The organism is Lutimaribacter pacificus, from assembly GCF_900142185.1.
Taxonomy (GTDB): domain Bacteria; phylum Pseudomonadota; class Alphaproteobacteria; order Rhodobacterales; family Rhodobacteraceae; genus Lutimaribacter; species Lutimaribacter pacificus.
Genome location: NZ_FQZZ01000004.1, coordinates 168,093 through 224,980 on the forward strand (window position 1 = coordinate 168,093; position 56,888 = coordinate 224,980).

General features: G+C 66.3%; 53 protein-coding genes (2 of these 53 cut by a window edge). 16 read left to right on the forward strand and 37 right to left on the reverse strand.

Going from position 1 to position 56,888, the window contains the following annotated elements; translation table 11 throughout:
* Together F3H87_RS12210 and lpdA are read left to right on the forward strand one after the other, a co-directional pair.
* A protein-coding gene (locus tag F3H87_RS12210; RefSeq protein ID WP_149788448.1) for an MAPEG family protein crosses the window boundary here: on the forward strand, nt 1-320 show its 3' portion. 70 nt of this gene lie to the left of the window's left edge; 320 of the gene's 390 nt are visible here — the last part of the coding sequence; its start codon lies beyond the left edge, outside the window; it ends in the stop codon at nt 318-320.
* A gap of 88 nt (nt 321-408) precedes the next feature.
* Nucleotides 409-1,797 carry a dihydrolipoyl dehydrogenase gene (lpdA, locus tag F3H87_RS12215; RefSeq protein WP_149788447.1) on the forward strand — a complete coding sequence of 463 codons (1,389 nt, stop codon included), beginning with the start codon at nt 409-411 and terminating at the stop codon, nt 1,795-1,797.
* Between the two features lie 60 nt (nt 1,798-1,857).
* Here lpdA and F3H87_RS12220 read toward each other — a convergent pair whose 3' ends face one another.
* Genes F3H87_RS12220 through F3H87_RS12235 form a run of 4 tightly spaced genes read right to left on the reverse strand, consistent with a single transcriptional unit; the run spans nt 1,858 to nt 4,774 of the window.
* The gene (locus F3H87_RS12220; RefSeq protein WP_149788446.1) at nt 1,858-2,460 is read right to left on the reverse strand and encodes a pyridoxamine 5'-phosphate oxidase family protein; all 603 of its coding nucleotides are present in this window, start codon (nt 2,458-2,460) and stop codon (nt 1,858-1,860) included.
* A 3-nt stretch (nt 2,461-2,463) separates the two neighbouring features.
* Nucleotides 2,464-3,192 (reverse strand): lysophospholipid acyltransferase family protein, encoded by a 729-nt coding sequence (locus F3H87_RS12225; RefSeq protein WP_149788445.1) that lies wholly within the window; start codon nt 3,190-3,192, stop codon nt 2,464-2,466.
* A complete protein-coding gene (locus tag F3H87_RS12230; RefSeq protein ID WP_149788602.1) occupies nt 3,192-4,037 on the reverse strand; it encodes a cell division protein FtsX in 846 nt (281 codons plus the stop codon). Before F3H87_RS12230 ends, F3H87_RS12225 begins: the two co-directional genes overlap by 1 nt.
* A 59-nt stretch (nt 4,038-4,096) precedes the next feature.
* Nucleotides 4,097-4,774: a cell division ATP-binding protein FtsE gene (locus F3H87_RS12235; RefSeq protein WP_149788444.1), complete on the reverse strand. Its 678-nt coding sequence runs from the start codon at nt 4,772-4,774 to the stop codon at nt 4,097-4,099.
* A 163-nt stretch (nt 4,775-4,937) separates the two neighbouring features.
* Here F3H87_RS12235 and F3H87_RS12240 point away from each other — a divergent pair, with 163 nt between their 5' ends.
* Entirely contained in the window at nt 4,938-5,981 is a 1,044-nt protein-coding gene (locus tag F3H87_RS12240; protein WP_149788443.1) for a zinc-ribbon domain-containing protein, read from the forward strand.
* Nucleotides 5,982-5,984: 3 nt separating this feature from the next.
* Here the strand turns inward: F3H87_RS12240 and F3H87_RS12245 are convergent, their stop codons facing one another.
* From F3H87_RS12245 to mgtE, 4 genes are all read right to left on the reverse strand, one after another.
* Nucleotides 5,985-8,606 carry a TIGR02302 family protein gene (locus tag F3H87_RS12245; RefSeq protein ID WP_149788442.1) on the reverse strand — a complete coding sequence of 874 codons (2,622 nt, stop codon included), beginning with the start codon at nt 8,604-8,606 and terminating at the stop codon, nt 5,985-5,987.
* A 34-nt stretch (nt 8,607-8,640) separates the two neighbouring features.
* Nucleotides 8,641-9,906: a diaminopimelate decarboxylase gene (gene lysA / locus F3H87_RS12250; protein WP_149788441.1), complete on the reverse strand. Its 1,266-nt coding sequence runs from the start codon at nt 9,904-9,906 to the stop codon at nt 8,641-8,643.
* An 81-nt stretch (nt 9,907-9,987) separates the two neighbouring features.
* Nucleotides 9,988-10,548 (reverse strand): 5-formyltetrahydrofolate cyclo-ligase, encoded by a 561-nt coding sequence (locus F3H87_RS12255; RefSeq protein ID WP_223228052.1) that lies wholly within the window; start codon nt 10,546-10,548, stop codon nt 9,988-9,990.
* Nucleotides 10,545-11,936, reverse strand: a complete 1,392-nt coding sequence (gene mgtE, locus F3H87_RS12260) for a magnesium transporter (RefSeq protein ID WP_149788440.1) — start codon at nt 11,934-11,936, stop codon at nt 10,545-10,547. Before mgtE ends, F3H87_RS12255 begins: the two co-directional genes overlap by 4 nt.
* A 120-nt stretch (nt 11,937-12,056) precedes the next feature.
* On the opposite strand from mgtE, the gene guaD reads away from it, so the two are divergent.
* Nucleotides 12,057-13,358: a guanine deaminase gene (gene guaD, locus F3H87_RS12265; RefSeq protein WP_149788439.1), complete on the forward strand. Its 1,302-nt coding sequence runs from the start codon at nt 12,057-12,059 to the stop codon at nt 13,356-13,358.
* Between the two features lie 92 nt (nt 13,359-13,450).
* On the opposite strand, the gene F3H87_RS12270 is transcribed toward guaD, so the two are convergent.
* The 7 genes from F3H87_RS12270 to F3H87_RS12300 form a co-directional block, all read right to left on the reverse strand.
* Nucleotides 13,451-14,302, reverse strand: a complete 852-nt coding sequence (locus tag F3H87_RS12270) for a lysophospholipid acyltransferase family protein (RefSeq protein WP_188129215.1) — start codon at nt 14,300-14,302, stop codon at nt 13,451-13,453.
* A gap of 67 nt (nt 14,303-14,369) precedes the next feature.
* Nucleotides 14,370-14,648 carry an HPr family phosphocarrier protein gene (locus F3H87_RS12275; protein WP_149788437.1) on the reverse strand — a complete coding sequence of 93 codons (279 nt, stop codon included), beginning with the start codon at nt 14,646-14,648 and terminating at the stop codon, nt 14,370-14,372.
* 8 nt (nt 14,649-14,656) lie between these two features.
* Nucleotides 14,657-15,049 (reverse strand): PTS sugar transporter subunit IIA, encoded by a 393-nt coding sequence (locus F3H87_RS12280; protein ID WP_149788436.1) that lies wholly within the window; start codon nt 15,047-15,049, stop codon nt 14,657-14,659.
* A complete protein-coding gene (rapZ, locus tag F3H87_RS12285; protein ID WP_223228053.1) occupies nt 15,046-15,984 on the reverse strand; it encodes an RNase adapter RapZ in 939 nt (312 codons plus the stop codon). Before rapZ ends, F3H87_RS12280 begins: the two co-directional genes overlap by 4 nt.
* A 12-nt stretch (nt 15,985-15,996) precedes the next feature.
* Entirely contained in the window at nt 15,997-16,527 is a 531-nt protein-coding gene (locus tag F3H87_RS12290; protein WP_223228054.1) for an HPr kinase/phosphorylase, read from the reverse strand.
* Nucleotides 16,469-18,193 carry a sensor histidine kinase gene (locus F3H87_RS12295; protein WP_149788434.1) on the reverse strand — a complete coding sequence of 575 codons (1,725 nt, stop codon included), beginning with the start codon at nt 18,191-18,193 and terminating at the stop codon, nt 16,469-16,471. The genes F3H87_RS12290 and F3H87_RS12295 overlap by 59 nt, the downstream gene beginning before the upstream one ends.
* The gene (locus F3H87_RS12300) at nt 18,193-18,894 is read right to left on the reverse strand and encodes a response regulator transcription factor (RefSeq protein WP_149788433.1); all 702 of its coding nucleotides are present in this window, start codon (nt 18,892-18,894) and stop codon (nt 18,193-18,195) included. The genes F3H87_RS12295 and F3H87_RS12300 overlap by 1 nt, the downstream gene beginning before the upstream one ends.
* Before the next feature lie 372 nt (nt 18,895-19,266).
* On the opposite strand from F3H87_RS12300, the gene F3H87_RS12305 reads away from it, so the two are divergent.
* A complete protein-coding gene (locus F3H87_RS12305; protein ID WP_149788432.1) occupies nt 19,267-20,865 on the forward strand; it encodes a phosphoenolpyruvate carboxykinase in 1,599 nt (532 codons plus the stop codon).
* 77 nt (nt 20,866-20,942) lie between these two features.
* On the opposite strand, the gene F3H87_RS12310 is transcribed toward F3H87_RS12305, so the two are convergent.
* A complete protein-coding gene (locus tag F3H87_RS12310; protein ID WP_149788431.1) occupies nt 20,943-21,662 on the reverse strand; it encodes a hypothetical protein in 720 nt (239 codons plus the stop codon).
* Nucleotides 21,663-21,706: 44 nt separating this feature from the next.
* A complete protein-coding gene (locus F3H87_RS12315; RefSeq protein ID WP_149788430.1) occupies nt 21,707-22,609 on the reverse strand; it encodes a LysR family transcriptional regulator in 903 nt (300 codons plus the stop codon).
* 210 nt (nt 22,610-22,819) lie between these two features.
* On the opposite strand from F3H87_RS12315, the gene F3H87_RS12320 reads away from it, so the two are divergent.
* On the forward strand, nt 22,820-23,179 hold the full coding sequence (locus tag F3H87_RS12320) for a helix-turn-helix domain-containing protein (RefSeq protein ID WP_149788429.1): 360 nt from the start codon (nt 22,820-22,822) through the stop codon (nt 23,177-23,179).
* Between the two features lie 29 nt (nt 23,180-23,208).
* Here the strand turns inward: F3H87_RS12320 and F3H87_RS12325 are convergent, their stop codons facing one another.
* Nucleotides 23,209-23,979, reverse strand: coding sequence for a sulfite exporter TauE/SafE family protein (locus F3H87_RS12325; protein ID WP_149788428.1), 771 nt, complete (start codon nt 23,977-23,979; stop codon nt 23,209-23,211).
* Nucleotides 23,980-24,137: 158 nt separating this feature from the next.
* Here F3H87_RS12325 and F3H87_RS12330 point away from each other — a divergent pair, with 158 nt between their 5' ends.
* A complete protein-coding gene (locus F3H87_RS12330; RefSeq protein ID WP_149788427.1) occupies nt 24,138-25,826 on the forward strand; it encodes an acyl-CoA dehydrogenase family protein in 1,689 nt (562 codons plus the stop codon).
* A gap of 28 nt (nt 25,827-25,854) precedes the next feature.
* A complete protein-coding gene (locus tag F3H87_RS12335) occupies nt 25,855-26,685 on the forward strand; it encodes a BKACE family enzyme (RefSeq protein ID WP_149788426.1) in 831 nt (276 codons plus the stop codon).
* A gap of 102 nt (nt 26,686-26,787) precedes the next feature.
* Here F3H87_RS12335 and F3H87_RS12340 read toward each other — a convergent pair whose 3' ends face one another.
* The 13 genes from F3H87_RS12340 to F3H87_RS12400 form a co-directional block, all read right to left on the reverse strand.
* Entirely contained in the window at nt 26,788-27,762 is a 975-nt protein-coding gene (locus F3H87_RS12340) for an SLAC1 anion channel family protein (protein WP_149788425.1), read from the reverse strand.
* A 19-nt stretch (nt 27,763-27,781) separates the two neighbouring features.
* Complete coding sequence (locus F3H87_RS12345; protein WP_149788424.1) at nt 27,782-28,141, reverse strand: DUF5368 domain-containing protein; 360 nt, start codon at nt 28,139-28,141, stop codon at nt 27,782-27,784.
* 14 nt (nt 28,142-28,155) lie between these two features.
* Entirely contained in the window at nt 28,156-29,469 is a 1,314-nt protein-coding gene (locus F3H87_RS12350) for an NAD(P)/FAD-dependent oxidoreductase (RefSeq protein ID WP_149788423.1), read from the reverse strand.
* A gap of 121 nt (nt 29,470-29,590) precedes the next feature.
* Nucleotides 29,591-30,463: an amidohydrolase family protein gene (locus F3H87_RS12355; protein WP_149788422.1), complete on the reverse strand. Its 873-nt coding sequence runs from the start codon at nt 30,461-30,463 to the stop codon at nt 29,591-29,593.
* A gap of 92 nt (nt 30,464-30,555) precedes the next feature.
* On the reverse strand, nt 30,556-32,337 hold the full coding sequence (locus F3H87_RS12360) for a feruloyl-CoA synthase (RefSeq protein WP_149788421.1): 1,782 nt from the start codon (nt 32,335-32,337) through the stop codon (nt 30,556-30,558).
* Between the two features lie 3 nt (nt 32,338-32,340).
* Nucleotides 32,341-32,796 (reverse strand): MarR family winged helix-turn-helix transcriptional regulator, encoded by a 456-nt coding sequence (locus tag F3H87_RS12365; protein WP_149788420.1) that lies wholly within the window; start codon nt 32,794-32,796, stop codon nt 32,341-32,343.
* A gap of 4 nt (nt 32,797-32,800) precedes the next feature.
* Entirely contained in the window at nt 32,801-33,565 is a 765-nt protein-coding gene (locus F3H87_RS12370; RefSeq protein WP_149788419.1) for a crotonase/enoyl-CoA hydratase family protein, read from the reverse strand.
* Nucleotides 33,566-33,653: 88 nt separating this feature from the next.
* Nucleotides 33,654-34,976, reverse strand: a complete 1,323-nt coding sequence (locus F3H87_RS12375) for a TRAP transporter large permease (protein WP_149788418.1) — start codon at nt 34,974-34,976, stop codon at nt 33,654-33,656.
* On the reverse strand, nt 34,973-35,557 hold the full coding sequence (locus F3H87_RS12380; RefSeq protein ID WP_149788417.1) for a TRAP transporter small permease: 585 nt from the start codon (nt 35,555-35,557) through the stop codon (nt 34,973-34,975). Before F3H87_RS12380 ends, F3H87_RS12375 begins: the two co-directional genes overlap by 4 nt.
* An 85-nt stretch (nt 35,558-35,642) precedes the next feature.
* The gene (locus F3H87_RS12385) at nt 35,643-36,680 is read right to left on the reverse strand and encodes a TRAP transporter substrate-binding protein (protein WP_149788416.1); all 1,038 of its coding nucleotides are present in this window, start codon (nt 36,678-36,680) and stop codon (nt 35,643-35,645) included.
* Nucleotides 36,681-36,745: 65 nt separating this feature from the next.
* Nucleotides 36,746-37,783, reverse strand: a complete 1,038-nt coding sequence (locus F3H87_RS12390) for a TRAP transporter substrate-binding protein (protein WP_149788415.1) — start codon at nt 37,781-37,783, stop codon at nt 36,746-36,748.
* 51 nt (nt 37,784-37,834) lie between these two features.
* Nucleotides 37,835-38,527 carry a fumarylacetoacetate hydrolase family protein gene (locus F3H87_RS12395; RefSeq protein WP_149788414.1) on the reverse strand — a complete coding sequence of 231 codons (693 nt, stop codon included), beginning with the start codon at nt 38,525-38,527 and terminating at the stop codon, nt 37,835-37,837.
* Nucleotides 38,524-39,561: a cupin domain-containing protein gene (locus tag F3H87_RS12400; protein WP_149788413.1), complete on the reverse strand. Its 1,038-nt coding sequence runs from the start codon at nt 39,559-39,561 to the stop codon at nt 38,524-38,526. The genes F3H87_RS12395 and F3H87_RS12400 overlap by 4 nt, the downstream gene beginning before the upstream one ends.
* 158 nt (nt 39,562-39,719) lie before the next feature.
* Here F3H87_RS12400 and F3H87_RS12405 point away from each other — a divergent pair, with 158 nt between their 5' ends.
* Nucleotides 39,720-40,148 (forward strand): MarR family winged helix-turn-helix transcriptional regulator, encoded by a 429-nt coding sequence (locus F3H87_RS12405; RefSeq protein WP_149788412.1) that lies wholly within the window; start codon nt 39,720-39,722, stop codon nt 40,146-40,148.
* Nucleotides 40,149-40,237: 89 nt separating this feature from the next.
* On the opposite strand, the gene F3H87_RS12410 is transcribed toward F3H87_RS12405, so the two are convergent.
* From F3H87_RS12410 to F3H87_RS12425, 4 genes are all read right to left on the reverse strand, one after another.
* The gene (locus F3H87_RS12410) at nt 40,238-41,494 is read right to left on the reverse strand and encodes a glycerate kinase type-2 family protein (protein WP_149788411.1); all 1,257 of its coding nucleotides are present in this window, start codon (nt 41,492-41,494) and stop codon (nt 40,238-40,240) included.
* A gap of 10 nt (nt 41,495-41,504) precedes the next feature.
* Nucleotides 41,505-42,770, reverse strand: coding sequence for an ABC transporter permease (locus F3H87_RS12415; protein WP_149788410.1), 1,266 nt, complete (start codon nt 42,768-42,770; stop codon nt 41,505-41,507).
* The gene (locus F3H87_RS12420; protein WP_149788409.1) at nt 42,767-43,576 is read right to left on the reverse strand and encodes an ATP-binding cassette domain-containing protein; all 810 of its coding nucleotides are present in this window, start codon (nt 43,574-43,576) and stop codon (nt 42,767-42,769) included. Before F3H87_RS12420 ends, F3H87_RS12415 begins: the two co-directional genes overlap by 4 nt.
* A 73-nt stretch (nt 43,577-43,649) precedes the next feature.
* The gene (locus tag F3H87_RS12425) at nt 43,650-44,657 is read right to left on the reverse strand and encodes a taurine ABC transporter substrate-binding protein (protein WP_149788408.1); all 1,008 of its coding nucleotides are present in this window, start codon (nt 44,655-44,657) and stop codon (nt 43,650-43,652) included.
* A gap of 404 nt (nt 44,658-45,061) precedes the next feature.
* Between F3H87_RS12425 and F3H87_RS12430 the strand changes: the two genes are divergently transcribed.
* Nucleotides 45,062-46,453 (forward strand): aminotransferase family protein, encoded by a 1,392-nt coding sequence (locus tag F3H87_RS12430; protein ID WP_149788407.1) that lies wholly within the window; start codon nt 45,062-45,064, stop codon nt 46,451-46,453.
* Between the two features lie 340 nt (nt 46,454-46,793).
* On the opposite strand, the gene F3H87_RS12435 is transcribed toward F3H87_RS12430, so the two are convergent.
* Nucleotides 46,794-47,141 carry an antibiotic biosynthesis monooxygenase family protein gene (locus F3H87_RS12435; RefSeq protein WP_149788406.1) on the reverse strand — a complete coding sequence of 116 codons (348 nt, stop codon included), beginning with the start codon at nt 47,139-47,141 and terminating at the stop codon, nt 46,794-46,796.
* 180 nt (nt 47,142-47,321) lie between these two features.
* Between F3H87_RS12435 and pdxR the strand changes: the two genes are divergently transcribed.
* Together pdxR and xsc are read left to right on the forward strand one after the other, a co-directional pair.
* The gene (gene pdxR / locus F3H87_RS12440; protein ID WP_149788405.1) at nt 47,322-48,782 is read left to right on the forward strand and encodes a MocR-like pyridoxine biosynthesis transcription factor PdxR; all 1,461 of its coding nucleotides are present in this window, start codon (nt 47,322-47,324) and stop codon (nt 48,780-48,782) included.
* Nucleotides 48,783-49,434: 652 nt separating this feature from the next.
* Nucleotides 49,435-51,207: a sulfoacetaldehyde acetyltransferase gene (gene xsc / locus F3H87_RS12445; RefSeq protein ID WP_149788404.1), complete on the forward strand. Its 1,773-nt coding sequence runs from the start codon at nt 49,435-49,437 to the stop codon at nt 51,205-51,207.
* Between the two features lie 4 nt (nt 51,208-51,211).
* On the opposite strand, the gene F3H87_RS12450 is transcribed toward xsc, so the two are convergent.
* A complete protein-coding gene (locus tag F3H87_RS12450; RefSeq protein WP_149788403.1) occupies nt 51,212-52,066 on the reverse strand; it encodes a phosphate acyltransferase in 855 nt (284 codons plus the stop codon).
* Nucleotides 52,067-52,135: 69 nt separating this feature from the next.
* Here F3H87_RS12450 and F3H87_RS12455 point away from each other — a divergent pair, with 69 nt between their 5' ends.
* The 4 genes in view from F3H87_RS12455 to F3H87_RS12470 are tightly spaced (at most 30 nt apart) and all read left to right on the forward strand, a layout consistent with a single transcriptional unit that may run on beyond the window.
* Nucleotides 52,136-52,885, forward strand: coding sequence for a sulfite exporter TauE/SafE family protein (locus F3H87_RS12455; RefSeq protein ID WP_149788402.1), 750 nt, complete (start codon nt 52,136-52,138; stop codon nt 52,883-52,885).
* 30 nt (nt 52,886-52,915) lie between these two features.
* On the forward strand, nt 52,916-55,726 hold the full coding sequence (locus tag F3H87_RS12460; RefSeq protein WP_149788401.1) for a molybdopterin oxidoreductase family protein: 2,811 nt from the start codon (nt 52,916-52,918) through the stop codon (nt 55,724-55,726).
* Nucleotides 55,723-56,484, forward strand: coding sequence for a 4Fe-4S dicluster domain-containing protein (locus F3H87_RS12465; RefSeq protein WP_149788400.1), 762 nt, complete (start codon nt 55,723-55,725; stop codon nt 56,482-56,484). The genes F3H87_RS12460 and F3H87_RS12465 overlap by 4 nt, the downstream gene beginning before the upstream one ends.
* Before the next feature lie 6 nt (nt 56,485-56,490).
* Nucleotides 56,491-56,888, forward strand: partial view of a dimethyl sulfoxide reductase anchor subunit family protein gene (locus F3H87_RS12470; RefSeq protein WP_149788399.1) — the 5' end (the start) only. It continues 472 nt past the right edge of the window; 398 of the gene's 870 nt are visible here — the first part of the coding sequence; it begins with the start codon at nt 56,491-56,493; the stop codon falls past the right edge of the window.

Genomic DNA, 56,888 nt, shown 5'->3' on the forward strand with positions numbered 1-56,888 from the left:
TCACCGCCAACCGCCAGGTCGGCCCGCGCTACGCCATGTCCCCGCGCGACGAGCCGCGCCAGCTGACCGGCACCGCCGGGCGGCTGCAACGCGCGCTGACCAACCATTTCGAGGGGCTCATCCTCTTCACCGTCGCGGTGGTGGTCGTCACCCTCTCCGACCGCTCGAACGCGATCACCCAGATGGCCGCCTGGGTCTACCTGGGCGCGCGCGTCCTTTACGTCCCCGCCTATGTGCTGGGGCTCAGCCCGTGGCGGTCGCTGATCTGGTTCGTGGGCTTCCTCGCCACGTTCGCCATGCTGGTAATGCCGCTCATGTAACTTCATCTTGCCTCAAATACTCCGGGGGGCCGGCCACAGGCCGGCGGGGGCAGCGCCCCCTCCCCGCCCAACCGAAAGGATCTGACACATGGCATCTTATGACGTGATCGTAATCGGCGCAGGCCCGGGCGGCTATGTCGCGGCCATCCGCTGCGCGCAGCTGGGCCTGAAAACCGCCTGCGTCGAAGGGCGCGAGACGCTGGGCGGCACCTGCCTTAACGTGGGCTGCATCCCGTCCAAGGCGCTTTTGCACGCCTCCCACCAGTTGCACGAGGCCGAGCATAACTTTGCCGCCATGGGCCTCAGGGGCAAGGCGCCCAGCGTCGACTGGAAACAGATGCTCGCCTACAAGGACGACGTGATCGGCCAGAACACCAAGGGGATCGAGTTCCTGTTCAAGAAGAACAAGATCGACTGGATCAAGGGCTGGGCCGCAATCCCCGAGGCCGGAAAGGTCAAGGTCGGCGACGAGGTGCACGAGGCGAAAAGCATCATCGTCGCCTCCGGCTCGGAACCCAGCAGCATCCCCAATGTCGAGATCGACGAAAAGACCGTGGTATCCTCGACCGGCGCGCTGGAGCTGCCCAAGGTGCCGAAAAAGCTGGTGGTGATCGGCGCCGGCGTCATCGGGCTGGAGCTTGGCTCGGTCTATGCCCGGCTCGGGTCGCAGGTCGAGGTGATCGAATTCCTCGACAAGGTCACGCCCACGATGGATGGTGAGGTTTCCAAGGCCTTCCAGCGCCTGCTCAAGAAACAGGGGCTGAACTTCACCCTGGGCGCCGCCGTGCAGGGCGTCGAGGCGATGAAGACCAAGGCCAAGGTCACCTACAAACTGCGCAAGGACGACAGCGAACACACCGTCGATGCCGACGTGGTGCTGGTGGCGACGGGCCGCAAGGCGTTCACCGACGGGTTGGGCCTGCAGGCGCTCGGGGTGGAAATGACCGATCGCGGTGTCATCCGCACCGACAAGCAATGGGCGACGAATATCCCCGGCATCTATGCCATCGGCGACGCCATCGAAGGCCCGATGCTGGCCCACAAGGCCGAGGATGAGGGCATGGCCGTGGCCGAGGTGATCGCCGGCAAGGCGGGACACGTGAATTACGGCGTGATCCCCAGCGTCATCTACACCCACCCCGAGGTCGCCAGCGTCGGCCAGACCGAAGAGGAACTCAAGGACCAGGGCCGCGCCTACAAGGTCGGCAAGTTTTCCTTCATGGGCAACGGCCGGGCCAAGGCGGTGTTTGCCGGCGACGGCTTCGTCAAGATCCTGGCCGACAAGGACACCGACCGCATCCTCGGTGCGCATATCATCGGCCCGTCGGCGGGCGAGCTGATCCATGAGGTCTGCGTGGCCATGGAATTCGGCGCCAGCGCCGAGGATCTGGCACTGACCTGCCACGCGCATCCCACCTTCTCCGAGGCGGTGCGCGAGGCGGCGCTGGCCTGCGGCGACGGCGCGATCCACGCCTGATACGGGCGGGGCGCGTTCACCGGGCGCGGCGGCATCCGCCGTTAAAGGCCCGGTGCCTGCCTACCACATCGTTCCTGCGGCGCGGGCGGCCCAGCCCGCGTCATAGGCTGCGCCGCCCTCGTCCCCGTCCGACGCTTCGCGCAGAATGTCGCCGACGCTGGGCAACCCCTCGGAATCGTCGCGCGCCCACAGCCCGGCGCGGATCGTCGCGCGGGCGCATTGGGTATAGATTTCACCGATACGGATCACGATCACCGTGGCGGGATATTTGCCCTGCCGTTCGAAACGCCGGCGCAACGCGTCCTCGGCGGTCAGCCGCGCCTGCCCGTTCAGCCGCACCACCGTGTCCGACCCCGGCACCATGAACATCACCGAAATACGCCCGTCCAGAACGATGTTCCTCAGCGTGTCCAGTCGGTTGTTGCCACGCCAGTCCGGAAGGGCAAGCGTGTGCTCGTCCAGTTCCAGCACCACCGGCCCGTCATCGCCGCGCGGGCTGCCATCGGTGCCCTGCGGCCCGACCGTGGACAGCACGCAATAGCGCGAGGTCATGATCCAGCGCCGGTACAGCGGCGTCATCCGGTGCACCACCTTGCGCAGCGATGCCGCGCCGGGGGTGCCATACAGCGCCTCCAGCGTTTCAATGTCGTCGATTGTCTGCATCGGTCACTCCCCGGGTTCGAAACCCGCTTCGCGCATCAGCCTGTCCGAATGCGCCTCAACCTCGCGCTCAAGATGCGCCATGAAACTTTGCCGGTCCATGCCCGGCGCGATCCGCGGCAGGAACTCGACCACCGCCAGCCCTGGCTTGCGCAGGATGCCGGTGCGCGGCCAGAACAGCCCGGCATTCGTCGCCGCGGGCACGCAGGGCTGGCCGAGTTGCTCATACAGAACGGCGGTGCCCACCTTGTAGGGCGCGCGCGCCCCCGGTTTCACCCGCGTGCCCTGCGAATAGATAATCAGCTGTCCGGGCTGCGCACGGCCCTTTTCCACGTCCTCGATCATCCGGGCGATGGCCGCGCCGCGCTTGCCGCGATCGACCGGGACGCAGCCCAGCCGCCAGGCATAAAGCCCGATCACCGGCGTCCACAGCAGTTCGCGCTTCATGATGAATTTCGCCACCGGCGCGTAGTAGAAGATGATCAGGATATCCAGGAAGCTCTGATGCTTTGCCGCGATCAGCACCTCGTCGGTCGGCACCTCGCCACGCACCTCGTGGCGCAGGCCCAGCATCCAGCGCGCGCTCCAAAGCGCATAGCCGGCATAGGTCTGGCAGGCGGCGCGCGCGCCGCGCGGGCTCAGCGCGGCCCAGGGCAGGAACACGATCCCCAGCACCCCCATCGCCAGGTAGACCTGGATCACATAGACCAGCGACTTGATCCATTGCCACGACATCACGGCAGCTCCCTCAGCGTCCGGGCGGCGGCCAGGTGCGTCGCCAGGAACGCCACCAGCGCGGCCAGCAGCGGGATCACCAGCGGCAGCAGCCACCCCGCCCCCCGGAACCCGAGGCCGGTCAGGAACCCGCCCGTCGTCTGCGCCGAGGGCAGCAGCAGGATCGCCCCGATCCCGGTCACCACGCCGATCGCCGCGCCGGTCAGCGTGCGCAGCGTATACCGCCGCACGAAGGCCTTGGCGATATAGCTGTCGCGCGCGCCCACCAGCCGCAGCACCGCGATCACCTGCGCATTGGCCGCCAGCGCCGCGTTGGCCGCCAGCGTGATCATCGCAGCCATCGCGCCGAAGATCAGCCCGATCGACACCCAGCCCAGCAGCCGCAGCCGCGAGGCCGCGCTGACCAGCGGCCGCCGCCAGCGCGTGTGATCGTCCAGCACCGCGCCCGGCACCTCGGCCGACAGCCGCAGCCGCAACCCTTGCGCGTCATAGCCGTCGGCGGTTTCGATCACCTCGATCAGTTGCGGGATCGGCAGGGTTTCCACCGGCAGGTCGGGGCCGAACCACGGCTCCAACAGCGCGCGCTGTTCCTCGTCGCTCAGCGCGCGGGCGCTGGCCACGCCGGGGGTCTGCTCCAGCACGCGCAGGGCGGCCTGCGTCTGCGCGTCGATCTGGTCGGCGGGGGCGGATATGCGCAGGGTCGACGACCGCGCCAGTTCCTCGCCCCAGCGGTCGGCCATGCGGCCCGTCGCCACCGACAGGGCCAGCGCGAACACCGCCAGGAACGCCATCGCCGCCGCGCTCAGCAGCGTCAGCCGCGCGGTGATGCCCGTCGGCGGCACCATCCGGTCGGCCTGCGCGTCGCCCACGATGAAATCGGCGACCTGGCTGAAATCGGGGCGCTTCACAGGTCCGCCCCCGCCAGTTGCAGCCGCCGTCCGGCGATGCGCAGCACGCGCGCCTGCACCTGCCCCTTGGCCGCGCGGATCAGGTTCAGGTCGTGGGTGGCGATCATGATCGTCTTGCCCATGCGGTTCAGCTCGACCAGCAATTGCAGCAGGCGCTGCGACATTTCCCAGTCGATATTGCCGGTGGGCTCGTCCGCAAGGATCACGTCGGGCGACATGATGACCGCGCGGGCCAGCGCCGCGCGCTGGCGCTCGCCGCCCGACAGTTCCGGCGGCAGCGCATCGGCCCGCGCCTTCAGCCCGACCCAGGACAGCAATTCGCGCAGGTTCACCGACTCGTCCAGCGTATCGCGCCCCGACACGGTCAGCGGCAGCGCCACGTTGTCGGCCACCGGCAGATGGTCGAGGAACTGCACGTCCTGGTGCACCACCCCGATCCGCCGCCGCGCCAGCGCGATATCGTCGCGGTCCATCGCGCGCACATCGGTATCGAACAGCCGGACATGCCCCGCCGTCGGCATCAGCGCGGCATAGCACAGCTTGAGGAACGTGGTCTTGCCCGCCCCCGAAGGCCCGGTCAGGAAATGAAACGACCCCGGCGCAAGCTGCAGCGATATGTCGCTCAGCAACTCGCCCCCGCCATAGCTCATGGCCACGTTTTCCAGCTCGATCACCGCGCCAGCCCCCTTTTGGCTTCTTCTGCACGACACGGGCCACAGTTGCAATCGGGATGCAGGCGCGCGCAGGTCTCTGTTTACACTTTTCGGATGCGCCTTTGCCACATATAGTGGCCCCACAAGGCATTAAGCCAATCATACGGGGCCACGAGGGGGCAGAATGCGACTGGTTTGCCCGAACTGCGGCGCACAATACGAGGTACCGGACGACGTGATCCCCCATGGCGGGCGCGACGTGCAATGCTCGAATTGCGGCCATACATGGTTCCAGGTCCATCCCGAACAGGATGCCGGCCTTGCCGAGGATCTGGGCGAACCGCCCGCGCAGGACGATCCCGAAACCGACCTGACCGAACCGGCCCCGCCCGAGGACGATGCCGGCATGTGGGATGCGGCCGGCGACGACCTGCCGCTTGCCGACGGGCTGCACCCGCCGGTGCGCGATGGCTGGGACGAGGACGACGGTGACAGCGATATCGCGCCGCGCCCGTGGGACAGCCCCGCCGCCCGGATACCCACCCCCCCGGCCGAAGATTACGAAGACGATTACGAAAGCTGGGACGAGACCCCGCCGCCCCCGCCCGAGCCGCGCCGCAACCTAGACCCCGGCGTCGCCGACCTGCTGCGCGAAGAGGCCGAGCGCGAGACCCGCCAGCGCGCCGCCGAACGCGGCGGCCTGGAAACCCAGCCCGAGCTTGGCCTGTCCCAGTCCGACGAGGACGAGACCGCGCGCCGCCAGCGCGAGGCGCAGGAACGCATGGCCCGGCTGCGCGGCGAACAGCTGCCCGACACCGACCCGCAAACCGGCGCGGACAGCGCAGCAATGGCCGCCGCCGCCAGCGCCGCCGCCTCGCGCCGCGATCTGCTGCCCGATATCGACGAAATCAACTCGACCCTGCGCTCGACCTCGGATCGCCGCCCGGCGGCCTCTGCCGGCGATCACGAACATCCCGGCCCCGACGAAGCGCCCGCGCAGGCACCCCGCCCCGGCGGGTTCCGCCGTGGCTTTTCGCTGGTGGTACTGCTGATGGTGCTGGCGATCGCGCTCTACGTCTTCGCGCCGTCCCTGGCCGAGATGCTGCCCGCCCTGCGCGACCCGCTGGCGGCTTATGTCGAGATGATGAACGGCCTGCGCCTGTGGATCGACGAACAGTTGCGCGGCGTGCTGAGCTGGCTCGACGGGCTGTCCACCACCGGGGGCTGACGCTCAGAACCGCTCCAGCAGGCGTCTGAGGTAATCGCGTTCATCTTCCGTCCGGTCGGCATCGCCCGACCGGCGGCGGATCTCGTCCAGCAACTCGCGCGCCCGGCGATAGACATCCTCGCCCTGCAGCATGTCGTCGCCGGTATCCAGGCTTTGCCCGCGCGATCCGGGGTTGCGGCCCAGCGGGTCGCGCTGCGCACCCTGCGCGTCGCTCATCTGGGTGTTCTCGCCACCCTGCTGCTGGCGCTGCTCCTCGGCCATCGCTTCGCCAAGGTTGCGGATACCGTCGCGCAGCGCGTCCATCGCCTCGGCCTGGCGGTCGATCGCCTCGGGCAGGTCGTCGTCGCGCAACGCATCCTCGGCCCCGTCCATCGCGCGGCCCGCCCGGTCCAGCGCCTCGCGCGCGGCCTCGCCGGCCTCGCCGCCGACACCGGGCAACTGCCCGCGCTGGCGGTCCAGTTCCTGACGCAGGGCGCGCTGGCGGTCGGCCAGCGACTGGTCCAACCCCTGCCCCTCGCCCTGCCCCTGTCCGGGCTGGCCCTGCTGCTGGCCGGGTTGCTGACCCTGCCCTTGCTGGCCCTGTTGGCCCTGACCCTGTTTCTGGCCTTGCTGCTGCCCCTGACCCTGTTGACCCTGCTGGCCTTGCTGACCGGGCTGCTGCCCCTGCTGCTGGCCCGGGTTGAACTGTTCCTGCAAATCGCGGAACGCCTGGTCCGACAGGCCCTGCTGGTTGCGCAGGGTTTCGGCCAGCCCCTCCATCGCCTGCTGTCCCGGCGATTGCTGGCCCTGTCCCTGCCCTTGCGTGACCTGCATGTTCTCAAGCATCCGCTGCAACTCTTCCAGCGCCTGCTGGGCTTCGGCCATGCGGCCCTGCTCCATCAGCTCCTGTATGCGATCCATCATGCGCTGCAGGTCGTCCTGCGTCATGGTCATGCCCTCGTTGGGCATCTGGTCGCCGTTCTGCTGCGCCTGTTCGTTCTCGCGCTGCGCCTGCTGGGCCAGCTGCCGCATGTAATCGCGGGTGGCGTCGCGCAACTCCTGCATCAGGCGGGCGATCTCTTCGTCGCTGGCGCCGTTCTTCATCGCCTGCTGAAGCCGCTCCTGCGCCTGGCGCAACCGCTCCAGCGCGTCGTCCAGATCGCCATCCTCAAGCTCGACCGCCAGATCCCACAGCGCCTGCGCGATCTCGTCCTGCTTTTCCACGCTCAGCCCGTGGATCAGGTTCGCCTCCAGCCGCCGGATGATGCCGCGCAGCCGCAGGTAATCGGTTTCGCGCTTGAACACGCCCTCCTCGGGGCGGTGGCTCAGCGTGCGCAGAATCTGCGCCACCCGCCGGCCGTTGTCGCGTGTCCACAGCAGGTCGCGCCGCTGCTCGATAATGGCCGAGGCCATCGGGTCGAAGAACCGCCGCGCCGGCAGGTTCAGCACCTTGGGCTGCGCCTGCCCGGTCAGCCCGGCGGCATCCTCGACCGTCACGGTCAGTCGCACCGGCAGACGCGCCCACGGGTGCTGCGAGAAATTGTCGACCAGCCGTTCCTCGAACTCGGCGCGGGTGCCGGTGATCGGCAGCGGCACCGGCATCTCGATCGCCGGGCGCGGCTCGGGATCGGCGGTCAGCCCGTGGCGGCGGTCGACCGCCGCAAGGTCCAGCTCGATCCGCGCGGTGCCGCCCACCACGCCGTAATCGTCGCGGGCAGTAAAGGGCAGCGTCATCTGCCCGTCCACCGATGTCTCGGCCTCGCCCGTGATCTCGACCGACGGGGCGCCGTCGGGGCGCATGGCGATCTGCCAGCTGCGCCCGCCGGGGCCGCTGACCGCAAGGTTGCCGGATTGCGCGACGGTGAAATCCTGTTCCGGCGCCGATGCGGGCGGCACCTCGCCGGTGCGGCCCGACACGGTTTCATCCAGCGTCAGGTCGCCCACCTTGCCGTAGAACCGCAGGATCACCCGGGCGTCCTGCGGCACCTCGATCCGGTCGGCCCGGATATCGGCCATGTACAGCGTGGGCAGCCCGGTATAGGCGGGCGGCTCGATCCAGCCCTCCCAGGCCGGGCCGGTGGCCAGCGCCTGCCCGCCGCCGGGCGTCATCTGCGTCACCGTGCCGACCCGCAGGATCGAGCCGAACAGGATCGCCACCGCCAGCGCCAGAACCGCGACATAGCGCAGGGCGAACGGGTCTTTCCGCGATACGCGCAGGTCGGGTTCGACCGCGCGGGCATTGCGCGCCACCGCCGCCGCCCGCGCCTGGTGCGCGCGCCACAGCGCGACCGAGGCCGGATCGTCCGCGCCGATGGCGGGCTTGTCCAGCAGCGCGCCGATCGGACGGCCGGGCAGCCGCGCGTCCATCCGCGCCAGCGCCTCCATCCGGCGCGGGATGCGAAACGCCCGCAGCCCCCGCCATGAAAACCACAGCACCGCCGCACCCGCCGCCACGATGGCGGCCCAGACCGCCTCGACCGGGGCGCTGTCGTGCAGGCCCAGCATCAGACCGGCAAGGCACAAAAACAGCACGGTCCAGACCGGCCAGAACGCCTGCGTGATGCGCTCGGCCCAAAGGCCTGCCCAGGTCAGCGCCAGCGAACGGCGGAGTTTCGTCCAGTCGGCTTGCGGTTCGGTGTCGGTCATACGCCCTTTCCCGGGCCGGGACGCGCCAATCGCGTCACAGCCATTCGGGAATGGTATCGCGGTTTATGATTTCGTCAAAGGTCGGACGTCGGCGGATAACCGCGAATTGATCGCCCTTCACCAGAACCTCGGGGATCAGCGGGCGGGTGTTGTATTCGCTCGACATCACCGCGCCATAGGCCCCCGCGCTGCGGAAGGCGACCAGATCGCCCTCGGCCAGCGGCGGCAGGGCGCGGCGTCTGGCGAAGGTATCGCCGCTTTCGCAGACCGGGCCCACCACGTCGTAAAGCTGCGGCTCGGTCGCGGGCGCGGGTTCGTTCACCGGGACGATATCGTGATGGGCATCGTACATCGCCGGGCGGATCAGGTCGTTCATCGCCCCGTCGAGGATCAGGAAATCGCGGTCCTGCCCCGATTTCACATAGATCACGCGGCTGACCATGATGCCGGCGTTCCCCGCGATCAGGCGGCCCGGCTCGATCTCGATCTCGCAGCCCAGATGCGCCAGTTCCTCCTTGACCATCTGGCCGTATTCCACCGGCAGCGGCGGGGCGGTGTTGTCGCGGGTATAGGGAATGCCCAAACCCCCGCCAAGGTCCAGCCGGGTGATCTCGTGCCCGTCGGCGCGCAGCGCCTCGGTCAGTTCCGCCACCTTGCGGTAAGCCGCGCGATAGGGCTCCAGATCGGTCAGCTGGCTGCCGATATGCACGTCGATCCCCACCACCTTGATACCCGGCAGGCTGGCGGCATGGGCATAGACCGCGCGCGCGCGGCCGATCGGGATGCCGAACTTGTTTTCCGCCTTCCCGGTCGAGATCTTCTCGTGCGTTTTCGCATCCACGTCCGGGTTCACCCGCACGGTGATCGGCGCAATCACGCCCAGCGACAGCGCGACCTCGCTCAGCGCCTGCAATTCGGGTTCGGATTCCACGTTGAACTGGCGAATCCCCCCCTCCAGCGCGGCGCGCATCTCGTCGCGGGTCTTGCCCACGCCGGAAAACACGATCCTCTCGCCCGGCACGCCCGCGGCGCGCGCACGTGCGTATTCCCCGCCCGAAACCACGTCCATCCCCGCGCCCAGATCGGCCAGCGTGCGCAGGATCGCCTGGTTGCTGGCCGCCTTCATCGCGTAACAGACCAGGTGTTCGGTGCCCTCCAGCGCCTCGTCGAACAGGCGGAAATGCCGCGTCAGCGTGGCGGTGGAATAGCAGTAGAACGGCGTGCCCACGGCGGCGGCGATCTCGGCCACCGGCACGTCCTCGGCGTAAAGCGCGCCGTCGCGATACAGGAAATGGTCCATGCGCTTGCGTCCCCTTGCGTCAGGCCGCGTCATAAGGCGTTCCGGCCCGCGGCGAAACAGGAATCTTGCCGCCTGCCGCGCTCAGTCCGGGGTGATGATCCCGCGCTCGGTCACGATCAGGTCCAGCGGCTGGTCGGTCGGCTCCAGCGGCAGGACGTCGGCCTCCTGCGCGGCATAGGCAAAGCCGATGGCCAATGTCGCGTGATGGGCGCGCAGCCGTTCCAGCGTGCGATCATAGAACCCCCCGCCATAGCCCAGCCGCCCGCCCGTGCGGGAAAACGCCACCAGCGGCACGATCACGATCTCGGGTTCCATCCAGTCGTCGACCTCGGGCACCTGCGCGCCGAACGGCCCGTCGCGCAGCGCGCAGCCCGGCTCCCACCGCGAAAACCGCAGCGGCAGCCCCGTGCCCTGGATCACCGGCACCCCCACCGGGCCATGCGCCGCCGCCTCTTCCATCGCGGGCAGCGGGTCGATCTCGGTGCGCATCGCCATGTAGCCCGCCAGCGGCACGCCGCGATAGCCGGCCAGAACCTCGCTCAGGTAACCGCAGGCATTGCCGCGCGCGGCCTCGTGCGCCGCCTGCCGCCGGGCGAACCCCGCCTGCCGCGCGGCCACCTTGGCCATGTCCGGCGCGCTCATAGCAGCCACAACACGGCCAACCCTAGGAAGGCGAAGAACCCCACCACATCGGTCACCGTCGTCACGAACGCCCCCGAGGCCAGCGCCGGGTCGATCCCCATCCGGTCCAGCAGCACCGGGATCACCGTGCCCGCCAGCCCCGCCACCACGAGGTTGATCACCATCGCCGCCGCGATCACGTAGCCCAGTGCGGGCGAGCCGAACCAGACCAGCCCGACGACCCCCATCACCGCGGCAAAGACCACGCCGTTGACCAGCCCCACCAGCACCTCGCGGCGGATCACCCGCCACACGTTCGATCCGGTCAAATCCTTGGTCGCCAGCGCCCGTACCGCCACGGTCAGGCTTTGCGTGCCCGCATTGCCCCCCATCGAGGCCACGATCGGCATCAGCACCGCCAGCGCCACCACCTGCGCGATCGCATCCTCGAACTGCGCGATCACCAGCGAGGCCAGCACCGCCGTCACCAGGTTCACCGCCAGCCACGGAAACCGCCCCCGCGTGGTTTCGATCACCCGGTCGGTCAGGCTGCCCTCGCCCACACCGGCCAGGCGCAGGATGTCCTCCTCGTGCTCCTCGTCCAGCACCGCCATCGCGTCGTCGATGGTGATCTGCCCCACCAGCCGGCCGTTCTCGTCCACCACCGGGGCCGAGATCAGGTGATACTGGTTGAACGCATAGGCCACGTCGCCCTCGTCCTGGTCGACGGGAATGACCTTGAAGATCTCCTCGGTGATGTCGACCAGCCGCACGTCGCGGCGCGAGCGCATGATCTTGCCCAGCGTCACGTTGCCCACCGGATGCATCCGCGGATCGACCAGCACCACGTGATAGAACTGGTCGGGCAGGTCCTCGTGGTTGCGCAGGTAGTCGATGGCATCGCCCACCGTCCAGTGTTCGGGCGCGGCCACCACCTCGCGCTGCATCAGGCGGCCGGCGGAATATTCCGGGTAGCTCAGTGCCTGCGCCACCGCCGCGCGGTCGGGTTCTTCCAGCGCGCCGAGGATCGCCTCCTGCTGCGGCTCGTCCAGATCCTCCAGCAGGTCGACCACGTCGTCGCTGTCCAGCTCGCGCACCGCGTCGGCCAGAACCGCCGGGTTCAGGATCGCGATCACCTCTTCGCGGATCGACTCGTCCAGCTCCGACAGGATGTCGCCGTCGAACTCCTTGCCGTAAAGCTCGATCAGCCGGCGCCGGTCATAGGTGTTGATCTGTTCCAGAAGGTCGGCGATGTCGGCCGCATGCAGCGGCTCCATCAACTCGGTCAGCGCGGTGGCGTCGCCCACATCGACCGCATAGAGGATCGCCGCAACCGTCCTCTTGTCCAGAAGATAGGCTTCTTCCTCGGCCTCCGGGCGCTCGTCGATATCGGTGTCCTGCTCGGTCATACGCGCCCCCGTTCCGATTTGCCCCCTCATATCCGATTGCGGCGGCGCAAAACAATGGTCAGCGGCAATTTACGCCCCCTTTGCGGCACAGTAGGATCACCCGGGCACAAGGGGACGGCGATGAACGGCAAGACACTGCTTCTGGGACAGACACTCGGCTTCGCGGGCGACCCGTTTTCCGACGGCACCGGCGCCGCGCGGCATGACGCGCATGGCGGCGTGCTGATCGAAAACGGCCGGATCGCAGCCTTGGGCGATGGCGCCGGGCTGCGCGCCGCCCACCCGGACGCGCAGGTGATCGACCACGGCCGCGCCCTGATCTCGGCAGGCTTCGTCGACGCCCACGCGCATTACCCGCAGACCGCGATCATCGCCAGCTGGGGCAAGCGGCTGATCGACTGGCTGAACACCTACACCTTCCCCGAAGAGGCGCGGTTTTCCGATCCCGCCCATGCCGCCGACATCGCGGGCCGCTATCTCGACCTGATCCTTGCCAACGGCACCACCACGGTGGCCAGCTATTGCACCATCCACCCCGCCAGCGTGGACGCGCTGTTCGCCGCCGCGCAAGAGCGCGGGATGCGCCTTGCGGCAGGCAAGACCTGCATGGACCGCAACGCCCCCGACACCCTGCGCGACAGCGCGCAATCGGCCTATGACGACAGCAAGGCGCTGCTGGAAAAGTGGCACGGCAAGGGGCGGCTCTCTTATGTCATCACGCCGCGATTCTCGCCCACATCGACGCCCGGACAGCTTTCGGCGCTTGGCGCACTCTGGGCCGAACGTCCCGACTGCCTGATGCAGACGCATCTTTCCGAACAGGTGGACGAAATTGCCTGGGTCAAATCGCTCTACCCGCAGGCGCGCGACTATCTCGACACCTACGAGGCGCATGGCCTGCTGGGTGCGGGCGGGCTCTATGGCCACGCCATCCACCTGGAACCCCGCGAACGCGCCCGCCTGGCCGAGGTCGGCGCGGCGCTGGTCCATTGCCCCACCTCCAACACCTTCATCGGCTCGGGCCTGTTCGACATGGCCGGGCTGGTGGCCGAGGGACAGCGCATCGGGCTGGCCACCGACACCGGCGGCGGCAGCAGCTTTTCCATGCTGCGCACGATGGCCGCCGCCTACGAAATCGCCCAATTGCGCGGCCACGCGTTGCACCCCGCGCAGCTCTGGTGGCTGGCCACCGCCGGATCGGCCCGCGCCTTGCGGATGCAGGACCGGATCGGCAACCTCGCCCCGGGGATGGAGGCCGACCTCGCCGTGATCGACCTCGCCTCGACCCCCGCAATCGCCCAGCGCGCCGCCCGCGCCGGCGATCTGTGGGAGGCGCTGTTTCCCACCATCATGATGGGCGACGACCGCGCCATCGCCGCAACTTACGTGGCGGGGCGCCCCATACCCCGTACCAACGCCTGAGACCGCGCGGTTTTCGCGTCGAACCGCGCGATTTCGCTTCATCTTGCCGGAAATACTCGGGGGGTTTGGGGGGCAACGCCCCCCGTCCGGTCTCAGTCGCGCAGGCCCAGGGTGTGTTCGCGCAGCCACGCCATGAAGGCACGCGGATCGCGGCCCCGCTCGGCGCATTCCTCGGGGCCGAGCGGATGCCCGATCACCGGCGCCTGCGGCTTGTCGAAGCTATGCACCACCTCGTGCAGCAAAAGCCCCTGCCGCATCACCGGCGAGATGCGGTTGGCCATCTGGTACCAGCGCGAATTGGCGCCGGGGAAAAAGCACGGCACCACCGTCGCGCCCGAGCGGCGGATCATCTTGGCGGTAAAGACGTTCCACTCGGCCTCGACCACCGGGCCGAACATGGTTTTCGACGTGGCCACCACCCCCGACGGGAACAGCGCCACCAGCCCGCCCTCCGCCAGGTGATCCATCGCCTGCGCACGCATGCGGATCATCTCCTGCTGCGCATCGGGCTGATGCGGGAACGGCACCGGGATCATGTAGGAGGCCGCGCTTTCGTCGATCCCGGTCAGCAGCGACCGCGTGAGGATGCGGTAATCGTTGCGCCGCCGCCCGATCAGGTCGGCCAGGATCATCCCGTCGACCAGCCCGTGCGGATGGTTGGCGACGAAGATCACCGGCCCGGTTTCGGGAATTCGCGCCAGCTGTTCCTCGGGGGTCTGCAGGTCGATCCCCATCACCTCCATCGTCGCCGGCCAGAACGCTTGGCCCGTCGGCGCGCCGCGGCGCTCGAACTCGCGGATGCGGCGCAGGATCGTCAGCTTGCCGGTCACCCATTCCATCGCGCGGATGATGGTCGCGGTCAGGGGCGTGTCGAAACTGTTGGCATAGGTCAGGCTGCGGCGGTCATACTTGGTAAAGACCACCTCCTGCCTGTCCCGCGGCATCACCCGGTTTTCTGCGCTGTCCACCACCTGGCCTGTGCCACCCTTGCCTGCCCCCGGTCCGCGGGGGCTACATGTCTTCGCCGAACCGGTCTTGTACCAAGGCTTCCAGCGCATCGGCAAGCGCCTCGGCATCCGGGCCGGATGTTCGCACGTCAATAGTGGTTCCCTTCGACGCTGCCAACATCAAAAGGCCCATGATACTGTCACCACCGGCGGACATTCCGTCACGGCTGATTTCCGCCGTCGCGTCGAACCCCTCGACCACCTCGACCAGTTTGGCCGAGGCGCGGGCGTGCAGCCCCTTTTCGTTCACGATCTCAAGCGTGCGTTCAACACTGTCCGACATGGGTGCCCTCAGTCTTTCGATATGTTCTGGCTGTCAATATACTTGCGCCCCGCCTCGGTCGCAGCGCGCACGGCGTCGCCCAGCGGCAGGTGGCGGCTTTTCGCAAGCTTGATCAGCATCGGCAGGTTGGCACCATACAGGATGCGGCGGCCCGCGGCCTCGCAGGCCGGCAGGCTGAGGTTCGATGGCGAACCGCCGAACATGTCGGTGACCACCACCACGCCGTCGCCACGGTCCACCTCGGCCGCGGCGGCGGCGATTTCGTCCTTCTTGGCGTCGCGGTCATGGTCGGCGTCGATGGCGATGGCGCGCATTCCGGGCTGCGCCCCCACCACGTGTTCGACGGCTGCAAGATATTCCCGCGCCAGCCCCCCATGCGCGACGATGACGATCCCGATCACGCCTTACCTGTCCTTGTCACCCGGGGCACACCGGCGCCGTCCCCTTGCGCCGGCTGCCGCCTTTCCAGTTCCCGGTGCCTAATTGACACCTGCCAGCCCTCTTCCGCAAGGGCCTTGCCCAGCATTTCCGCCAGCGCAACCGAACGGTGTTGCCCGCCCGAGCAACCAAAGCCGATTGCGAAATGCGCCTTGCCCTCGTCCAGATAGGCCGGAAGCAGCAAAAGCGCCAGATCCCGCACCTGGCCGAAGAAGGGGGCAAAGCGCGGATCGCCCTGCACATACTCGGCCACGGCCGGATCGCGCCCGTCGCCGGCACGCAGCGCGGGCACCCAGTAGGGGTTGCGCAGAAAGCGGCCGTCGAACACCATGTCGACCCCGCGCGGCAACCCGCGCTTGTAGGAGAACGAGTTGATCGTCACCGCCATATGCGCGCCGGTGCGCGGATTGAGCAGCCGGTGCAGGTCGTCGCGCAGCTGGTGCGGCGTCATCTCGGTGGTGTCGATCAGGATGTCGGCGCGGGCGCGGACCGGGCCCAGCAGGTCCTTTTCCAGCGCGATGCCCACCTCGGGGCTTTCGGCGGGCGCCATCGGGTGACGCCGGCGGGTGGCCGAGAACCTGTGCTGCAACTCGTCATCGGTGCAGTCCAGGTACAGCAATTCGGCCGCGATGCCCGGCCAGCCCTCAAGCCGGTCGATCGTCTCGATCAGGGCGGCGGTGGAAAAATCGCGGTTGCGGGTATCGAGCCCCAGCGCCAGCGGCCGCCCGCCCACCGGACCGTCCAGAAGGCGCGGCAAAAGGGTCAGGGGCAGGTTGTCGATCGCCTCGAACCCCATATCCTCGAGCACGTTGATCGCGGTCGACCGGCCGGCCCCCGAGGGGCCGGTCACCAGGATGACGCGATGATCCGCACGGATATCGGCAGGGGCTTGGGTCACGGGCCGGGTCTTTCATGCATATCTTCCATACCGGAGATATTGCACGATCGCCGCGGAAAAACAGCCCGTGCCGGGATTGTGAAACAGCGGCACCTCGCAGCCCAGCACCGCGCGGGTGCGCCGGGGCGGCAGGCGCCCGGCCTCGGGCGTGTCCAGGTCGACCCAGAGCGCCATCGGCACCGGCCCGCGCGGCGCGGCGTTCAGGATGCCGACGCCGCGCGCCTCGATCCGGCCGCGGATCGCCTCGGGCACATCGGCAAGAAGTCCATCGCCCACGCACCACAGGCAGGTGATATCGTCGGCCACCAGGTCGGCGCCCATCGCCATCAGTTGCAGCGCCAGCGCGGATTTGCCCGATCCGGCCCGGCCCGAGACCAGCACCGCCGCGTCGCCGACCGCGACGGTAGAGGCGTGGACATGCAGGGGCGTCCGCGCGTCGCTGCCGGGATCGCCGGCAGCGGGCGCATGGGCCGGGATCGCCATCTCAGACGGGCAGGCCCACGACGAAGCGCGCCCCGAGCGGTTCGGAAGTGATATCGGCATCCGTCGGCCGGATATTCTCGGCCCAGATCACGCCGCCATGCGCCTCGACGATCTGCTTGGAAATGGCCAGGCCAAGGCCCGAATTGTTACCGAACTGCTGTTCGGGCCGTTCCGAATAGAACCGCTTGAAGATCTTGGTCAGCGCCTGTTCCGGGATGCCGGGGCCGGTATCCTCGACCACCACCAGCACACGGTTTTCACGCTGCCGCGCCCAGACGCGGATCGCGTCGCCCTCTTCGCAGAAGGAGATTGCGTTGGTGATCAGGTTCACGAAGACCTGCGCCAGCCGCGCCTCAAGCCCCTGGATGACAATGGGCTGAGACGGCAGGTCGGTGATGAAGTCGATGCCATCCTCGTAAGCCTGCTGGCCGAGGTATTCGCTCAGGTTCGAAATCATCCTGATCAGGTCGAAGGATTCCTCTTCTTCCTTGACCAGTTCGCTGTCCAGCCGCGAGGCGTTCGAGATGTCGCTGACAAGGCGGTCGAGCCGGCGCACATCGTGGTCGATCACGTCCAGCAGCTTGTCGCGGTGCTCTTCCTTCTTGACCATGCGCAACGATCCCACGGCCGACCGCAGGCTGGCCAGCGGGTTCTTGATCTCGTGCGCAACATCGGCGGCGAACTGCTCGTTGCTGTCGATCCGGTCATAGAGCGCGGCCACCATGCCGCGCAGCGCGCCCGACAGCCGCCCGATCTCATCCGGGCGGGCGGTCAGGTCGGGGATGCGGATGCGGCCGCCGGCGCCGCTTTTGCGCTTGTCGCGGTCGCGGCCAAGCTCGGCCGCCTCGGCCAGGTCGGAAATCGGGTTGGCGATGGTCGAGGCCAGCACCAGGCTGAGGCCGATCGACACCAGCGTGGCGATGATGAACATGCGCAGCACGCGCTCGCGCTCGATCCGCACGGCGCGGTCGATCTCGCTGGAGCTGTTGGCCAGCGCGACGACACCGATCGCGGCGCCGTTATGCATGATGGGGGTGGCCACCGCGAACAGCGTGCCACCATCGCGATTCTGGCCGGTTATGGTGCGGGTATTGCCCGCCATCGCGGCGGGCACCATATCGCTGGCCTGCATTTCGGGCGATACCGGCGGCGCACCCGGGGCGGAGGGAAAGATCGACGACAGGCCCGACCAGAGCCGCGTCAGGAAATCGACGATGATCGTGCGCTCGTCATCCCCGGTGCCGGTATCGCGTGCATGAGCGACGCCAAGCCCTTCGAAGCTGCCAGCCAGCGCCCCGTTCCCGTCGTAGATATAAACCTCGACCCCGCGGCGCAGATCGAGCGAGTCGAGCGTTCCGGCCACGTCGATGCCGTCGCCGGTGGCCAGGTTGACCGGCGCACCGTCGGGCAGCCGCACCTCGAACACGTCGGCGATCAGCTCGGCCTCGCTGACCAGGGTGTTGGCGCGCTGCACCGCCAGCGAGTCGCGCGAGGAGTTGAGAAACAGGATTCCCGCCACCAGCACGTTCAGCGCGATCAGGTTGAAGGTGATGATCTTGCGCGTCAGCGGCGAACGGTTCAGCGAGAACATCCCGCGCCGCGCGCGTTTCACGCGCAGCTCTTTTTCAACGGTGCTGTCGGGGGCGACGTAATCGTCGCCCAGAACGACATCCCCGTCACGGGAGGGCGTGACGTCGCGCACTTTTATCCTTTCGGCGAGGGCCATTACTCTTCGTTGTAACGGTAACCGATACCATAAAGCGTCTCAATCGCCGAAAAGTCGGAGTCGACGCTCCGCATCTTCTTGCGAAGGCGCTTGATATGGCTGTCGATCGTGCGGTCGTCGACATAGACCTGATCGTCATAGGCCACGTCCATCAGCTGATCGCGGCTTTTGACGAAACCGGGGCGCTGTGCCAGCGCCTGCAGCAGCAGGAACTCGGTGACGGTCAGCGACACGTCCTTGCCCTTCCAGGTCACCGCGTGGCGCAGCGGGTCCATGCGCAGCTCGCCGCGCTCCATCACCTTGGTTTCCTCGGTGTCCCCGACGATATCGCCGGCCACGGCCTCCTGCCGGCGCAGCAGCGCGCGGATGCGTTCGACCAGCAGGCGCTGGCTGAACGGTTTTTTCACGTAGTCGTCCGCGCCCATGCGCAGGCCCAGCACCTCGTCGATCTCGTCGTCCTTGGAGGTCAGGAAGATGACCGGCATCGAGGTCTTCTGCCGCAGCCGCTGCAACAGGTCCATGCCGTCCATCCGCGGCATCTTGATGTCGAGAACGGCCATATCCGGCAGCTTCTTGTTGAAGGCGTCGAGCGCCGACTGGCCGTCATTATAGGTCTCAACCTCGAAACCTTCGGCTTCGAGGGTCATTGCAACGGACGTCAGGATGTTGCGATCGTCGTCCACAAGGGCGATCTTAGACATTGGGCTTGTCCTTGTACTGCTCTCACATTTTATGTTTTTCGGCACTATTCCTGAATTTAGCCTTGTCAGGCAACGATAATCTGCGAATCGACCGGCCAGAGACCGGATTTTCCACGAAAAATTACAAACTATTGCCGGAATTGACGCAGATCGGCCACACCCCGCCACGGGGCGCCGGGCGAAAAACCGCGCGTTTGCGCTAACCTGCGACTGGTTGCGCTAACTGTGCGAAAGCGTCCTGTTCCTTCATGGAAACGTCATGTTAAGAGGCCCGCATCGGGTCACGCCGGCCCGGTCAGGGACGCGCCCAGGCGCGCATCCCCGGTTTCGTACTGAACCGCCGCCATCCGCGCGGCTACAGGAGCTTGGCATATGGCATTTGGACGGGTGAACCCGCAATTCCGGCTTGAGGATCAGGGGATCGAAGGGCTGGGCAATGTCTATTACAATCTTATGGAGCCCGCGCTGATCGAAGCCGCGCTCAAGAACGACGAGGGGACGCTGGGCCGCGGTGGGGCGCTGCTGGTGACCACCGGCAAGTTCACCGGCCGCTCGCCCAAGGACAAGCATGTCGTCAAGACCGATGGCGTGGCCGACAAGATCTGGTGGGAAAACAACGCCGCCATGAGCCCCGAAGGGTTCGACGCGCTTTATGCCGACATGCTGGAGCATATGAAGGACAAGACCTATTACGTGCAGGATCTTGTCGGCGGCGCCGATCCGCAACTGTCGATCAACGTGCGCATGGTGACCGAGCTGGCCTGGCACGGGCTGTTCATCCGCCACCTGCTGCGCCGCCCCGACCGCGAGGCGCTGGAAAGCTACGTGGCCGATTTCACCATCATCAACTGCCCCAGCTTCAAGGCCGATCCCGCGCGCCACGATTGCCGCTCGGACACGGTGATCGCGCTCAACTTCGACCGCAAGCTGATCCTGATCGCCAATACCGAATACGCGGGCGAGAACAAGAAATCGGTCTTTACCCTGCTGAACTACCTGCTGCCCGAAAAGGGCGTGATGCCGATGCACTGCTCGGCCAACCACGCCACCGGCAACCCGGTGGACACCGCGGTGTTCTTCGGCCTGTCGGGCACCGGCAAGACCACGCTGTCGGCCGACCCCGAGCGCACGCTGATCGGCGATGACGAGCATGGCTGGTCCGAGCGCGGCACCTTCAACTTCGAAGGCGGCTGCTATGCCAAGACCATCAACCTCAACGCCGAGGCCGAGCCCGAGATCTATGCCACCACGACGAAATTCGGCACCGTGATCGAGAACATGGTCTTCGATCCCGAAACATTCGAGCTGGATTTCGACGACGACAGCCTGACCGCCAACATGCGCTGCGCCTACCCGCTGGAATATATCTCGAACGCCAGCGATACCGCGATGGGCGGGCATCCCAAGAACGTCATCATGCTGACCTGCGATGCGTTCGGCGTGCTGCCCCCGATCGCGCGGCTGACCCCGGCGCAGGCAATGTATCACTTCCTGTCGGGCTTTACCTCCAAGGTCGCCGGCACCGAGCGCGGCGTGACCGAGCCCGAGCCGACATTCTCGACCTGCTTCGGCGCCCCATTCATGCCGCGCCGCCCCGAGGAATACGGCAAGCTGCTGCAGGGCAAGATCGCCAAGCACGGCGCGACCTGCTGGCTGGTGAACACCGGCTGGACGGGCGGTGCCTATGGCGTGGGCAGCCGGATGCCGATCAAGGCCACCCGCACGCTGCTGACCGCCGCGCTGGACGGCAGCCTGAACGATGCCGAGTTCCGCAAGGACGACAATTTCGGCTTCGACGTGCCGGTATCGGTGCCCGGCGTGGCCGAGGTTCTGCTGGACCCGCGCCGCACCTGGGAAGATCAGGACGCCTATGATGCGCAGGCCGCCAGGCTGGTGCAGATGTTCGCCGACAATTTCGGGCAATACCTGCCCTATATCGACGACGACGTGAAGGCCGCCGCCATCGGCTGACCGCCGCACGGATTCGAAAGGCAAGGCCCCGGTCAGGCGACCGGGGCTTTTAAATTTACAAGCATGCCTTAGGCAGCTCAGGCTGCCAGATCGGGCACCCTGTCCACGACCGGAAGCGACAGAAGATACCGCAAGTCTTCAAGGCTATTGTAGACCATGAAACCTTCCAGCGGCTCTTCGCTGCCGTGGCGTGCCCAACGCAGCGCCCCCGGTTCGCTGTGCAAGTATCCCTGCCTTTGCGCAAACCCCTTTTGAGCGACCGGGTTGGCCATGAAACCAAAGGTGTAGTCGGGAGCCCAGCGCGTGATCGCTTCCAGGAATGCGCAACGTGCAACGATACCGGCAAGGCCATGGCCACGATAAGCACCGCGATCCGGGTTGAACCAGAACTCACCCTGATAACAGACGTTCCCGGTGATCATCCGCGCGCCCGGCCCGGCGCGATAACGGGACCGCGCCAAATCGAGGTCAGGCAGAACTGGCGGAAAGGCGCGGAAATTGTCCCGAAGGTACTCGCCCAGTGTTTGGTCGTGCAGGTTGATGATTCTCAGGGCCTGAGTATGTACCAAGGTTCCGTCGGGTTTCCGTCCGACCATCCAGAAACAGGTCTCTGGCGTCAGCTCCTGCAGGCGCGGATCGAATGGCGCACCGATCGGCTGATCCGGTCGATACCTTGCCAACAATCGTTGATACTCATCCAAATCTTCGCCAAACGTTATGTATATCTGGCGGCTGTGCAAGATATCGAGGCTTGCAGCGATCAGATGTTTGCCATCACTAAGGTCATGAATCGACATAGCTTCCCTCCAGTGCCGTGGTGACTGGAAAGAAGTCTAGACGATTATGCGACGAAAGGCTTTAAGCCCTGCAACTTTTGCGGCACATCCATTACGAGCTTTTCAGGCATCGTTCGGATGATGGAATCGTCGAGATGCGGAATGGCGATGTCGTAAGTACGCTGAACGACAGACAGCAATGCGAATGATCCGTCTGGAAACTCTCCTCCCATTGTAAGTCTTTGAAAAGCCATGGGTATCTTGTCGCCTCCATCCTCTCGGGGGACGCGGGTAAACACATGGTCCAACCGCAACCCGTGGCAGCGTTCAATATCTTCCAAAGGTTCGTTCATCAGCGATGCGATGATACTGCCGCCAGGAAAACTTTCGAGTATGGACCCAATGCTGGATCGTGCCTTGGCCCAACCAAACCAGCTGGCGAAGGCCGATTCTTCGCCGATTTCGCAACATAACCACGAATCATTTTGCCGGCGATACACCAGCAGATAGGGTCGCATGATCGCCATCGCGGAATCCTCGATCTGGCCACCGGCCAGTGCCCAGCTCCGTACCGCGCAGCGCATCAGCTCCGATCCGCTTTCCCACACTTTGCTTATGGGATGCTGCTGAAGATGATACTCAAACGAACCGGCAGCCGAATACTTGATGGTAAACAATCCGTTGGCATGGCTGGCATGTCCATGAGACCACGCTGTCGCGCGTGCCAGCAAATCCTCGGCCTCGGGCAAGGCCCGCTGCCCCGCTTCGGTCAGGCGGTATTGCCTGTCCACCAGTTCGAACAGCTCCTCCCCCCGCATGGCCTCAAGCTGGTCGACATGGCGCCGGACGGTCTGCCGCGTGCTGTTCAGCTCTTTCACGGCATGGGACAGGTTCAATGTGCGCGCCAGCGTCGTGAATGAACGAAGCGCCTCGAATAATACGGAATGCGAAGGCTTAATTGCCGTCATGACAGGATGTAACTCGTTTCCAAAATCGCAGCTTTACTCGCTACCTGCTCGCGTGGTCCCCGGCACGATACCGGTAAGCACATAATACATCAAAGGTAAATTTATCATACATCGAGGGTGATATTTCGCAACGTAAACGTGCATATTTCACAAATTGATCGGGATCGGGGATTCGGCATTCTCGCTACAGTAGCAAAGTGAGGGAACGATATGTCGCATCCAGTCGATATGCATGTAGGGAAAAAGCTAAAGCAGCTGCGCGTTCTGCGCGGCATGACGCAAACCGAAGTGGCCCAGGGCCTCGATATTTCATTTCAGCAAGTCCAGAAATACGAGCTGGGGCGCAACCGTGTCTCGGCCAGCAAACTCTTTGAGATCTCGCAGATTCTCGGCGTGTCGCCATCCTATTTCTTCGACGGGCTCGACGACGAGTCGGCCAAGACCAACATGCTCGACGAAGAGGCCACCAAGATCGCCTCGATGCTGACCCGCATCAAGGACGAGCGCCTGCGCGGACAGATCCGCACCTTCATCTCGGAACTGGCCTCGACCGGGGCCGCCGCCAACTGACGTTGCCCGGCCCCGCGCATGTCGCGGGGTCACATCATCCAGGCCCGGCGCAACAGGTTCAGCGCGGCCACCAGCAACACCGCCAATGTCGCCCGCCGGAACGTCGCCTGGTCGAACCGGTCCGACAGGGCAAATCCGACCCGCATCCCCGCCAGCGCGGGCAGGACAAGGCAGGCGGAAAACAGCGCCGTCCGCAGGGTCAGGATGCCCGATCCGATATGCGCCACGGTCAGCACGGCGGCCCCCAGCCCATAAATCACGCCCTGCACCCGCATCTGCGCTTCCTTCGGCGTTTCCAGCGCGGTCAGCAGCATCACCGTGGGCGGCCCCCAGACACCGGACATACCGCCGACGAACCCCGCCAGCGCGCCGGTTCCGGCCTCGATCGCACAGCGATGCCGCGCGGCCGGGCGCGGGCGCCAGCCGCCAAGCTGCAGCGCAGCGAAAACCAGGATCGGCCCGCCGATCATCAGCAGCAGCCCGCGCGGCGGCAAGACCGCAACCATCTGCGCCCCGAGGATCAGCGCCACCATCCCCACGCCCAGGAACACGCGGAATTCGCGCACCGCGCGCCCGGCGGCGGACGGCCCTTCGCGCAGCGCCTGGAACCCGTTGGTGGCCAGCGTCGGCAGAATCAGCCCGGCCAGTGCAAGCTCGGGCGACAGAAAGCTGCCCAGAACCGAAATCATCACCATCGGCATGGCGAATCCCACCATCCCCTTGATGATTCCCGCAGCAAAAGCCGCACCGCAGGCGGACAGGAGTGCGGACAGCACGATATCGGGCGGTAGAAATGCCATCCCCGTGCCATACTACCCATCACAGGCCGCCGCCAGAGCCGGGCAGGCGAAATGCGATGCGCAACATTCGCATATATCACGGGGTGCACAGGGTATTTTTGTTGCGCTGCACCTGCGAAGTGGCTAGGACGAAGGCCAGCAGAAAGAGGATATGATTCATGGCCCATGACGGACAGGACGCGGCTGCCGGCCAGCCGGTGATTTTCCCCGACCTTCTGGAGCTTACCGCCGCCGCCGTGGCGCCGGCCGAGCGTATTCTGGACAAGGCCACCGCGCATGTACGCGCCATGGTCAGCGACGGCGATCGCGTGTCGGGCGCCCTGATCGAAACCCACCAGACCGCCGCGCACGGGCTGGCATGGCTGGCCACCTATGTCGAATCGCTGCGCCAGATGCAGAAATGGGCCGGGGCGCTGCAATCCGATGGCCGGTTCGGCGAGACCGAGCAACTGATCCACCAGATCGCCTTTGGCGAATACCTCTGGCAGATCCGGGGCGGCATCCAGATGAACCAGGGCGAAATCGTCCGCCTGCAGGATCTGGGGCTGGGCCCGGACGACATGGATTCCTTCATGGAACCGGCGGTCGTGACGCTGACCCATGGCGGCAACAGCCAGGCCGCCCGCAACCGCCTCGTCGTGCTGATGCAGGAACAGGCGGGCGCCACGATGTTCGGCGCCTCGGGGCTGGATGAAGAGCTTGAAATGATCCGCGACCAGTTCCGCCGCTATGCGCAGGACCGGGTGCAGCCCAACGCGCATGAGTGGCACCTCAAGGACGAGCTGATCCCGATGGAGATCATCGACGAACTGGCCGAGATGGGCGTGTTCGGCCTGACCATACCCGAGAACCTGGGCGGCTTCGGCCTGTCCAAGGCATCCATGGTCGTCGTATCCGAGGAACTGAGCCGCGGCTATATCGGCGTCGGCTCGCTCGGGACGCGCTCGGAAATCGCGGCCGAGCTTATCCTGGCCGGCGGCACGGACGAGCAGAAATCGCACTGGCTACCCAGGATCGCCAGCGGTGAAATCCTGCCCACCGCCGTCTTCACCGAGCCCAACACCGGCTCCGACCTCGGCTCGCTCCGCACCCGGGCGGTCCGGGACGAGAACGGCGATTACAAGGTGACCGGCAACAAGACATGGATCACCCATGCCGCGCGTACCCATGTCATGACGCTGCTGGCGCGCACCGACCCGAACACCACCGATCACCGGGGTCTGTCGATGTTCCTGGCCGAAAAGACGCCGGGCACCGACGAAAACCCCTTTCCGACCGAGGGCATGACCGGTGGCGAGATCGAGGTGCTGGGCTATCGCGGCATGAAGGAATACGAGCTGGGATTCGACAATTTCCACGTGAAGGGCGAAAACCTGCTGGGCGGCGAGGAAGGCCGCGGCTTCAAGCAGCTGATGCAGACCTTCGAATCCGCCCGCATCCAGACCGCCGCGCGCGCCATCGGCGTGGCACAGGCCGCGCTGGACGTGGCGATGCAATATGCGCAGGATCGCAAGCAGTTCGGCAAGGCGCTGATCGCCTTTCCGCGCGTCGCCAACAAGCTGGCGATGATGGCGGTTGAAATCATGATCGCGCGGCAGCTTACCTATTTCTCGGCCTTCGAGAAAGACAATGACCGCCGCTGCGATCTCGAGGCCGGGATGGCCAAGCTGCTGGGCGCGCGCGTGGCCTGGTCTGCCGCCGATAACGGGCTGCAGATCCATGGCGGCAACGGGTTCGCGCTGGAATACGAGATCAGCCGCCTGCTCTGCGATGCGCGCATCCTCAACATCTTCGAGGGCGCAGCCGAGATCCAGGCGCAGGTGATTGCCCGGCGGCTTCTGGGATAGGGCGCGCGCGCCGGCAACAGGATACGACATGACCAAACCCTGCATCATCTGCGTCGCCATCACCGGATCTGTGCCGCAGAAATCCGACAACCCCGCGGTGCCGATCACCGTCGCGGAGCAGATCGACTCCACGCAAGAGGCGTTCGAGGCCGGGGCCAGCATCTGCCATGCCCATGTGCGCAACGACGATGGTTCGCCCTCCTCCGACCCGGAAAAATTCGCCCGCCTCAAGGAAGGGCTGGAAAAGCACTGCCCCGGCATGATCGTCCAGTTCTCGACCGGCGGGCGCTCGGGTGCCGGTCAGGCCCGTGGCGGAATGCTGCCGCTCAGGCCCGACATGGCCTCGCTTTCGGTGGGCTCGAACAACTTTCCCACCCGCGTCTACGACAACCCGCCCGACCTGGTCGACTGGCTGGCGGGCGAGATGCGCACATACGATATCAAGCCCGAGATCGAATGCTTCGACCTCTCGCACATCCACCAGGCAGCCAGGATGAATGCCGACGGGCGCATCCCCGGCCAGCTTTACGTACAGTTCGTCATGGGCGTGAAGAACGCCATGCCGATCGACCGCCCAACATTCGATTTCTACATCGAAACGGTCGAACGGATCATGCCCGGCGCGGAATGGTGCGCCGCGGGCATCGGCGCGGGCCAGCTTGTCGTCAACGAATGGTCGGTGGCGGCCGGCGGCCATGCGCGCACGGGCCTGGAAGACAATGTGCGCCTCGACAGGGCCACGCTTGCGCCCTCGAACGCCGCGCTGGTCCGGCGCGTGACGGATCTGTGCGAAAAATACGAACGCCCCGTCGCCACCGCCGCCCAGGCGCGCGAAATCCTCGGCCTGCGCCCGGCCTGACCGGCGCCCTCGTTTCATCGTTCGGAAAATACTCCGGGGTGAATTGCCCGGAACGGGCAAGAGGGGCAGCGCCCCTCCCCCGCCGCGCCGCAGGGCGTGGCCTTACTCGGGCACGCAGATCTGCCCGGCACCGATCGCCCTGATCGTCCGCGCCACCAGCCCGGCGATCACCACCACCAGCACCGCCAGCGTCACCAGCCCGAAAATCTCATGCGCCGCACTGCCGGTCGCTTCGGCAAAACGGAAGCTGGCGATGGTCACGGCGGCAAAGGGAAAGCTCAGCGCCCAGAACGACAGGGCGAAGGGCAGCTTCACGATGCGCGGCAGGTTCACCGCCACGATCAGCGTGAACAGGTAGGCCATGTTGATCAGCAACCGGGCAAAGGCGTCGACCTCGCCGGTCAGGCGCATCCAAGACAGGAAGGCCACCGCCGGCGGCGCGATCAGGATCACCAGCGTCGGCTGCAGCTTGCCCGGCATCGGGTCGTGAAAGATCAGCCGGTTCATCACCAGCGTCAGCAGCACGATCCAGAACAGCAGCCCCACCGCCATGAAATACCAGCTGATCTCGACATAGCCCAGCGGCACGCCCACGATCGGCACCAGCACGTTGCCCACCGCCGGGATGAACCACGCCGGCGTCAGGTGCCCGGTCTGGAACGACCGGGACGAAATCCAGCCCGACACCACCGCGATGGTCAGCACGCCCTGCAGCGCCATGCCCAGCAGCCACAGCATATGGGCCACCGGCGGGGCCATCGCATGGGTCGCCGTCGCCAGCAGCAGCAGCGAGATCGAGATTGCAGGGAAAAAGGCAAGCCGCACCGGATGATGCCATTCCTGCGCCACCGCCTGCGGATAGCGCAGGATCTTGAGCGTATAGAGCGCGGCAATGACCACACCCGCCGCCACCGTCGCCCAATAGACGGCGAGCGAGACACCGGGCGGGACGCCCATCGCCGACTCGGCCGCATGCAATGCCAGCGTCAGGCCGGAAAGCCCCATCACCACGGCAAAGAACGGCACCGGGAAATGTTCCAGCCGGTTACCGGCCCCGGCCTCTGTCGCGTCGGTCATGGGCTGCCCTTTCCTGCTGTCAGCCGTCCTGCGCCTCGGGGCCCCTGATCAGCGCCTGTGCGGTATAGACAAGGATCGCGATCCCCACCGCACCGGCCACCGCCACGCCCAGCAGGACGATCACGTCGACAGGCCCACCTATATCGGCAAAACTGGAACTCGTCATCTGCTGCACGAAGATCACCGCCGCGATGGCCCCCACCGGCATCGACAGCTGCGCCAGCAGGAATTTCCGCATCGACATCGACCGGTCGCGGATCAGCACGTAGAGATAGGCCGCCGTGATCAGCGCCGCGACGATCACCATCGCCCAGAACAGCCCCTTGCCGAACATCTCTTCCCACACGGCGATCAGGGTTTCGAGTGTCAGTTCCTTCATCGCGTCCCCTCCTCTCAGGCCTTGCCGCGCAGCATGGCGTTATAGGTGGCCTTCAGCGCCACCTCTTTCATCAGCCAGCTGATCCACAACTCTTCCAGCGGCGCGATCACGCCGGGGAAGCTGGGGGTAAGGTTGTTGTAATCGAACTCGATCAGCATCGCGCGGCCCACGCGGGTGATCAGCGGGCACGAGGTATAGCCGTTATAGGTCGTGTCCGTGGTGTCACCCGCGATCTGCGCGACCAGGTGATCCTCGACCACCGGCACCTGCCACTTGGCGCTGGCCGCGGTCTTGCCCTTGGGCACGCCGGCCACGTCGCCACAGGCGAACACGTTGGGGTAACGGTTGTGGCGCAGGGTGTATTGATCCACCTCGACCCAGCCCTGGTCGACCCATTTGTCAGCCCAGCTCAGCCCCGACTGGCGGATCACCTCCGGCGCGCGCTGCGGCGGGATCACGTTGGTGAAATCGTAATCGGTTTCATGCTCGATCCCGTCGGCATCCTCGAAGGTCAGCACCTTCCGACCCGGGTCCATGCGTTTCAGCACCATCCGCATCTGCGTGCCGATACCGCGGTCGCCGAACAGCATCCGCACCTTTTCGGCCACGATCGGCACACCGAACAACGCGCCCGACGGGTTCCAGTATTCGATCTCGACCTTGTCGCGGTTACCCTTGCGGCTGGCGTAATCCTCGGTGAGGAACGTGTATTTCAGCGGTGCGCCGGCGCATTTCATCTCGGTCGCCGGGCGGAAGAACACCGCCTTGCCCCCTTCCGAGGTAAAGCGGTCCATCTCGGCCCAGGTCTTTGCCGCGTAATCGGGCCCGGCATAGACCGCGCCGATCCCGTCGCGGCCCACCATGCCAAGGTCGAACCCTTCCACGGCATCCCAATCCAGGCTCAACCCCGGCGCGGTGACAAGGTAATCATATTGCAGCTTCGTGCCGCCCGCGGTGGTGACCGTCCTGGCCTCGGGGTCGATTTCGGCGGCGTATTCGGCCACCAGCGTGACACCCGCCGGCAACCATTCGGCAGTCTGGCTGACCGAGTAATCGGCAGGCTTCAGCCCGGCCGCGATCAGGGTAAAGCCCGGCTGGTACCAGTGCTGGGCACGGCCATCGACGATGGTGATCTCGGCACCCTCCAGCCGTTCGACCAGGCGGTTGGCCAATGCGGTGCCGGCGGCGCCGGCCCCGAGGATCACGATCTTTGCCCTGGTGGCGACCTTCTGTGCCCGGGCGGGGCCGACATTCGCCGCCAGCAGGGCGGCACCGCCGGCAAGGCCCAGAAAACCGCGACGGGACGGCAGAAACTTGTCCGATGTCATGCGCGTACTCCACTGCATACATCATCATTTCCGCATATGTCGGGCACCCTGCGCTTTGACCCAGATCAAACCGCAGGCCGATATATCCCGAACGCGCCGCGACGGATCGCCCCGCCACCCCTTACATCAGCCCCAGCAGCCTTGCCGCGTTGTTCTTGACGATGTCGGGGCGGATCTCGTCGCGGATGTCGATCTTTTCGAAATCGGCCAGCCAGCGTTCCGGTGTGATCATCGGCCAGTCCGACCCGAACAGCACCTTCTTCTTCAGGATCGAATTGCAGTAGCGCACCAGGATCGGCGGAAAATATTTCGGCGACCAGCCCGACAGGTCGATATAGACATTGGGCTTGTGCTGGGCGACCGACAGCGCCTCTTCCTGCCAGGGGAAGGACGGGTGCGCCATGATGATCTTCATGTCGGGGAAATCCACCGCCACGTCATCCAGATACATCGGGTTCGAGAATTTCAGCCGCATCCCGTTGCCGCCGCGCATCCCCGAGCCGACGCCGGTCTGCCCGGTGTGGAACAACCCGATGCAGCCATGTTCGGCCAACAGCTCGTAGAACGGATAGGCCATGCGGTCATTGGGGAAAAACCCCTGCATCGTGGGGTGGAACTTGAACCCCTTTATGCCGTGCTCCTCGATCAGGCGGCGTGCCTCGCGCAGGGCCATCTTGCCCTTCCACGGATCGACCGAGGCAAAGGGGATCAGCACGTCGCTGTTTTCGCGGACCAGCTCGATCACCTCGTCGTTGGAATAGCGGCGATAGCCGGTTTCGCGCTCGGCATCGACGGGAAAGATCACCGCCGCGATGTTCTGCGCGCGGAAATGCGCGGCGGTTTCCGGGATCGTCGGCGGGTGCTGCCACGGCGCCCCGAAATAGCGCGCCATCGTGGATTGCAGATCGTCATAGCCGTCATCGGCATGGCAGCCGCAGGGTTCCTCGGCATGGGTGTGGATGTCGATGGCACGGATTTTATCCAGGTCGATCATCGGGGCCTCCTTTCAGCTACAGCGCTTGTGGCGGGGACACGGGCGAGGGGCCTGCCCCTCGCGCTCCCCGGAGTATTTGCGGCAAGATGAAGTCATGGCCGGATCACGGCCGGGTCGGACTCGTCGTAGAGCCGGGCCAGCAGGCCGGCGCGGCGGGTCAGCACCTTGCGGGTGTTGAGGTTGCCCTTGGCTGTCATCTCCTGCGCCTCGAGGCTGGGCGGCTCGGTCAGGATCATGGCCCGGCCGACGCGGGTGGACGACCCGGTGGCCGAGGCGGCCAGCGGGGCAAGGCGGGCGCGCACCTCTTCCATTCGGGCGGGATCGGCGCAGGCGCCGTCGCCCGTCGCCGGGCTGGCGGGAAAGATCAGTACGCCCAGTTCGGCGCGGTCATGGCCGGTGACGACGATATCGGCGGCCAGCCCGTCCAGCGCCGTCATGAGCTGCCCGCGCAGCGCCGCGACACGCACCCAGGTGCCCGAGGTCAGCTTGAAATCCTCGGATATGCGCCCGTCGAACCGCATCCCCCGGTCGGGGTCGTTCTCGTCCACGAAACGCACCGCGTCGCCGGTGATCAGGAACCTCTCGGGATCGAAGGCGGCGGCGGTTTTTTCCGCATCCTCGAAATAGCCCGGCATGATGTTGGGGCCCTTGACGCGCAACTCGTAGCGGCCTTCGTCCTCCGGGATCAGCTTGACCTCGGTGCCCGCCAGCGGCGCACCGACGATGCCGGACCGGGTGATGCGCTCATGCGTCAGCAGCACGGCGGGGGCGGTTTCGGTCATGCCCCAGCTGCTGACCATCAGCGGCACCTTGCCTGTCACCTCGCGCGCCATGTCGCCCAGCGCGTCCCAGGTTTCCTGCGGCAGCGACGCGCCCGCGTAAAAGGTGAAATGCAGCCCCGTGAAGAACCGCCGCCGCAGACCGGCATCCGCGCGCAGCGCCGCGACCTGCCGGGCATAGCCCACGGGCACGTTGAACGACAGCGTGCCGGTGTGCATCTGCATGTTTTCCAGCGTGCGGGGAAACAGCGCATCGGTCGGCTTGCCGTCGTCGATGTAAAGCGCGCCGCCATTGGCCAGCATCATGTTGAAATTATGCGAGCCGCCAAAGACGTGGTTCCAGGGCAGCCAGTCGAGGATCTTGGGCGGCTCGGTCCGCAGGACCGGAAAGGCGTCGGCGATCTGGGTCTGGTTCACGCACATCATGCGATGCGTCGTCAGCACGCCCTTCGGATTCGAGGTGGAGCCCGAGGTAAACAGGATCTTGCCCACCGTGTCGGGTGTGACCTGCGCATGGGCGGCATCCACATCGGCCCGGCCGCCCTGCAGCGCGCGGGCCATCGGGATCACCGGGCGCGGCGCGCCCTCGGGCCGGCTGGCCAGAACGGGGATACCGGCCAGTTGCGGCAGGGCCAGCGCCTCGGCATAGCGGGCGGCGTCGTCGACCCAGATCAGCGACGGGCGCACCTTTTCCACCACGTAAAGCAGCCGGTCATGGGCGCCTGGGATCAGCGAATACTGTTCCGCCACCGGCACGTTCGCGCGGCCGACATATTGCGCGGCCAGCGCCAGCAGCCCGTGATCGACCGAGTTGCCCGAGATCATCAGCACCGGCCCCTGCCCCGGCTGGTCCAGCAGCCACGCGGCCAGCGCGCGCACCTGTTCCAGCGCCTCGGCATAGCGCACCTCGCGCCAGCCGGGGCCGGAGCGTTCGGCCAGGAACACCGCATCGGGCGTTCTGGCGGCCCAGTCGTGCAGCCAGTCGCCGGTGGTGCCGGCCACCGGCCCAAGCGCATGGCGCGAGGTCAGGATGACGGCACCGTCGTCGCGCCGGGTGCGGGTCACGGATTGGGGAACGATATGAGAGTCGGTCATGGCTCAGGCCCTGATCCTGGAAAGAAGTTTCACAAGCTCGCGCCGCTCTATCTGCGAAAGGCCGGCGAACATCCGGTCCTCATGCGTCAGCAGCGCCAGCCGCGCCTGTTTCTGGCGCATGATCCCGGCGGTGGTGGGCTGCAGCGCGATGGCGCGGCGGTCCCGCGCGCTGCGTTCGCGGGTGATCCAGTGCGCCTTTTCCAGCGTGTCGATCACCGCCACGCTGTTCGACCGCTCCATGCCCAGCGCCGCGGCCAGTTCGGTCTGGCGCACGCCGGGGGCGTTGCAGATCACCGTCAGCGCGGAAAAGGTGGTGATGCGCAGGCCCATCGGCTCCAGCACGCGGGCGGCATCGGCGGTGACCATCGCGGTCGCGCGTTTCATCGAATAGCCGATCAGCTCGCGCAGGGCGGTATCCAGCGCGGCCTCGGTCAGGACGCTATCGGTTTGGCCTGTCATGGCGTCACCGGAATTGCGGCTGGCGCTTTTCAAGGAAGGCACGCAAGCCTTCCTCGGCGTCGGGGCTGGTCTGGGTCAGCGCGGCGCACAGGCTTTCGGTGAACAGCCCGTCGGCCTTTGACATGTCCTCGATCCGGCTGAGCGCGTGGATCATCACGTAGTTCGACAGCGACGCGTTCTGCGCGATCTTGCCGGCAAGCTCCATCGCCAGGCCCATCGCCTCGCCCTCGCCCACGGTATAGTGGCACAGGCCCAGCCGCTCGCCCTGGTCTGCGTCGTATTTGCGCCCGGTGAGCATCATCTCGATCATCCGGTCGGCACCGAGGATGCGCCCCACCCGCACCGAGGCGCCGCCGCCGACATAGATGCCGCGCCGCCCCTCGGGCAGCTGGAAGATGGTCGAGGGTTCGGCGATGCGCACATGGGTGGCGGTGGCCAGTTCCAGCCCGCCGCCGATCACCGCGCCGAACATGGCCGACACCACCGGCAGGCCGGAGAACTGGATCTTGTCCATCACGCCATGCCACCCGCGCGAGTGGCGCATCGTGCCTTCGGCGTCGCGCTGCACCTGTTCCGACAGGTCCAGCCCCGAGCAGTAATGCCCTGCCGTGCCGGTCAGCACGGCGACCTTCACCCCCTCGGGCGGGTTCGAGAAGAAACCGTCGAGCGCGGCCAGCAAACGGTCGTTCATCGCGTTGCGCTTGTCGGGGCGGTTCATGGTCAGAACCGCGATCGGCCCCTCGATCCGGGTTAGCAGGCTGTCCGGCATGTCTCCTCCTCGTGATATTTGTTATGCCGTATAACTATTATTCCAGACAAGTTCCAGTCCGAATCCGGTCCCGGCGCGCCGGGACCGGTCAATGCAGGATGCGCAGCAGGCCCAGCGTGATCACCGGGAAGGCCACGAGGATCACCACGCGAATGATGTCGGAGGCGACGAAATACATCACCGCCCTGTAGGTCTCGAGCATCGGCGTCTTGCGGTCCATCGAGTTGATGACGAACAGGTTCATCCCCACCGGCGGCGTGATCAGCCCGACCTCGACCACGATCAGCACGATGATCCCGAACCAGATCGCGGTTTCCTCGGCGTTCAGCCCGAAATCGAGGGCCGAGATGATCGGAAAGAAGATCGGGATCGTCAGCAGGATCATCGACAGGCTGTCCATGATGCAGCCGAAGACAAGGTAAAGCGCCAGGATGATCGCCAGGATCAGCCACGGAGAATAGCCCAGTTCGCCCACCCAGGCCGCCAGTTCCTGCGGCACCTGCGTCAGGGCGAGAAAACCGTTGTAGAACGCCGCGCCAAGCACGATGAAAAAGATCATCGCGGTCGAACGCGCGGTGGACAGGAAGCTGTCGGCCAGCCTGTCGCGGGTCAGGCCGCCGTTGAAGAACGCGATGATGCCGGTGCCCAGCGCGCCGACCGCCGCGCCTTCGGTGGGTGTGAACCAGCCCAGGTAGATGCCCAGCACCACCAGCAGGAACACCAGCAGCACCGGCCAGACGTTGAACAGCGCGCGGAACCTTTCGCCATAGGGGATCGGTTCGCGCACGCCGGCACTGTCGGGGTTCATCCGCACATAGATCGAGATCGTGATCATATAGCCGATCGCCGCCAGGATGCCGGGGATGAAGGCGGCAAGGAACAGCTTGGCGATGTTCTGTTCGGTCAGGATGGCATAGATCACCAGGATGACCGAGGGCGGGATCAGGATGCCCAGCGTACCGCCCGCCGCCAGCGTCGCGGTGGAAAACCCGCCGGAATAGCCATAGCGGCGCAGCTCGGGCAGGGCCACCTGCCCCATCGTGGCGGCGGTGGCCAGCGACGAGCCGCAGATCGCGCCGAAGCCCGCGCAGGCGCCCACCGCCGACATGGCGACACCGCCGCGCCGGTGGCCCAGCCATGCCTCGGCCGCCTTGAACAGCGCGGTCGACATGCCGCCCAGCGTGGCGAACTGCCCCATCAGCAGGAACATCGGTACGATCGACAGCGAATAGCTGGAAAAGGTCGTGTAGGTTTCGGATTTCAGCTTGGCCAGCGCGACGGTCCAGCCGCCGGTCACGAAATAGAGCCCGCCCAGCCCGACAAGGAACATCGACAACCCGATCGGCATCCGCAGGAAGATCAGCAGCAGGAGAACCGGAAACGAGGTCAGCCCGATTTCAAGATTGCTCAATGGTCCGCCCCCCCGGCCGGCGCGATGATCCTGCGGCCGGTAAAGAACTCGACACTGCGCACCCCGGCCATGTAGACACCGACGAGCGCGGCCACCACGGCGGCCGCCAGCGACGCGGCATAGCCCCACCAGACCGGGAATTGCAGAAGGAAGGTGGTTTCGGTGTAGCGCATCTTGCTGAGCATCCCGTCGTAAAGCCGCCAGGCGATCAGCATCAGCACCAGCGCAAAGACAACCTCGACAACCATCTGGATGAACTTGTTGGCATTCACCCCCAGCTTCGAGGTGAAGATATCCACCGTCGCGTGGCCGTTGGTGATCTGGCAAAAGGGCAGGAAGGCAAAGATCGCGAATGCGATGCCGGCCTCGACCAGCTCGTAATCGCCCAGGATCGGACCGACCCCGGTATCGAGCAGCGTCTGCGTCGCCCCGCCCAGCAGCGCCTCGCCCAGACCGCTGTGCAGGAAGGTGTTGATGCCACGCCCCAGGACCGAAACGCAGGTCAGCAGGATGAGAAGCGTCAGCACGATCCCCCCCAGAAGCGCCATGTTGCGGGCCAGTCCGTTCATGAAACGGTGCATGAGTGCCAATCCCTTTCGGTCGGTTCGGATGCGGACCGCACGGGGGGTGCCCCGTGCGGTCCCGGTCTTGCGGCAGGGGCCGGTTTTACTGGCTGTATTTTTCCATCAGCGCCCGGGCCTGGTCGATCCGTGCCTGGCCGTCGATGCCCACCTTTTCCATTTCGGCGATCCACTCGGCATAGACCGGCTGCGCGGCCTCGCGCCAGGCGGCTGTCTGTTCCTCGTCGAGGGTGACAATGTTGTTGCCGCGATCCTCGGCCAGCTTCCGGGCCGGTGCGTCGGCCTCTTCCATGATGCGGCCGCCCATGGCCGAGAATTCGGCGCCCGAATTGGCGTCGATCACCGCCTTCAGGTCGTCCGGCAGGCTGTCGTATTTCGCCTTGTTCATGGCGACGACGAAGGTGATGTTATACAGCGCGCCGCCGGTGAATTCGGTGTGGTTGTCCACAAGCTCGGCCACCTTCAGCGCGGATGTCACCTCCCACGGGACGGTGGTCGCGTCGATCACGCCCTTCGACAGCGCCTCGGACACGGCCGGCACCGGCATCCCCACCGGGGTTGCGCCAAGCTGGTTCAGCAGCAGGTTCACGACCCGCGATCCGCCACGGATCTTGACGCCGTTCATGTCCGAGGGCTCCAGGATCGGCTCTTTCGAATGGATCAGCCCCGGCCCGTGCACCCAGGTGCCCAGGATCTTGACGTCGCTGAACTCGCCATCCTTCATGTGTTCGTTGAACATGTCCCACAGCGCGCGGCTGGCGGGTTCGGCCCCGTTGGTGATGAAGGGCAGCTCGAACACCTCGGTCGAGGGGAAGCGGCCCGGCGTGTAGCCGACCACCGTCCAGACGATATCGGCAACACCGTCGATCGCCTGGTCGATCAGTTCCGGCGGACGCCCGCCAAGCTGCATCGAGGGGTAGCGTTCGATCTTGATCCGGCCATCGCTTTCGGCCTCGATCTTGTCGGCCCACGGGTCCAGCACCTGGGCCGGGACGACGGCCTGCGCGGGCAGGAACTGGTGCAGGCGCAGCGTCACCTCCTGTGCCACCGCGGCCCCGGCGCCAAGGGTCATGGCAAGCGCGGTGCCGGCGGCAAGACCCAGAAAATTACGACGTTTGGTCATTCGATCTCTCCCTATGATCGGTATCCATGATCGGTGTCGGCCCGCCTTGCGCGGCGGGCCGTTTCTCAATTGGACTGGTATTCAGACATCAATTGATTGGCTTCGTCAATCATCGCCTGTCCGTCGATCCCCTTTTCCGCGACATCCGCGATCCAGTTGTCATAGACCGGGCGGGCAAGCTCCTCCCATGTCTTTGCATCCTCGGCGGAAATCGTGATGATGTTGTTGCCACGCTCCACCGCCACCTCGCGCGCGGGCCCGTCCGAATCCTGCATAACACCGCCCGCGAAGACAGAGAACTCCAAACCCGAATTGGCGTCGATCACCGCCTTCAGGTCGTCGGGCAGGCTGTCGTATTTCGCCTTGTTCATCGCCATGACGAAGGTCAGGTTATAGATCGCCGGGCCGTCGAACTCGGTATGGTTTTCCACCAGTTCCGACACTTTCAGCGCGGTCGTCACCTCCCACGGGATGGTGGCGCCGTCGATCACGCCCTTGGACAGCGCCTCGGGGATGGCCGTCACCGGCAGGCCCACGGGCGTCGCGCCCAGAAGCTCAAGCAACTGGTTCACCATGCGCGAACCGCCGCGGATCTTCATGCCGTTCAGGTCGGCGGGCTGGGTCACGGGGGTCTTGGTGTGCAACATGCCGGGGCCGTGCACGAAGGCGGCCAGCACCTTCACATCGCGGAAATCGGTATCGGCCATGTGGCGTTCGTACATCTTCCAATAGGCGTAGGAGGCCGCGTGCGCATCCGTCACCATGAAGGGCAGTTCGAACACCTCGGTGCGCGGGAAGCGCCCCGGCGTGAACCCGTTGACCGACCACACGATATCGGCAACCCCGTCGATCGCCTGGTCGATCAGCTCGGGAGGTTTGCCGCCCAGCGCCATCGCGTGATACCGCTCGATCTTGATGCGGCCTTCGCTGTCGGCCTCGACCTTGTCGGCCCAGACATCCAGCACCAGCTTGGGCACGTTGGCCTGCGGCGGCAGGAACTGGTGCAGGCGCAGGGTGACCTCCTGCGCCTGCGCCCCGCCTGAGGTGACGGCCAAAAGGGCCAGCGCCGCGGCGCCGCCGCGGATCTTACCGATGAAAGACATGGTTTCTCCTCCCATTGAGAACCCCGGGGCCTCCCCGCCCCGAGGTTGTTTTTATTCAGGCGCCTCCAGCGTCAGCGTGACAGGGGCCAGCCCGTCGATCGTACCTTCGATCACGTCGCCCGCAACCACCGGACCCACGCCCGCAGGTGTCCCAGTATAGATCAGATCGCCCGGTTGCAGGTGATAGAAACGCGACAGATGCGCGATGATTTCAGGCACCGACCAGATCAGATCGGTCAGGTGCGCGTCCTGCTTCACCTCTCCGTTCACACTCAGCGCGATGCGCTGACCGGCGATATCGAAACCCTGCGCGGGGCTGATCGGGGCGATGATGGCCGAATCCTCGACATCCTTGCCCAGGTCCCAGGGTCGCTGCTTTTCGCGGGCGGCCAGTTGCAGGTCGCGCCGCGTCATGTCCAGCCCGCAGGCATATCCGAACACCGCGCCCATCGCCGCGTCCGCGCCGACGCGGAAGGCGGGTTTGCCGATGGCGACGACGAATTCCATCTCGTAATGGTAGTTCTGCGTTTCCAGCGGATAGGGAATGGTGCTGCCGGTGTGGCAGATCGCCCAGGGCGTCTTGGTGAAATAGAACGGCGCCTCGCGGTCCACCTCGACACCCATTTCGGCGGCATGGGCGGCATAGTTGCGGCCGACGCAAAAGATGCGGCGCACCGGAAAGGTATCGTCGCTGCCCATCACCGGCACCTGCGGCAGGGGCGGAAGGTCGAAAAGGCTGCTCATCTCGCGCGTTCCTCGTAGTATCCCAGTTTTTCCTGCAACGGACGGTCATGCACCCGCACCAGGAAGGCCGGTTCGTCGCCCGTGTTGACATGGTCGATCCCGGCAAAGACCGGCGCGGTGAAGGTATCGCGCTCGCCCCAGTCGAAGCTGGTGCCGTCGATCACCGACCTGCCCGCGCCGCCGATCACGTGGAACACCGCGCTTTCCGACGACAGCGGCGGGCGCAGGGTTTCGCCCGGGCGCAGCATCATCGCGGTAAAGCCCATCGTCGGCAGCACGTCCTGCCCGGTTTCGGGATTGACGTAATCCAGTTCGACTGCGCCTTCGCTGTATTTCGCCATCTCGCGCAGCGCCGCCTCGGTCCGGTCCCAGGGAAAGCGCATCATCGGATAGCGCCGCGCACTGGCCCCGCGCCTCGACGGCTTCAGCCCCGAGGCGAGGTATTCCACCATCGAGGCATCGGGCCGGTTGCGCTGCGCCTGCAGCGGCGCCTCTTCGGCATAAGAGCCTTCAAGATAGACGAACAACGGCAGGTCCAGCGCGTCCAGCCAGACCACGGGTTCGTCGCCCTCGTGGCCGTGATCGTGCCATTCGCCGCCCGGCGTCAGCACCACGTCGCCCCGGTTCATCGGCAGCTTTTCCCCGTCGACGACGGTATAACCGCCCTTGCCCTCGACGATGATCCGCGCGGCCGAGGGTGTGTGCTTGTGCGCCGGCGCAACCTCGCCCGGCAGCAGAAGCTGCATCCCGATATAGATCGAGCTGGTCGCCTGCATCGCACCGGTGCCCCGGCCCTGGTCGGACATCACCAGCACCCGGCGCTCGGCCTTTTCCACCGGCGTCAGCTCGCCCGCGCGCAGCAGCAGCGGGCGCAGCGCCTGGTAATTCCAGTAGCTTGGTTTCGTCGCGGGCTGGGGGCGGCCATGCGGCAGCACCTTGCGCATCATAGGCCACAGCGGCGCGACCCCGGCATCGGTCATCGCATCGCGGTAATCCTGCGGCAGTTCTTCCAGCGTTCCGAGTTGCTCGGCCATGTTCGTTCCTCCCTGACGGTTGGCAATTGCATCCGGTTAATTAGGATGCATACTTATTATCTCGCCCGCTGACAATAGTAAGTATACTTATCTATTATCGGCCCGTCGACATTAGTTATGCACCATAACTAAATTCTGGCAAGGATAAAGATCGCAGCATGACCGATTTCCTGACCATGCCCGGATACCTGATCCGGCGCGCGCACCAGGCCGCAACCGCACGGTTCGCCGAGGAAATGTCGCAGGCGGGGCTGGCACTTACGCCGTTCCAATACGCCGCGCTGTCGGCCATCGCGGCCGCGCCGGGGCTGGACCAGGCGCGCGTGGCGCAGATGGCCGATTGCGACCGCGCCACGATGGGCGGCGTGCTGGACCGGCTGGTGGATCGGGGGCTGGTGGCACGGACGGTATCGGAAAGGGACCGCCGCGCGCGGGTGCTGCACCTGACCGAATCGGGCGCGGCCCTGCTGGCACAGGCCCGCCCGGTGGCCGAAGCGGTGCAGGACACCCTGACAGAGGGGCTCAGCACCGCGGACCGCGCGATGCTGACCGACCTGCTGACCCGCATCGCCGGGCGACGGGCCTGAACGGACCGACCGGATTGGGGGGCTTTGCCCCCGTCGCCTGCGGCGCCTCCCCTCAGGATATTGCCAGAGAGAGGAAACACCGGCGCGGCCTAGCGGATCAGGATCGCGCGGAAATCGTTGACGTTGGTGCCGGTCGGGCCAGGCGTGAACAGCGCCCCGATCGCGGCAAAGGCGCTGTAGGCGTCGTTATCGGCCAGCGCGGCGGCGGGGTCGATGCCGGCGGCGCGCATCCGCGCGGCGGTAGCGCCGTCGGCGAAAGCGCCGGCATTCTCCTCCGATCCGTCGATGCCATCGGTATCGGCGGCGAGGGCGGTGATGCCCTCCACCCCCTCGATGGCCAAGGCGAAGGACAGCAGGAATTCGCTGTTGCGCCCGCCGCGCCCCGTGCCCCGCAGCGTGACGGTGGTTTCCCCGCCCGACAGGATCAGCGCGGGTGTCGCAAAGGGGCGGTTCCTGCAGGCGATTTCACGCGCGATGGCGGCATGAACGCGGGCGACCTCGCGCGCCTCGCCCTCGATGGCGTCGGACAGGATATGGGCGGGGATGCCCCGCGCCGCGGCCAGTTCCGCCGCCGCGTCGAGCGAACGGGCGGCCGAGGCGATGACCGTCACGCTGTCGCGGGCAAAGGCGGGATCACAGGGGCGCGGCGCATCCTCGGGCGCGTCGTTCAGGAAGGCCCCGATACGGTCGGGCAGCGCGATCTTGTAATCGCGGATCGCGGCGCGGGCGGTTTCGCGGTCGGTATCGTCCGGCACCGTGGGGCCGCTGGCCACCTGCGCGGGATCGTCGCCCGGCACGTCCGAAACGATCAGGCTGACCACCCGCGCGGGATGGGCGGCGGCGGCCAGCCGCCCGCCCTTGATCCGGCTGACCTGCTTGCGGATCGCGTTCATCGCACCGATGGGCGCACCGCTGCGCAGCAGCGCGTCGTTCAGCGCCTGTTCGTCCGCCAGCGTCAGGCCACCGGGCGGCGCGGGCAGCAGCGCCGAGCCGCCGCCGCAGATCAGCGCCACCACCAGATCGTCGGGACCGAGGCCGCCGACCGCATCGAACAGCGCCCCGCTTGCCGCCAGCCCCGCCTTGTCGGGCACCGGGTGCGCGGCCTCGATCACGCGGATATGTTGCGTGGGGCAGGCATAACCGTAGCGCGTGACGACCACGCCTTCGCATTCGCCCCAGAGCGTTTCGAAGGCTGCGGCCATCTGCGCCGCACCCTTGCCCGCACCGACGACGACTGTGCGGCCCTCAGGCCGGTCCGGCAGGTGCGGGGCCAAAGCGGCTTGCGGATCGGCGGCGGTTACGGCGGCGTCGAACAGCGCGCGCAGGAGATCGGTATCCTCTGTCATGGGGCGCAGGTTAGCTGCGTCCCTTCCACGGCACCAGCCAGCGTTCGGCGATGCGGAACAGGATGTCGATGCCATAGCCGATCACGCCGATCAGGATGATCCCCATGATGACGATATCGGTCAGCTGAAAGCGCGAGGCGACCATGATCATCATGCCCGCGCCCTTTTCGGCGGCCACCAGTTCCGCCGCAACCACCGTGCCCCAGCAGACCCCCATCGCCACCCGCGCGCCGGTGAAGATTTCCGGCAACGAGTTCGGGATGATCACATGGCGCAGGATCTGCCACCGGCTTGCCCCAAGGCTGTAGGCGGCGTGGACCTTGGTGATGTTCACCCCAGACACGCCCGCGCGGGCCGCGATCGTCATGATCCAGAGCGCGGCAAGAAACAGCAGGATGATCTTGCCCGACTCGCCGATACCCGCCCAGATGATCACCAGCGGGATCAGCGCCAGCGGCGGCACCGGGCGCATGAATTCCACGATCGGATCGAACCAGCCGCGAAACCAGTCGGACAGGCCCATCGCATAGCCCAGCGGGATGCCCACCGCCGCGCCGAGGATGAAGCCGAGGATCACGCGGTAGAGCGACCAGCCCAGATGTTCCCACAGGGTGAAGTTCTGGTAACCCCGGCCGGCGATCTCGGCCACGCGGGCGACCACCGCCTCGGGCGGGGGCAGCCAGATCGGCTCCATCTGCATCCCCTTGGGCGGCTCGTAGTTGATCGAACCCTTGGAGGTGATGGCGATGCGTCCGGCATCCGTGCGCACCTCGCCGCCCGCTTCGACCGGCTGGCCGTCGATGGCGACGATATGCGCGCCGTCCTTGCGGGTGATCTCGTCGTTCTGGTCGAAGGACAGCAGCTTCGTGCGCCACGCGCCGACGGTGATCGTGTCGTTCTTTGCAAAACCGTCGCCGGGGTCGATCTCGGGCTCGGCCACCTCGGCGCCGACCTCGAACACGCGGACAAAGACAGTGGCGTCGTCGCGGGTGCCGTCGGGCGCCTCGGACGTATAGGTGAACTGCGTATCGCCCACGAAGGGGCCGGGCGCATGGACGGGCACCCATTTCGACCCCGTGAACGCCCCCCACAGCAGAAAGATCGTCAGGATCGAGATGACGCTGGCCCAGCGGTCGGGGCGCACCGCGCTTTCGTCGCCGAATGTCACCGTCTTGAGCGCGGTGTAATCGTGCCGCTCGGTCAGGCGGCGCACGCCAAGGCGCACGATGAAAAAGGCGGCGGCAAAGATCGCGATGTAAAGGACGAGGGGGATCATGCGCCTGCCTCCTCGGCGCGGCCCATGATTTCCTCTTCCATGTCCCAGATCATGCCAAGGATCTCCTCGCGCCTTTGCCCGAACTCGGGGTGCTTCTTGACCTCGCGCAGATCCTGGCCCACGCCCATGTCGGCGAAGGGCAGCCGGTATTCGGTGTGGATACGGCCCGGGCGCGGCGCCATCACCAGCAGGCGTTCGCCCAGCAGCAGCGCCTCTTCGACGGAATGGGTGATCAGGATGATCGTCTTGCCGGTTTCCTTCCAGAGCTTCAGCACCAGCCCCTGCATCTTTTCCCGCGTCAGCGCATCGAGCGCGCCCAGCGGTTCGTCCATCAGGATCACGTCCGGGTCGTTGGCAAGGCAGCGCGCCAGCGCCACGCGCTGCTGCATCCCGCCCGACAGCTCGTAAATCGCCTTTTCCTTGAAATCGCGCAGCCCCACGACATCCAGCAGGTGATCGACCTCCTGCCCGTAATCGGCCGCGCGCCGGCCCGCCATGCGGGGGCCGAAGCTGACATTGTCGCGCACGTTCATCCATTCGAACAGCGCGCCCTGCTGGAACACCATGCCGCGTTCGGCATCCGGCCCCCTGACCGCATGGCCGTTCAACACGATCCGCCCCCCGGTGGGCGCCAGGAACCCCGCCACGATGTTCAGCAGCGTGGTCTTGCCACAACCCGACGGGCCCAGCACGCTGAGCAGCTCACCGGGGTTGAGATGCAGCGACACGTCCTTCAGCGCCTGCACGTGGCTGCCGTTCGGCAGGTCGAAGCGCATGGAGATATTCTCGATGGAAAGCCCGGTCATTACCTGCCCTCAGTGGATTGTCCGGGGGTCACCGGGCGCCCGCCCGCACGAAAGCGGGCGCCCGGTGCGCGTGCTACATGCCGCTTGCGGATTGCAGCGGGCCGAGGTTCACGTTGCTTTCATAGCTGTCCAGCGCGGCGTCGATGCTGCCCGCCTCGACGAAAACATCGGCCACGCCCTTCATGAATTCCTGTGCGCCTCCGCCCAGCCACTTGGGCGTAAGCTGCTCCTCGACCGCGGGAAAGACGAAGGTGTCGATCGTCGCGGCGGTCGCGTCCATGTCCATGCCGCTGTCCTTGGCTATCACCGGCAGCATCGTGTCGCGGTTGGCGGGATCGGCCCACATCGCGTTGGCATCCGCCGTCACCTTCAGGAACTGCGCGACCAGTTCGGGATTTTCGGCGATGAACGCCGCCGGGCCCGAGGTCACGTCGAAGACGAGAATGCCCAGCTCTTCCTTTTCGGCGCCGGTCAGCAGGACGTTGCCGTGTTCCTCGGCGCGGCGCAGCGACCCGCCCCAGCCGCAGAACATGTCCACCGCGCCCTGCGCGATGGCGGCCGCACCCTCGGGCGGGGCCATGTTGACGATGTCGAGCGATCCGAGATCGACGCCGAAATGGCTCATCTGCTTGAGAAACCCGTAATGCGCGGCGGTGCCCAGCGGCACGGCGACCTTCTTGCCGGCCAGTTCATCGGCCGAGTCCTTGTCGATCTCCAGATCGGCGCGCACCACGCAGTTGTCGTTGTCGGAATAGCTCACCGCCACGTCCACGATCTGCAGATCCTGGCCCGCGCTGATGGCCACGACGAAGGGCGGCACGCCCTGGCTGACCACCAGTTGCACGTCGCCCGAGGCCATTGCCGCGCTCATCGCAGTGCCGGTATCGAAGGCACGCCAGTTGACGGTGACGCCCATCGCGTCGTCATACAGGCCCTCGACCTTGGCGTACTGGAACGGCATCGGCCATTCCAGGAAATAGCCCACGGTGATCTCGTCCATCGCCTGCGCGGCATTGGTCCCGGCCAGCATGGCCACGCCTGCCACGGCGGGTATCAGCCTGGCTTTGATCGGTTTCTTCATCACGATACTCCCGTTGTTGGCGGCCCGGTTTTCCGGGTCCGTTCGGGTGCAGGCCCCTGCCCCCGATTCCATTCCTTGCGGCAAGGACAGGCCCCGGGGCCCGTTCCGCAGAGTGGGGTTATCCGACCGGAAAAGACGATTCCGATCAATGCTCTTTGCCGGATTTTATGCCCGCACCGCCCGAAACCGGCCCTTATTTCAGCAAAGCGGCATCGGGTTTTCGGTTATTACGCAAGAGTTTCGCGATACCTGCGCCAGGTGGTCAAATATTCATCACACCATCTGGCGATACGGGACAGACCGATCTGGACCTATTTTTCCGCCGCGCGGAAGAGTCTGATGGCATGGACCTAGCCGCGCCCGCCGCGGCCCTTTCCTGTTTCCTGAACACAGCGGAGTGCGACATGGACGGAACCTTTGACAACGACCTTTCCAAAATCGTGGACATGGACCGCGACCATGTCTGGCACCACCTGACCCAGCACAAGCCGTTCGAAACCGGCGCCCCCCGCGTGATCGTCGAGGGCAAGGGCATCCATGTCTGGGACCAGAACGGCAAGAAGCATCTCGATGGCGTGTCGGGCGGGGTCTGGACGGTCAATGTGGGCTATGGCCGCGAAAGCATCGCCAACGCGGTGCGCGACCAGCTGATCAAGCTGAACTATTTTGCCGGCTCCGCCGGGTCGATCCCCGGTGCGATGTTCTCGGAACGGCTGATATCCAAGATGCCGGGGATGAGCCGCGTCTACTACACCAACTCGGGCTCCGAGGCGAACGAGAAGGCATTCAAGATGATCCGCCAGATCGCGCACAAGCGATATGGCGGCAAGAAGCGCAAGATCCTGTATCGCGACCGCGACTATCACGGCTCGACCATCGGGGCGATGTCCTGCGGCGGGCAGGACGAACGCAACGCGCAATACGGCCCCTTCGCCCCGGATTTCGTGCGCGTGCCGCATTGCATGGAATACCGCCGCCACGAACAGGACGGCGCGCCCGAGCAGAACTATGGCGAATGGGCAGCCGAACAGATCGAACAGGTGATCCTGCGCGAAGGCCCTGACACGGTGGGCGGCCTGTGCCTTGAGCCCGTCACCGCCGGCGGCGGTGTGATCACCCCGCCCGAGGGCTATTGGCAGAAGGTGCAGGAGATTTGCCGCAAATACGACATCCTGCTGCATATCGACGAGGTCGTCTGCGGCGTGGGCCGCACCGGCAGGGAATGGTTCGGCTACCAGCATTACGGGATCGAGCCGGATTTCGTGACGATGGCAAAGGGCGTCGCCTCGGGCTATGCCGCCATCGCCTGCTGCGTCACAACCGAGCGCGTGTTCGACATGTTCAAGGACGACGCCGAGGACCCGCTCAACTATTTCCGCGACATCTCGACCTTCGGCGGCTGCACCGCAGGCCCCGCCGCGGCGCTGGAAAACATGCGCATCATCGAGGACGAGGGGCTGCTGGAAAACACCGCCGCGATGGGCGATTACATGCTGGACCAGCTCAATGCGCTGAAAGACAAGCACAAGGTCATCGGCGACGTGCGCGGCAAGGGCCTGTTCCTGGGCGCCGAACTGGTGGCCGACCGCGACACGAAAGAGCCGGTGGACGAAAAGCTGGCGCAAAAGGTCGTGGCCGAATGCAACGCGCAGGCGGTGATCATCGGCGTCACCAACCGCTCGATCCCCGGCAAGAACAACACGCTGTGCTACAGCCCGGCGCTGATCGCCACGAAGGACCATATCGACGAGATGATCGCCGCGACCGACACGGCGCTGACCCGCGTTTTCGGCTGAGATTTACCTCTTCCGGCCAACCCGCCCGCCGCGTGACGCACGTGGCGGGCTTTCCTTTGGCCGTATCGGCAAATCGTGGTGATCTGTTGTAAGGGGCCGGAGCCAGTATTCGAACGTTACATCCTGCCCGGAACAGCCGCGAAGCGGCCCGGGCATCGCACGGCCGCCCCCCGGCCGGGCGATTGGCTGCCGCCAGTGCCACGTTCATAGGGGGGATGTGACTGGACGATAAAGTGCCATCCCACAACCGTCGGATCGCCCGACCGCGGCCGCGCAATGCCCTCTGTTGCGCCCCCAAACGCCCGCGTCGTCCGCAAAGCAAGCCGCCCTCTAACCCGGCTCACACCCCATGCGCCGCGCGGCTGTCCTCTGGCGCCTCGTCCCTCTCGTCCATGCCGTAGTCGCGGATCACGCCGGCGATCCGCAGGCGGTAGCCCGCGAACATCACCTCCCGGCCGGCGCGCTGCGCGCCGCGATGCTGCGGCAGGTTGCGCCACGCCTCCAGCGCGGCCTCGTCCTCCCAGAAGGACAGGGACAGCAGCTTGCCCGGTGTCGTCAGGCTCTGGAACCGTTCGACACCGATGAAACCGGGAATGCTTTCGGCCAGCGGGCGCATCTTTCCGGCCATGTCCAGATAGGCGTCCTGCTGGCCCTCGGCGGGGAAAACCTCGAATATGACGGCGATCATGTGTCCCTCGTGTATGGTGGCCTGGCCAGTGTCGGCATCCGTTCGGCGCAGGGTAAATCATATTTACGGGCCACGTAAATATCCACAAACCGCGCGGTTTCCGGCCCGAACCGCGCGATTTTTCCAACACCGAAATAACGCCAGTTTACCGACCCGATATATCCAGTTACCCTTCGCCGCATGGCCATCTCGGTTGAAAACTTTTTCCTCGATCCGCGCTCACAGGCGACGTTGCAATCGCGCATCCAGCAGATGATCGCGCAGGGCATCCTGTCGGGCCGGTTCCGCGCCGGGGAGAAACTGCCGTCGAGCCGCAAGCTGGCCGCGCATCTGGGCGTCAGCCGGATCACCGTGACGCTGGCCTATACCGAGCTGGTCGCCTCGGACTACCTGACTGCAAGGGGGCGGTCGGGCTATTACGTTTCGGAAAACGCGCCCGAGCCGCTGCCTGCCGCGACACCCCGCCCGCAGGAGGACCGGATCGACTGGATGCGTGCCATCGGGCAACGCTTTACCGGCGGGGCGACGCCGGAAAAGCCGCTGGACTGGGCGCGCTATCGCTATCCGTTCATCTACGGGCAGACCGACGCGTCGCTGTTCGATCATGCCAACTGGCGGCTGTGCGCGTTGCAGGCGCTGGGGCAAAAGGATTTCGCCGCGCTGACCAGCGACCAGTACGACCAGGACGATCCGCAACTGGTCGAGTTCATCGCCCGCCACACGCTGCCGCGCAGGGGGATCATCGCCGAGCCGTCGCAGATACTGGTGACGATGGGGGCGCAGAACGCGCTGTGGCTGGCGGCGCAGGTGTTGCTGACCCAGCGGCGGCGCGCCGCGATCGAAGACCCGTGCTATCCCGCACTGCGCGATGTGCTGACGCAATCGCGCTGCCACCTGTCGCCGGTGCCGGTGGATTCCGACGGGCTGCCGCCCGACCTGATTCCCGACGGCACCGACGTGATCTTTACCACGCCGTCGCACCAGTCACCGACATCGGCCACCATGCCGTTGGCCCGCCGGCACGCGCTGCTGGAGCGCGCGCGAGAGATGGAGGCGCTGATCGTCGAGGACGATTACGAGTTCGAGATGGCGTTCCTGCGCAAACCCTCCCCCGCGCTCAAGTCGCTGGATGAGGACGGGCGGGTGATCTATGTCGGCAGCTTTTCCAAGTCGCTGTTTCCGGGGTTGCGGCTGGGCTACCTGGTGGGATCGGCCCCGTTCATCCGCGAGGCGCGGGCGCTGCGGGCCAGCGTGTTGCGCCACCCGCCCGGCCTGATGCAGCGGGCGGCGGCTTATTTCCTGTCGCTCGGCCATTACGACGCGCTGATCCGGCGCACCGCGCGCGTCTATGCAGAACGGCGCCGGGTGATGGAGCAGGCGATGGCCGATCACGGGCTGACCATCGCGGGGCGCGGCGCGCATGGCGGATCGAGCTTCTGGATGGCGGCGCCCGAGGGGGTGGATACGGGGGTGCTGGCCACGCGGCTGCGCGACCGCGACGTGCTGATCGAGGCGGGGCGCCCGTTCTTTGCACGGGATGCGCCGCCACGCAATTTCTACCGGCTGGCCTATTCCTCGATCCCGTCCGAGAGGATACCGGAAGGCGTGGCGCGGATCGCGCGGACGATCGGGGGCGTGTGATTGAAACGCGCCACGCGGACCTTCCATTTTCGACAGTGGTTTTTCCATTCTGTCGGGGACAGAGCGCCGGCGGCCCGCGCCCGGACCGTCAGCGGACCCTCGCGCGACGCGCAGCGAAGGACGGGATCAGGCCCTGCCACGGCATTTCAGATTGAGCGCAACAGAGGGCATCGCACGGCCGCGGTCGGGCGATCCTACCTTTGTGACTGCCACTTTATCGCGCCGCCACCTCCTCCCTAGGAACGTGGCACTTGCGGCAGCCAATCGCCCGGCCGGGGGGCGGCCGTGCGATGCCCGGGCCGCTTGCGCGGCCGTTCCGGGCGGGGTGCCTTGTTCGAACGTCCGCTCCGTCCGCACAGCTGCCGTTCCCGCATCGCGTCGCGAATTGCGGCATGGAAAAATCATGTGGCCAAAATGGAAAGACGACCGCGCTACGGGTTTTTCTGCACAATGATTTTATTGAGTTTGTCCGGCCCCGAATGGAATATTCTATCTGGTCGTTTTCAGTGACGCCAAGGAAACGGCGACCGGGGCCAATCTGGCCTTATCCCGCCATCGTGTCTGGCCCTATCGCCGCCCTGCCCAGTCGTTACCCTGTGCGCCAGCCGGCACCATGCGCCGAATCCCCATCCCGACAGCGGAGACCGACCCGATGAAGATGACCACCGAAGAAGCCTTTGTGAAAGTTCTGCAGATGCACGGGATCGAACATGCCTTCGGGATCATCGGTTCGGCCTTCATGCCGATTTCCGACCTGTTCCCGCGCGCCGGCATCACCTTCTGGGATTGCGCGCATGAGGGCTCGGGCGGGATGATGGCCGATGGCTATACCCGCGCCTCGGGCAGGATGTCGATGATGATCGCGCAGAACGGCCCCGGCATCACCAATTTCGTGACCGCCGTGAAAACCGCCTACTGGAACCACACGCCGCTGCTGCTGGTCACGCCGCAGGCCGCGAACAAGACGATCGGCCAGGGCGGGTTCCAGGAGGTCGAGCAGATGAAGCTGTTCGAGGATATGGTCGCCTACCAGGAAGAGGTGCGCGACCCGTCCCGCGTGGCCGAGGTGCTGAACCGCGTGATCCTGAACGCGCGCCGCGCCAGCGCACCGGCGCAGATCAACATGCCGCGCGATTTCTGGACACAGGTGATCGATATCGACCTGCCCGAGATCGTGGAATTCGAACGCCCCGGCGGCGGGGAAGAGGCGCTTGCGCGCGCCGCCGAATTGCTGGCGGGCGCGAAATCCCCCGTCATCCTGAACGGAGCGGGCGTGGTTCTGGGGGGCGCGATCCCGGCCTCGATGGCGCTGGCGGAAAAACTGGGCGCGCCGGTCTGCGTCGGATACCAGCACAACGACGCCTTTCCCGGCAGCCACCCGCAATTCGCGGGCCCGCTGGGATATAATGGCAGCAAGGCGGGGATGGAGCTGATCGCGCAGGCGGACGTGGTGCTGTGCCTCGGCACGCGGCTGAACCCGTTTTCGACCCTGCCGGGATACGGCATCGACTATTGGCCGAAGGACGCGGCGATCATCCAGGTGGATATCAACCCCGACCGGATCGGCCTGACCAAGAAAGTCAGCGTGGGCATCGTGGGCGACGCGAAAAAGGTGGCCGAAAGCCTGAATGCGCGCATCCCCGATATCGACGCCGCGGCGAAACAGGACCGGCTGGCACAGATCGCCCGGACGAAATCTGCCTGGGCGCAGCAGCTCGCCTCGATGGACCACGAGGACGACGATCCCGGCACCACCTGGAACCAGCGCGCACGCGACGACAAGCCCGACTGGATGAGCCCGCGCATGGCCTGGCGCGCGATCCAGAGCGCGCTGCCGCGCGAGGCGATCATCTCGTCCGATATCGGCAACAACTGCGCCATCGGCAACGCCTACCCCAGTTTCGAGGAGGGGCGGAAATACCTGGCGCCGGGCCTGTTCGGGCCGTGCGGCTATGGCCTACCGTCGATCGTCGGCGCCAAGATCGGCTGCCCGGATGTGCCGGTGGTCGGCTTTGCCGGGGATGGCGCCTTTGGCATCGCGGTGACGGAACTGACCGCCATCGGCCGGCCGGAATGGCCCGCGATCACGATGGTGGTGTTCCGCAACTACCAGTGGGGTGCGGAAAAGCGGAACTCGACCCTGTGGTATGACGACAATTTCGTGGGCACCGAACTGGATACGCAGGTCAGCTATGCCGGGATTGCGAAAGCCTGCGGGTTGCAGGGCGTGCAGGCCCGCACGATGGACGAGCTGACCGACGCGCTGGCCAAGGCGGTCGAGGACCAGATGAAACACGGCAAGACCACGCTGATCGAGGCGCTGATCAACCAGGAACTGGGCGAACCCTTCCGCCGCGACGCGATGAAAAAACCGGTGGCCGTGGCCGGGATCGACCCGGCGGACATGCGCAAACAGGTCGTCTGACGCGCTATCCCAGCGCCAGCGTCACCACGGTCGCGGCGACGATATCCTCTGCCGTCGCCCCGCGACTGAGATCGCAGACCGGGCGGCGGAACCCTTGCAGGATCGGGCCAAGTGCTTGCGCGCCGGCCAGTTCCTGCGCCAGTTTGTAGGCGATGTTGCCTGAATCGAGATCGGGAAAGACAAGCACATTGGCAACGCCCCCCGTCACCCCCTTCTTCGCCGCGATGGCCGGGTTAAGCGCCGCGTCGGCCTGCAGCGGGCCGGCAAAGCCAGTCATTTCGGCGGCGGTGCGCACCTTGTCGACCGACGGGCCCGCGCCGCTGCCGCCGGTCGAGAACGACAACAGCGCCACGCGCGCCGCACCCAGCAGGGCCGTGGCCGAGGCCGCCGAGGCGCGGGCGATATCGGCCAGGTCTTCGGCGGTGGGGTCGACGTTCAGCCCGCAATCGGCCCAGACCATCTGTCGCCCGTCGGGAAACCGCATCAGGAAGAAGGACGAGGGCAGGCGCACCCCGTCGCGCAGCCCGATGGCCAGCGCCGCCGCCTCGATCACGCGGCGGGTGGGGGTGGCCACGCCCGCAACCATCGCAGCGGCCTCACCCGCGGCGACCATCGCGGCGGCGCGATACAGCGGTTTGGTCAGCATCCGGCGGGCAATCGGCTCTTTCACGCCGCGCGCGGCGATCAGGGCCTGCAGGGCGGCCTCGCTGGCGGTGTCGGGCGGGGCGACGGGGATGCACAGCCCGTCGTCGCGCAACCGCGCCATCGCCTGCGCGATGCGCGGCTCCCCGGCCTCGGGGAACACGACGCGCGCGGGATCGGTGCGCGCGGCGTCGCGCAGGGTTTCGATCAGGTCCATTGCCCTCCTCCTTGCGCGGAACAGCAAGACGCGCCCGGCGGCGAAGGTCAAGCGCCGGAGAGGCGCGGCATGATGGCGGCGCTGGATCTGTCGGGCGGGTTGCTGGCGTGGCTGGCGGCGGTGGTTTTCTTGGCGGGCGTGGCGCGCGGCTTTACCGGCTTTGGCGCATCGGCCACGATCATGGCGCTGGCGGCGGTGTGGATCGCGCCGATCGACCTGATCCCGATCTGCCTGCTGCTGGAACTGACGGGCTCGACCCTGCTGCTGCGCGGCGGGATCGGCCACGCCGACAAGCCGCTGGCGGGAACGCTGGTGGGCATGGCCTTTGTGGGCGTGCCGCTGGGCTTGCACCTGACCCGGACGCTGGACCCCGACACCTCGCGCGTGATCGCGCTGGCGCTGGTGGCGGGGCTGGCGGCGCTGCAACTGGCGCGCATCCCGCTGCCGGTGGGGCGCGGGCGCGCGGGTGCGGCGCTGGTGGGGCTGCTGGCGGGGGTGGTGAACGGGCTGGCCTCGATCGGCGGGCTGGTGCACGCGCTTTACCTGGCGGCGCGCAGCCTGCAGCCGCGCACGATGCGCGGCACGATGATCCTGATCATCACCATCGGCGGAACGATCACCTTCTTCTGGCAGGTGCTGCTGGGTGTGCTGACCGGGCAGGCGGCGCTGCGCTATGCCGTGTTGCTGGCGCCGTTCGTTGCCGGGCTGTGGCTGGGGCGGCGGTATTTCACCCCCGAGAATGAGCGCCATTACCGCCCCGTAAGCCTGACCCTTCTGGTGGTGCTGGCGGGCGCGGGGCTTGTCCGTCAGGTGATGTAACGCGATAGTCCGGTGAACAGGGAGACAGACATGACCCAGCCCAGGATCGACACCTCGCCCAAGGTCTCGGACGAGGTGCGCCGGACCACCTGTTACATGTGCGCCTGCCGCTGCGGCATCAACGTGCACATGAAGGCCGGGCGCGTCGCCTATATCGAGGGCAACCGCGACCACCCGATCAACAAGGGCGTGCTGTGCGCCAAGGGCAGCGCGGGGATCATGCAGGTCAACGCCCCCTCGCGCCTGCGCGCGCCGCTGAAACGGGTGGGGCCGCGCGGATCGGGCGAGTTCCGGGAAATAAGCTGGGACGAGGCGCTGGACCTGGCGGTGTCGTGGCTGAAACCGATCCGCGACACCGCGCCGGAAAAGCTGGCGTTTTTCACCGGGCGCGACCAGTCGCAAAGCTTCACCGGCTGGTGGGCGCAGCAATTCGGCACGCCGAATTTCGCCGCGCATGGCGGGTTCTGTTCGGTCAACATGGCGGCGGCGGGCATCTACACGATGGGCGGCGCGTTCTGGGAGTTCGGTCAGCCCGACTGGGATCATACCAAGCTGTTCGTCCTGTTCGGCGTGGCCGAGGATCACGACAGCAACCCGATCAAGATGGGGATCGGAAAGATCAAGGCGCGCGGCGCGCGGGTGGTGGGGGTGAACCCGATCCGCACCGGCTATAACGCGGTGGCCGACGACTGGCTGGGCATCACGCCGGGGACCGACGGCCTGCTGATCCTGAGCCTGGTGCATCTGCTGCTCAAGGCCGGCAAGGTCGACCTGGACTATCTCGCGCGGTTCACCAACGCGCCGGTGCTGGTCAACGGCGATCCGAAATCCCCCGAATACGGGCTGTTCCTGCGCGACGAGGCGGGCAAGGAACTGGTGATGGACCGCGCCACCGGCAAGCTGGCGCCCTTCGACCGGCCCGGCGTGCGCCCCGATCTTGCCGCGCGCCACCGGCGGGCCGGCATCACCCATCGCACCGTGTTCCAGCACATGGCCGAGCGGTATCTGGACGACCGTTATGCCCCCGAGGCAGTCGCGGACAAGACCGGAATCGCGCCGCAAAAGATCCGCGCGCTGGCGGCGGAAATCGCGCGCGTTGCCTTTGACGAGGCGATCACGCTGGAGCGGGAATGGACCGATTTCCGCGGCGAGACCCACAAGACGATGACCGGCCGCCCGGTCAGCTTTCACGCGATGCGCGGCATCAGCGCCCATTCCAACGGGTTCCAGACCGCGCGCGCGCTGCATGTGCTGCAAATCCTGATCGGATCGGTGGAAACGCCGGGCGGGTTCCGCTTCAAACCGCCCTACCCCAAGCCCGCCACCGCCCATCCCAGGCCCCATTGCGGGGCCACCCCCGGCGCGCCGCTGGACGGGCCGCACCTGGGCTATGTGCAGGGGCCGGACGACCTGTGCCTGAAGGCGGATGGCAGCCCCGCGCGCATCGACAAGGCCTTTACCTGGGACAACCCGATGAGCGCGCACGGGCTGATGCATATGGTGATCTCGAACGCCCATGCGGGCGATCCCTACAGGATCGACACGCTGTTCATGTACATGGCCAACATGTCTTGGAACTCGTCGATGAATACCGGCGGCGTGATGGAGATGCTGACCGATACCGACGAGAACGGCGATTACGTGATCCCGCGCATCATCTATTCGGATGCGTATAGTTCGGAAATGGTGGCCTATGCCGACCTGGTGCTGCCCGACACCACCTACCTGGAACGGCACGACTGCATCAGCCTGCTGGACCGCCCGATCTGCGAGGCGGATGCCGCGGCCGACGCGATCCGCTGGCCGGTTGTCCAGCCCGACCGCGACGTGCGCGGGTTCCAGTCGGTGCTGCTGGACCTCGGCGCGCGGCTGGGCCTGCCGGGGATGGTGAATGAGGATGGCGGCGCGACATACGCCGATTACGCCGATTACATCGTCAACCACGAACGCAAGCCCGGCATCGGCCCGCTGGCCGGCTGGCGCAAGGGCGGCGACGGGCGCGGCGGGCCGAACCCCGATCAACTGGACCGCTATATCGGGAACGGCGGTTTCTGGGTCGGGCATATCCCCGGCGATGCCGCCTATTACAAGCCGTGGAACATGGCCTATCAGGACTGGGCCGTGGGTCTGGGCCTGTGCGACAGCCCGCAACCCTACCTGTTCCAGCTATATGTCGAACCGCTGCGCCGCTTCCAGCTCGCCGCCGAGGGGCACGGGCCGGTTCAGCCGCCCGATCACCTGCGCGAACGCATCAAGGCCACGCTCGACCCGCTGCCGGTCTGGTATGCCCCGTTTGAGGATGGCCATGCCGACCCGGTGGGATACCCGATCCACGCCCTGACCCAGCGGCCGATGGCGATGTATCACAGCTGGGGCACCCAGAACGCGTGGCTGCGGCAGTTGCACGGGGTCAACCCGATGTACCTGCCCACGAAACTGTGGGAACGCCACGGGTTCCAGGATGGCGACTGGGCGCAGGTCAGTTCGGTGCATGGCACGATCACGGTGCCGGTGGCGCATATGGCCGCGCTGAACGAAAACACGATCTGGACATGGAACGCCATCGGCAAGCGCAAGGGCACCTGGGCCGTGAGCGAGGACGCCCCCGAGGCGCGCAAGGGGTTCCTGCTGAACCACCTGATCCACGAATTGCTGCCCGCCCGCGGCGACGGGCTGCGCTGGTCGAACAGCGACCCGGTCACCGGGCAGGCCGCGTGGTTCGATTTGCGGGTGAAGATCGAAAAGGTGCCCGCGCCCGAGCAGGCGCAACCGGCCTATCCGCCGGTCGCCTCGCCTGTCGGCAGGGGGCCGAAGGACCTGGCATGGAAGGTGGGCGAATGACGCAACTGCCGCATAGCACCGCCCGCAAGCTGGGCCTTGTGATCGACCTGGATACCTGCGTCGGCTGCCACGCCTGCGTGATTTCCTGCAAGGGCTGGAACACGGAAAATTACGGCGCGCCGCTGTCGGATACGGATGCCTATGGCGCGAACCCGTCGGGCACCTTCCTGAACCGCGTGCACAGCTACGAGGTGCAGCCCGAAAACGGCGCGGCGCAATTGGTGCATTTCCCGAAATCCTGCCTGCATTGCGACAACGCCCCCTGCGTCACGGTCTGCCCGACCGGCGCCAGCTACAAGCGGGCCGAGGACGGGATCGTGCTGGTCAACGAATCCGACTGCATCGGCTGCGGGCTGTGCGCCTGGGCCTGCCCTTACGGCGCGCGCGAGATGGACGCGGTGGAAAAGGTGATGAAGAAATGCACCCTGTGCGTCGACCGCATCTATAACGAGAACCTGCCCGAGGAAGACCGCGAACCCGCCTGCGTGCGCACCTGCCCCGCAGGCGCGCGGCATTTCGGCGACCTTGGCGATCCTGACAGCGATGTCAGCCAGTTGGTGGCAGAACGCGGCGGGATCGACCTGATGCCGGAACAGGGCACGGCGCCGGTGAACAAGTACCTGCCGCCACGCCCGCGCGACCGGCTGGACGAGGTCGATGTGCTGGCCCCCTACCTCGATCCCGTGGCGACAGAGCCGCAGGGCTTTCTCGGCTGGCTCGACCGCGCGCTCGACGCGCTGCCCGGCGGCAAGGGGTAGGCGCAGATGCATCCGGCCCCGTCCATCATTCTGTTCACCACGCTGTCGGGGCTCGGCTTTGGCCTGCTGGCGTTTCTCGGCCTTGGAATGCCCGGCCCGACCGGCTGGGCGGCGTTTGCCTTTTTCACCATCGCCTTTGCGCTGGCGGGCGGCGGTCTGATTGCCTCGGCCTTTCACCTCGGCCACCCCGAACGCGCGCTCAAGGCGTTCACGCAATGGCGCAGCAGCTGGCTCAGCCGCGAGGCATGGACCAGCGCCGCCACGCTGGCGGTGATGGGACTGTACGCATTGGGGCGGATCTTTTTCGCCGCCGACTGGCAGATGCTGGGCGGACTGGGCGCGGCGTTGGCGGTGCTGGCGGTCTGTTCCACCGCGATGATCTATGGCTCGCTGCGCGCGGTGCC

Coding starts and splice junctions, on each gene's coding strand:
- lpdA (WP_149788447.1), top strand. CDS start 409: ATGGCATCTTATGACGTGATCGTAATCGGCGCAGGCCCGGGCGGCTAT.
- F3H87_RS12220 (WP_149788446.1), bottom strand. CDS start 2,460: ATGCAGACAATCGACGACATTGAAACGCTGGAGGCGCTGTATGGCACC.
- F3H87_RS12225 (WP_149788445.1), bottom strand. CDS start 3,192: ATGTCGTGGCAATGGATCAAGTCGCTGGTCTATGTGATCCAGGTCTAC.
- F3H87_RS12230 (WP_149788602.1), bottom strand. CDS start 4,037: ATGGTGCCGCCGACGGGCATCACCGCGCGGCTGACGCTGCTGAGCGCG.
- F3H87_RS12240 (WP_149788443.1), top strand. CDS start 4,938: ATGCGACTGGTTTGCCCGAACTGCGGCGCACAATACGAGGTACCGGAC.
- F3H87_RS12245 (WP_149788442.1), bottom strand. CDS start 8,606: ATGACCGACACCGAACCGCAAGCCGACTGGACGAAACTCCGCCGTTCG.
- lysA (WP_149788441.1), bottom strand. CDS start 9,906: ATGGACCATTTCCTGTATCGCGACGGCGCGCTTTACGCCGAGGACGTG.
- F3H87_RS12255 (WP_223228052.1), bottom strand. CDS start 10,548: ATGAGCGCGCCGGACATGGCCAAGGTGGCCGCGCGGCAGGCGGGGTTC.
- mgtE (WP_149788440.1), bottom strand. CDS start 11,936: ATGACCGAGCAGGACACCGATATCGACGAGCGCCCGGAGGCCGAGGAA.
- guaD (WP_149788439.1), top strand. CDS start 12,057: ATGAACGGCAAGACACTGCTTCTGGGACAGACACTCGGCTTCGCGGGC.
- F3H87_RS12270 (WP_188129215.1), bottom strand. CDS start 14,302: ATGCCGCGGGACAGGCAGGAGGTGGTCTTTACCAAGTATGACCGCCGC.
- F3H87_RS12275 (WP_149788437.1), bottom strand. CDS start 14,648: ATGTCGGACAGTGTTGAACGCACGCTTGAGATCGTGAACGAAAAGGGG.
- F3H87_RS12290 (WP_223228054.1), bottom strand. CDS start 16,527: ATGCCGATATCACTTCCGAACCGCTCGGGGCGCGCTTCGTCGTGGGCC.
- F3H87_RS12295 (WP_149788434.1), bottom strand. CDS start 18,193: ATGGCCCTCGCCGAAAGGATAAAAGTGCGCGACGTCACGCCCTCCCGT.
- F3H87_RS12300 (WP_149788433.1), bottom strand. CDS start 18,894: ATGTCTAAGATCGCCCTTGTGGACGACGATCGCAACATCCTGACGTCC.
- F3H87_RS12305 (WP_149788432.1), top strand. CDS start 19,267: ATGGCATTTGGACGGGTGAACCCGCAATTCCGGCTTGAGGATCAGGGG.
- F3H87_RS12310 (WP_149788431.1), bottom strand. CDS start 21,662: ATGTCGATTCATGACCTTAGTGATGGCAAACATCTGATCGCTGCAAGC.
- F3H87_RS12315 (WP_149788430.1), bottom strand. CDS start 22,609: ATGACGGCAATTAAGCCTTCGCATTCCGTATTATTCGAGGCGCTTCGT.
- F3H87_RS12320 (WP_149788429.1), top strand. CDS start 22,820: ATGTCGCATCCAGTCGATATGCATGTAGGGAAAAAGCTAAAGCAGCTG.
- F3H87_RS12325 (WP_149788428.1), bottom strand. CDS start 23,979: ATGGCATTTCTACCGCCCGATATCGTGCTGTCCGCACTCCTGTCCGCC.
- F3H87_RS12330 (WP_149788427.1), top strand. CDS start 24,138: ATGGCCCATGACGGACAGGACGCGGCTGCCGGCCAGCCGGTGATTTTC.
- F3H87_RS12335 (WP_149788426.1), top strand. CDS start 25,855: ATGACCAAACCCTGCATCATCTGCGTCGCCATCACCGGATCTGTGCCG.
- F3H87_RS12340 (WP_149788425.1), bottom strand. CDS start 27,762: ATGACCGACGCGACAGAGGCCGGGGCCGGTAACCGGCTGGAACATTTC.
- F3H87_RS12345 (WP_149788424.1), bottom strand. CDS start 28,141: ATGAAGGAACTGACACTCGAAACCCTGATCGCCGTGTGGGAAGAGATG.
- F3H87_RS12350 (WP_149788423.1), bottom strand. CDS start 29,469: ATGACATCGGACAAGTTTCTGCCGTCCCGTCGCGGTTTTCTGGGCCTT.
- F3H87_RS12355 (WP_149788422.1), bottom strand. CDS start 30,463: ATGATCGACCTGGATAAAATCCGTGCCATCGACATCCACACCCATGCC.
- F3H87_RS12360 (WP_149788421.1), bottom strand. CDS start 32,337: ATGACCGACTCTCATATCGTTCCCCAATCCGTGACCCGCACCCGGCGC.
- F3H87_RS12365 (WP_149788420.1), bottom strand. CDS start 32,796: ATGACAGGCCAAACCGATAGCGTCCTGACCGAGGCCGCGCTGGATACC.
- F3H87_RS12370 (WP_149788419.1), bottom strand. CDS start 33,565: ATGCCGGACAGCCTGCTAACCCGGATCGAGGGGCCGATCGCGGTTCTG.
- F3H87_RS12380 (WP_149788417.1), bottom strand. CDS start 35,557: ATGCACCGTTTCATGAACGGACTGGCCCGCAACATGGCGCTTCTGGGG.
- F3H87_RS12385 (WP_149788416.1), bottom strand. CDS start 36,680: ATGACCAAACGTCGTAATTTTCTGGGTCTTGCCGCCGGCACCGCGCTT.
- F3H87_RS12390 (WP_149788415.1), bottom strand. CDS start 37,783: ATGTCTTTCATCGGTAAGATCCGCGGCGGCGCCGCGGCGCTGGCCCTT.
- F3H87_RS12395 (WP_149788414.1), bottom strand. CDS start 38,527: ATGAGCAGCCTTTTCGACCTTCCGCCCCTGCCGCAGGTGCCGGTGATG.
- F3H87_RS12400 (WP_149788413.1), bottom strand. CDS start 39,561: ATGGCCGAGCAACTCGGAACGCTGGAAGAACTGCCGCAGGATTACCGC.
- F3H87_RS12405 (WP_149788412.1), top strand. CDS start 39,720: ATGACCGATTTCCTGACCATGCCCGGATACCTGATCCGGCGCGCGCAC.
- F3H87_RS12410 (WP_149788411.1), bottom strand. CDS start 41,494: ATGACAGAGGATACCGATCTCCTGCGCGCGCTGTTCGACGCCGCCGTA.
- F3H87_RS12415 (WP_149788410.1), bottom strand. CDS start 42,770: ATGATCCCCCTCGTCCTTTACATCGCGATCTTTGCCGCCGCCTTTTTC.
- F3H87_RS12420 (WP_149788409.1), bottom strand. CDS start 43,576: ATGACCGGGCTTTCCATCGAGAATATCTCCATGCGCTTCGACCTGCCG.
- F3H87_RS12425 (WP_149788408.1), bottom strand. CDS start 44,657: ATGAAGAAACCGATCAAAGCCAGGCTGATACCCGCCGTGGCAGGCGTG.
- F3H87_RS12430 (WP_149788407.1), top strand. CDS start 45,062: ATGGACGGAACCTTTGACAACGACCTTTCCAAAATCGTGGACATGGAC.
- F3H87_RS12435 (WP_149788406.1), bottom strand. CDS start 47,141: ATGATCGCCGTCATATTCGAGGTTTTCCCCGCCGAGGGCCAGCAGGAC.
- pdxR (WP_149788405.1), top strand. CDS start 47,322: ATGGCCATCTCGGTTGAAAACTTTTTCCTCGATCCGCGCTCACAGGCG.
- xsc (WP_149788404.1), top strand. CDS start 49,435: ATGAAGATGACCACCGAAGAAGCCTTTGTGAAAGTTCTGCAGATGCAC.
- F3H87_RS12450 (WP_149788403.1), bottom strand. CDS start 52,066: ATGGACCTGATCGAAACCCTGCGCGACGCCGCGCGCACCGATCCCGCG.
- F3H87_RS12455 (WP_149788402.1), top strand. CDS start 52,136: ATGATGGCGGCGCTGGATCTGTCGGGCGGGTTGCTGGCGTGGCTGGCG.
- F3H87_RS12460 (WP_149788401.1), top strand. CDS start 52,916: ATGACCCAGCCCAGGATCGACACCTCGCCCAAGGTCTCGGACGAGGTG.
- F3H87_RS12465 (WP_149788400.1), top strand. CDS start 55,723: ATGACGCAACTGCCGCATAGCACCGCCCGCAAGCTGGGCCTTGTGATC.